General features: G+C 73.3%; 49 protein-coding genes (2 of these 49 running past the window's edge). 19 read left to right on the top strand and 30 right to left on the bottom strand.

The features are described 5' to 3' along the window. Window positions 1-1,048, bottom strand: the 5' portion of a protein-coding gene (locus AB0442_RS14620; RefSeq protein WP_363543327.1) for an adenosine deaminase. 98 nt of this gene lie to the left of the window's left edge; only the first 1,048 of its 1,146 coding nucleotides appear in the window; it begins with the start codon at window positions 1,046-1,048; its stop codon lies off the left edge, out of view. 114 nt (window positions 1,049-1,162) lie between these two features. On the opposite strand from AB0442_RS14620, the gene AB0442_RS14615 reads away from it, so the two are divergent. Continuing rightward, window positions 1,163-1,474 carry a metalloregulator ArsR/SmtB family transcription factor gene (locus tag AB0442_RS14615; RefSeq protein ID WP_344623547.1) on the top strand — a complete coding sequence of 104 codons (312 nt, stop codon included), beginning with the start codon at window positions 1,163-1,165 and terminating at the stop codon, window positions 1,472-1,474. Continuing rightward, on the top strand, window positions 1,471-1,872 hold the full coding sequence (locus AB0442_RS14610) for an SRPBCC domain-containing protein (RefSeq protein WP_366162986.1): 402 nt from the start codon (window positions 1,471-1,473) through the stop codon (window positions 1,870-1,872). The genes AB0442_RS14615 and AB0442_RS14610 overlap by 4 nt, the downstream gene beginning before the upstream one ends. Before the next feature lie 48 nt (window positions 1,873-1,920). On the opposite strand, the gene AB0442_RS14605 is transcribed toward AB0442_RS14610, so the two are convergent. After that, on the bottom strand, window positions 1,921-2,877 hold the full coding sequence (locus AB0442_RS14605; protein WP_363543324.1) for a LysR family transcriptional regulator: 957 nt from the start codon (window positions 2,875-2,877) through the stop codon (window positions 1,921-1,923). Between the two features lie 63 nt (window positions 2,878-2,940). On the opposite strand from AB0442_RS14605, the gene AB0442_RS14600 reads away from it, so the two are divergent. Together AB0442_RS14600 and AB0442_RS14595 are read left to right on the top strand one after the other, a co-directional pair. Continuing rightward, window positions 2,941-4,251: an MFS transporter gene (locus tag AB0442_RS14600; protein ID WP_366162985.1), complete on the top strand. Its 1,311-nt coding sequence runs from the start codon at window positions 2,941-2,943 to the stop codon at window positions 4,249-4,251. A gap of 28 nt (window positions 4,252-4,279) precedes the next feature. Continuing rightward, on the top strand, window positions 4,280-4,834 hold the full coding sequence (locus AB0442_RS14595; protein ID WP_366162983.1) for a Uma2 family endonuclease: 555 nt from the start codon (window positions 4,280-4,282) through the stop codon (window positions 4,832-4,834). 39 nt (window positions 4,835-4,873) lie between these two features. Here the strand turns inward: AB0442_RS14595 and AB0442_RS14590 are convergent, their stop codons facing one another. The 8 genes from AB0442_RS14590 to AB0442_RS14555 all read right to left on the bottom strand — a co-directional run bounded on the left by AB0442_RS14590 (window position 4,874) and on the right by AB0442_RS14555 (window position 15,308). Beyond that, on the bottom strand, window positions 4,874-6,151 hold the full coding sequence (locus AB0442_RS14590; protein ID WP_030263185.1) for a thymidine phosphorylase: 1,278 nt from the start codon (window positions 6,149-6,151) through the stop codon (window positions 4,874-4,876). 109 nt (window positions 6,152-6,260) lie between these two features. Then, window positions 6,261-6,656, bottom strand: a complete 396-nt coding sequence (locus AB0442_RS14585) for a cytidine deaminase (RefSeq protein WP_363543319.1) — start codon at window positions 6,654-6,656, stop codon at window positions 6,261-6,263. Then, the gene (locus AB0442_RS14580) at window positions 6,653-7,918 is read right to left on the bottom strand and encodes an ABC transporter permease (protein WP_366162980.1); all 1,266 of its coding nucleotides are present in this window, start codon (window positions 7,916-7,918) and stop codon (window positions 6,653-6,655) included. Before AB0442_RS14580 ends, AB0442_RS14585 begins: the two co-directional genes overlap by 4 nt. Continuing rightward, the gene (locus AB0442_RS14575) at window positions 7,915-9,072 is read right to left on the bottom strand and encodes an ABC transporter permease (RefSeq protein WP_366162978.1); all 1,158 of its coding nucleotides are present in this window, start codon (window positions 9,070-9,072) and stop codon (window positions 7,915-7,917) included. Before AB0442_RS14575 ends, AB0442_RS14580 begins: the two co-directional genes overlap by 4 nt. A gap of 3 nt (window positions 9,073-9,075) precedes the next feature. Then, entirely contained in the window at window positions 9,076-10,677 is a 1,602-nt protein-coding gene (locus tag AB0442_RS14570; RefSeq protein ID WP_366163011.1) for an ABC transporter ATP-binding protein, read from the bottom strand. Between the two features lie 248 nt (window positions 10,678-10,925). Next, complete coding sequence (locus tag AB0442_RS14565; protein ID WP_363543313.1) at window positions 10,926-11,990, bottom strand: BMP family ABC transporter substrate-binding protein; 1,065 nt, start codon at window positions 11,988-11,990, stop codon at window positions 10,926-10,928. Between the two features lie 266 nt (window positions 11,991-12,256). Beyond that, window positions 12,257-13,447, bottom strand: a complete 1,191-nt coding sequence (locus AB0442_RS14560) for an amidohydrolase (RefSeq protein WP_363543371.1) — start codon at window positions 13,445-13,447, stop codon at window positions 12,257-12,259. A gap of 280 nt (window positions 13,448-13,727) precedes the next feature. After that, on the bottom strand, window positions 13,728-15,308 hold the full coding sequence (locus AB0442_RS14555) for an acyl-CoA mutase large subunit family protein (RefSeq protein WP_366162976.1): 1,581 nt from the start codon (window positions 15,306-15,308) through the stop codon (window positions 13,728-13,730). Between the two features lie 208 nt (window positions 15,309-15,516). Between AB0442_RS14555 and AB0442_RS14550 the strand changes: the two genes are divergently transcribed. Both AB0442_RS14550 and AB0442_RS14545 read left to right on the top strand, forming a co-directional pair. Then, on the top strand, window positions 15,517-16,260 hold the full coding sequence (locus tag AB0442_RS14550) for an SDR family oxidoreductase (RefSeq protein ID WP_344623537.1): 744 nt from the start codon (window positions 15,517-15,519) through the stop codon (window positions 16,258-16,260). 315 nt (window positions 16,261-16,575) lie between these two features. After that, complete coding sequence (locus AB0442_RS14545; protein WP_363543369.1) at window positions 16,576-17,073, top strand: 2-oxo-4-hydroxy-4-carboxy-5-ureidoimidazoline decarboxylase; 498 nt, start codon at window positions 16,576-16,578, stop codon at window positions 17,071-17,073. Window positions 17,074-17,141: 68 nt separating this feature from the next. Here the strand turns inward: AB0442_RS14545 and AB0442_RS14540 are convergent, their stop codons facing one another. Further along, the gene (locus tag AB0442_RS14540; RefSeq protein ID WP_366162974.1) at window positions 17,142-17,888 is read right to left on the bottom strand and encodes a hypothetical protein; all 747 of its coding nucleotides are present in this window, start codon (window positions 17,886-17,888) and stop codon (window positions 17,142-17,144) included. A 251-nt stretch (window positions 17,889-18,139) separates the two neighbouring features. Here AB0442_RS14540 and sdhC point away from each other — a divergent pair, with 251 nt between their 5' ends. The 4 genes from sdhC to AB0442_RS14520 are packed head-to-tail and all read left to right on the top strand — an operon-like array spanning window position 18,140 to window position 21,561. After that, complete coding sequence (gene sdhC, locus AB0442_RS14535; protein ID WP_344623535.1) at window positions 18,140-18,517, top strand: succinate dehydrogenase, cytochrome b556 subunit; 378 nt, start codon at window positions 18,140-18,142, stop codon at window positions 18,515-18,517. Window positions 18,518-18,523: 6 nt separating this feature from the next. Further along, window positions 18,524-19,018 (top strand): succinate dehydrogenase, hydrophobic membrane anchor protein, encoded by a 495-nt coding sequence (sdhD, locus tag AB0442_RS14530; protein WP_359980287.1) that lies wholly within the window; start codon window positions 18,524-18,526, stop codon window positions 19,016-19,018. 27 nt (window positions 19,019-19,045) lie between these two features. Beyond that, window positions 19,046-20,788 carry a succinate dehydrogenase flavoprotein subunit gene (gene sdhA / locus AB0442_RS14525; RefSeq protein WP_363543305.1) on the top strand — a complete coding sequence of 581 codons (1,743 nt, stop codon included), beginning with the start codon at window positions 19,046-19,048 and terminating at the stop codon, window positions 20,786-20,788. Beyond that, on the top strand, window positions 20,788-21,561 hold the full coding sequence (locus tag AB0442_RS14520; protein ID WP_263105034.1) for a succinate dehydrogenase iron-sulfur subunit: 774 nt from the start codon (window positions 20,788-20,790) through the stop codon (window positions 21,559-21,561). The genes sdhA and AB0442_RS14520 overlap by 1 nt, the downstream gene beginning before the upstream one ends. Before the next feature lie 72 nt (window positions 21,562-21,633). Here AB0442_RS14520 and AB0442_RS14515 read toward each other — a convergent pair whose 3' ends face one another. Together AB0442_RS14515 and AB0442_RS14510 are read right to left on the bottom strand one after the other, a co-directional pair. Continuing rightward, window positions 21,634-23,208 (bottom strand): hypothetical protein, encoded by a 1,575-nt coding sequence (locus AB0442_RS14515; RefSeq protein ID WP_366162971.1) that lies wholly within the window; start codon window positions 23,206-23,208, stop codon window positions 21,634-21,636. A 99-nt stretch (window positions 23,209-23,307) separates the two neighbouring features. Next, entirely contained in the window at window positions 23,308-23,562 is a 255-nt protein-coding gene (locus AB0442_RS14510; protein ID WP_366162970.1) for a hypothetical protein, read from the bottom strand. 127 nt (window positions 23,563-23,689) lie between these two features. Here AB0442_RS14510 and AB0442_RS14505 point away from each other — a divergent pair, with 127 nt between their 5' ends. Then, window positions 23,690-24,973, top strand: coding sequence for a D-alanyl-D-alanine carboxypeptidase (locus AB0442_RS14505; RefSeq protein WP_366162969.1), 1,284 nt, complete (start codon window positions 23,690-23,692; stop codon window positions 24,971-24,973). 34 nt (window positions 24,974-25,007) lie between these two features. Here the strand turns inward: AB0442_RS14505 and AB0442_RS14500 are convergent, their stop codons facing one another. From AB0442_RS14500 to AB0442_RS14490, 3 genes are all read right to left on the bottom strand, one after another. Continuing rightward, a complete protein-coding gene (locus AB0442_RS14500) occupies window positions 25,008-25,886 on the bottom strand; it encodes a class I SAM-dependent methyltransferase (RefSeq protein WP_366162967.1) in 879 nt (292 codons plus the stop codon). A 157-nt stretch (window positions 25,887-26,043) separates the two neighbouring features. Then, a complete protein-coding gene (locus tag AB0442_RS14495) occupies window positions 26,044-26,955 on the bottom strand; it encodes a YhjD/YihY/BrkB family envelope integrity protein (RefSeq protein ID WP_366162965.1) in 912 nt (303 codons plus the stop codon). Window positions 26,956-27,111: 156 nt separating this feature from the next. Then, window positions 27,112-28,275, bottom strand: coding sequence for a glycosyltransferase (locus AB0442_RS14490; protein ID WP_366162964.1), 1,164 nt, complete (start codon window positions 28,273-28,275; stop codon window positions 27,112-27,114). Window positions 28,276-28,558: 283 nt separating this feature from the next. Between AB0442_RS14490 and AB0442_RS14485 the strand changes: the two genes are divergently transcribed. The 3 genes from AB0442_RS14485 (at window position 28,559) to AB0442_RS14475 (ending at window position 36,309) form a co-directional block, all read left to right on the top strand. Next, on the top strand, window positions 28,559-32,116 hold the full coding sequence (locus AB0442_RS14485; RefSeq protein WP_366162962.1) for a bifunctional glycosyltransferase family 2 protein/CDP-glycerol:glycerophosphate glycerophosphotransferase: 3,558 nt from the start codon (window positions 28,559-28,561) through the stop codon (window positions 32,114-32,116). 144 nt (window positions 32,117-32,260) lie between these two features. Next, window positions 32,261-34,669, top strand: coding sequence for a CDP-glycerol glycerophosphotransferase family protein (locus AB0442_RS14480; protein WP_366162960.1), 2,409 nt, complete (start codon window positions 32,261-32,263; stop codon window positions 34,667-34,669). A 98-nt stretch (window positions 34,670-34,767) separates the two neighbouring features. Continuing rightward, entirely contained in the window at window positions 34,768-36,309 is a 1,542-nt protein-coding gene (locus tag AB0442_RS14475) for a hypothetical protein (RefSeq protein WP_366162958.1), read from the top strand. 73 nt (window positions 36,310-36,382) lie between these two features. On the opposite strand, the gene AB0442_RS14470 is transcribed toward AB0442_RS14475, so the two are convergent. The 7 genes from AB0442_RS14470 to AB0442_RS14440 all read right to left on the bottom strand — a co-directional run bounded on the left by AB0442_RS14470 (window position 36,383) and on the right by AB0442_RS14440 (window position 43,375). Beyond that, window positions 36,383-37,810 carry a glycosyltransferase gene (locus tag AB0442_RS14470; protein ID WP_366162956.1) on the bottom strand — a complete coding sequence of 476 codons (1,428 nt, stop codon included), beginning with the start codon at window positions 37,808-37,810 and terminating at the stop codon, window positions 36,383-36,385. A 42-nt stretch (window positions 37,811-37,852) separates the two neighbouring features. Beyond that, window positions 37,853-38,431, bottom strand: a complete 579-nt coding sequence (locus AB0442_RS14465) for a 2'-5' RNA ligase family protein (protein WP_363543280.1) — start codon at window positions 38,429-38,431, stop codon at window positions 37,853-37,855. Continuing rightward, on the bottom strand, window positions 38,431-39,468 hold the full coding sequence (gene trpS, locus AB0442_RS14460; RefSeq protein WP_363543278.1) for a tryptophan--tRNA ligase: 1,038 nt from the start codon (window positions 39,466-39,468) through the stop codon (window positions 38,431-38,433). Before trpS ends, AB0442_RS14465 begins: the two co-directional genes overlap by 1 nt. Window positions 39,469-39,498: 30 nt before the next feature. Next, window positions 39,499-40,812: a hemolysin family protein gene (locus tag AB0442_RS14455; RefSeq protein ID WP_366162954.1), complete on the bottom strand. Its 1,314-nt coding sequence runs from the start codon at window positions 40,810-40,812 to the stop codon at window positions 39,499-39,501. A gap of 80 nt (window positions 40,813-40,892) precedes the next feature. Then, the gene (locus AB0442_RS14450; protein ID WP_344623520.1) at window positions 40,893-41,885 is read right to left on the bottom strand and encodes a malate dehydrogenase; all 993 of its coding nucleotides are present in this window, start codon (window positions 41,883-41,885) and stop codon (window positions 40,893-40,895) included. A gap of 217 nt (window positions 41,886-42,102) precedes the next feature. Continuing rightward, window positions 42,103-42,516 carry a DUF3017 domain-containing protein gene (locus AB0442_RS14445; protein ID WP_344623519.1) on the bottom strand — a complete coding sequence of 138 codons (414 nt, stop codon included), beginning with the start codon at window positions 42,514-42,516 and terminating at the stop codon, window positions 42,103-42,105. Window positions 42,517-42,520: 4 nt separating this feature from the next. Further along, complete coding sequence (locus AB0442_RS14440; RefSeq protein ID WP_363543275.1) at window positions 42,521-43,375, bottom strand: bifunctional methylenetetrahydrofolate dehydrogenase/methenyltetrahydrofolate cyclohydrolase; 855 nt, start codon at window positions 43,373-43,375, stop codon at window positions 42,521-42,523. Window positions 43,376-43,690: 315 nt separating this feature from the next. Here AB0442_RS14440 and AB0442_RS14435 point away from each other — a divergent pair, with 315 nt between their 5' ends. From AB0442_RS14435 to AB0442_RS14425, 3 genes are all read left to right on the top strand, one after another. Beyond that, complete coding sequence (locus tag AB0442_RS14435) at window positions 43,691-44,098, top strand: hypothetical protein (protein ID WP_344623517.1); 408 nt, start codon at window positions 43,691-43,693, stop codon at window positions 44,096-44,098. Continuing rightward, the gene (locus AB0442_RS14430) at window positions 44,095-44,529 is read left to right on the top strand and encodes a DUF2752 domain-containing protein (RefSeq protein ID WP_366162951.1); all 435 of its coding nucleotides are present in this window, start codon (window positions 44,095-44,097) and stop codon (window positions 44,527-44,529) included. The genes AB0442_RS14435 and AB0442_RS14430 overlap by 4 nt, the downstream gene beginning before the upstream one ends. Before the next feature lie 143 nt (window positions 44,530-44,672). Then, entirely contained in the window at window positions 44,673-45,344 is a 672-nt protein-coding gene (locus AB0442_RS14425; protein WP_363543270.1) for an RDD family protein, read from the top strand. 73 nt (window positions 45,345-45,417) lie between these two features. On the opposite strand, the gene purH is transcribed toward AB0442_RS14425, so the two are convergent. After that, window positions 45,418-46,998: a bifunctional phosphoribosylaminoimidazolecarboxamide formyltransferase/IMP cyclohydrolase gene (gene purH, locus AB0442_RS14420; protein WP_366162949.1), complete on the bottom strand. Its 1,581-nt coding sequence runs from the start codon at window positions 46,996-46,998 to the stop codon at window positions 45,418-45,420. Then, window positions 46,995-47,654 (bottom strand): phosphoribosylglycinamide formyltransferase, encoded by a 660-nt coding sequence (purN, locus tag AB0442_RS14415; RefSeq protein WP_366162947.1) that lies wholly within the window; start codon window positions 47,652-47,654, stop codon window positions 46,995-46,997. The genes purH and purN overlap by 4 nt, the downstream gene beginning before the upstream one ends. Before the next feature lie 567 nt (window positions 47,655-48,221). Between purN and AB0442_RS14410 the strand changes: the two genes are divergently transcribed. Further along, a complete protein-coding gene (locus AB0442_RS14410; protein WP_359985923.1) occupies window positions 48,222-48,890 on the top strand; it encodes a hypothetical protein in 669 nt (222 codons plus the stop codon). A 190-nt stretch (window positions 48,891-49,080) separates the two neighbouring features. Here AB0442_RS14410 and AB0442_RS14405 read toward each other — a convergent pair whose 3' ends face one another. Further along, entirely contained in the window at window positions 49,081-50,487 is a 1,407-nt protein-coding gene (locus tag AB0442_RS14405) for a DUF6350 family protein (protein ID WP_366162946.1), read from the bottom strand. A gap of 117 nt (window positions 50,488-50,604) precedes the next feature. Between AB0442_RS14405 and AB0442_RS14400 the strand changes: the two genes are divergently transcribed. Beyond that, window positions 50,605-52,329, top strand: a complete 1,725-nt coding sequence (locus AB0442_RS14400) for a LuxR C-terminal-related transcriptional regulator (protein WP_366162945.1) — start codon at window positions 50,605-50,607, stop codon at window positions 52,327-52,329. Window positions 52,330-52,446: 117 nt separating this feature from the next. Here the strand turns inward: AB0442_RS14400 and sucD are convergent, their stop codons facing one another. From sucD to AB0442_RS14380, 4 genes are all read right to left on the bottom strand, one after another. Beyond that, window positions 52,447-53,337 carry a succinate--CoA ligase subunit alpha gene (sucD, locus tag AB0442_RS14395; protein WP_363543259.1) on the bottom strand — a complete coding sequence of 297 codons (891 nt, stop codon included), beginning with the start codon at window positions 53,335-53,337 and terminating at the stop codon, window positions 52,447-52,449. A 16-nt stretch (window positions 53,338-53,353) separates the two neighbouring features. Then, the gene (sucC, locus tag AB0442_RS14390; RefSeq protein ID WP_263105008.1) at window positions 53,354-54,529 is read right to left on the bottom strand and encodes an ADP-forming succinate--CoA ligase subunit beta; all 1,176 of its coding nucleotides are present in this window, start codon (window positions 54,527-54,529) and stop codon (window positions 53,354-53,356) included. Window positions 54,530-54,853: 324 nt separating this feature from the next. After that, window positions 54,854-56,038 carry a VWA domain-containing protein gene (locus AB0442_RS14385; protein WP_344626878.1) on the bottom strand — a complete coding sequence of 395 codons (1,185 nt, stop codon included), beginning with the start codon at window positions 56,036-56,038 and terminating at the stop codon, window positions 54,854-54,856. A gap of 150 nt (window positions 56,039-56,188) precedes the next feature. Next, window positions 56,189-56,554: the final stretch of a DUF5682 family protein gene (locus tag AB0442_RS14380; RefSeq protein WP_366162942.1), read on the bottom strand. Its footprint extends 1,983 nt past the window's final position; only the last 366 of its 2,349 coding nucleotides appear in the window; its start codon lies off the right edge, out of view — the gene reads right to left on this strand; it ends in the stop codon at window positions 56,189-56,191.

Raw genomic sequence — 56,554 nt, 5'->3', positions numbered from 1 at the left:
CCGACTTCATGGCGTTGACGGTGAACCACTCCATGTCGCCCAGGGTGTAGCCGAAGGCGTCGACGAGGTGCTCGAACTCGCGGCTCATGCTGGTGCCGCTCATCAGCCGGTTGTCGGTGTTGACGGTGACGCGGAACTTCAGCCGGCTGAGCAGGCCGATCGGGTGCTCGGCGTAGGAGTCGGCGGCACCGGTCTGCAGGTTGGAGGTGGGGCACATCTCCAGCGGGACGCGCTTGTCGCGGACGTACGCGGCGAGCCGGCCGAGCTGCACCGCGCCGTCCTCGCCGACGGTGATGTCGTCGACGATCCGGACGCCGTGGCCGAGCCGGTCGGCGCCGCAGCACTGCAGGGCCTCCCAGATCGACGGCAGGCCGAAGGCCTCGCCCGCGTGGATGGTGAAGTGGTTGTTCTCGCCCTTGAGGTAGTCGAAGGCGGCCTGGTGCCGGGTGGGCGGGTGGCCCGCCTCGGCGCCGGCGATGTCGAAGCCGACCACGCCCTGGTCGCGGTAGCGGTTGGCGAGCTCGGCGATCTCGGTGGAGCGGGCGGCGTGGCGCATCGCGGTCAGCAGGGTGCCGACCCGGATGCGGTGGCCGGCGGCGCGGGCGTTGGCCTCGCCGAGCCGGAAGCCCTCGTTGACGGCCTCGACGACCTGGTCGAGGGTGAGCCCGGCCTCCAGGTGCTGCTCGGGGGCGTACCGGACCTCGGCGTAGACGACGCCGTCGGCGGCGAGGTCCTCGGCGCAGTCGGCGGCGACCTTGATCAGCGCCTCACGGGTCTGCATGACGGCGCAGGTGTGGGCGAAGGTCTCCAGGTAGCGGACCAGCGAACCGGAGTCGGCGGCCTCGCGGAACCACTCGCCGAGCTTGACCGGGTCGGTGGTGGGGAGTCCCTCGTAGCCGCACGCGGCGGCGAGCTCGACGACCGTCTCGGGGCGCAGGCCGCCGTCCAGGTGGTCGTGCAGGAGCACCTTGGGAGCACGGGCGATCTGTTCGGCGGTGGGAATGCGGGGGCCAGTGGTGCCCGCGGTGGCAGGGATCTGCTTCTCCATTGCGGGAGTGTAGCTCCTACGCGCGTAGATTCCTACTCGGATCGCCGGGCGTGTCGCCATGTCGGAATTTTCCGACGCTTGACACGTCGGAAAAACCCGACGTATCTTCGGGGCATGGCAACCGACGTCTTCGGCGCGCTCGCCAACCCCGTGCGGCGCGCCCTGCTCGCGGCCCTGCTGGACGGCCCGCGCCCGGTCAACGACCTGGCGGGCCTCTTCGACCTCAGCCGGCCGGCGGTCTCCGAACACCTCCAGCTGCTGCGGCAGGCCGGGCTCGTCCGCGAGGAGCCCCGCGGCCGGCAGCGCTGGTACCACCTCGACGCGGCCCCCCTCGCCGAGGTCGGGGACTGGCTGCATCCGTTCGAACACTACTGGCGCGACCGGCTGCGCGCCCTCAGCGACCTGCTCGACGAGGAGAGACCGTGACCGACTCCGACACGATCCACTGCGACCGCTTCCTGCCGCACCCGCCCGCCGCCGTCTGGCGCGCCCTCACCGACCCCGGACTGCACGCCCGTTGGTGGGCGGCCGGCGACGTGCGGCCGGTCGTCGGGCACCGCTTCAGCCTGGACATGGGTCCCTGGGGCAGCCAGCCGTGCGAGGTGACGGCCGTCGAGGAGGAGCGGCTGCTGCGCTACACCTTCGCCGAGGGCAGCCTCGACACCACCGTCACCTGGCGGCTCGTCCCCGAGGGCCGCGGCACCCGGCTCTTCCTCGAACACGCCGGCTTCGACCTCGACTCCCCGATGGGCCGCACCGCCCTCGACGGCATGGGCAAGGGCTGGCCGGGCGTCCTCGCCCGCCTCGACACGGTCCTCGCCTGACGTACGGGATCAACCCCTTCAGGGGCGCCCTCCTCGAAGGGGCACTCCTCAGTGCCGCCCCAGCAGCGCGCCCCTGCGCGACAGCACGAAGTCACGGAAGGCCGCCGCCGGCGGAGTGAGCGGCCGCCCCGACACCCAGGCCAGCCCGATCGCCCGGCGGGTCCGCGGTGCCGTCACCTCCAGTTCCACCACGCCCGGCCGGGGCACCAGCGCCGGCGGCAGCAGTGCCACGCCCAGCCCGGCCGCGACCAGCCCGCGCAGCGTCTCCGCCTCCTCGCCCTCGAAGGCGATCCGCGGCGCGAAGCCGGCCTCCGCACAGAAGCCGTCGGTGATCACGCGCAGCCCGTACCCCTCCTCCACCGCGACGAACGGTTCCTCGGCGACCTCGGCGAGCCGGATCCGGCGCCGGCCGGCGAGCCGGTGGTCGGCCGGGACGGCCAGCGGCAGCCGCTGCTCGTCCAGGTGCCGGGCGGTGAGGTCGGGGGCGTCCGGCAGCGGCGAGACCAGGCACAGGTCGAGTTCGCCGGCCCGCAGCCGTTCCAGCATCGCCGCCACGTAGTCCTGGACCAGTTGGAAGCGGACCCGCGGGTGGGAGGCGCGGAAGTCCCGCAGCAGCGCGGGCACCGCCTCCGTCCCCATGGTGTGGAGGAAGCCGAACGCCACCCGGCCCGCCGCGGGGTCGGCCTCGGCCCGGGCCGCCTCGGCGCCGCGTTCCAGTTCTGCGAGCGCCCGCTCGACGGAGGTGAGCAGCAGCCGACCCGCCCGGGTCAGCCGTACCGTCCGGCCCTGACGGGCCAGCAGGTCCACGCCGAGTTCGGCCTCCAGCCGGGCCACCGACCGGGAGAGCGTCGGCTGCGGCATCCCGAGCGACTGCGCGGCCTGGGTGACGTGCTCCAGCCGTGCGACCGCGGCGAACTGCGCCAGCTGGGGTGTGAGGCGGACCACGGCCGACTCCGGATCGAGCTCGGCCAGGCGCAGCGGCGGTGAGCTGCTGTCATGCGTCATGGCATGGATTCTCCACGATTCATGTATTGGACGCATCAACCGTGCGGGGCCTACGTTCGAGCCATGTCGCCCGCCAGTACCGGGGCATCCGCAGCCACGCTGCCGGGTGCCCTCACGCCGTCGTCCCCTTCCGCCGCCGATGCCGCCCCCGCAGCGGCCGCCGACCGCCGCCTCCGGCCGGGGGACCGCGCCTTCCGGCGCGCCAACCTGGCCCTGTTCGCCGCGGGGGTGGCCACCTTCGTCCTGCTGTACTCCACGCAGGGCCTGCTGCCGATCCTCTCCGCCGACCTCGACCTGACCCCCGGTCAGGCCAGCTGGACGGCGTCCGCCGCCACCCTGGGACTGGCCCTCGCACTGCTGCCCGCCAGTGCGCTGTCCGACCGGTTCGGGCGCACCGCGGTGATGTCGGTCTCGATCGCCTCCGCCGCCGTGCTGGCGCTGGCGCTGCCGTTCGCCCCGGACCTCACCACCCTGGTGGTGCTGCGGGTCCTCCAGGGCGCGGCGCTCGCCGGGCTGCCCGCCACGGCGATGGCCTACCTCGCGGAGGAGGTCCACCCGACCGCGCTGGCCTCGGCGATGGGGCTGTACGTGGCCGGCAACTCGATCGGCGGGATGAGCGGACGGCTGGTCTCCGGCTGGGCCGCGGCCGCCTGGGGCTGGCGCTGGGGCCTCGCCGTCTCGGCCCTGCTGGCGCTGCTGTCGGTGCTCGCCTTCCGCGCGCTGATCCCGGCGGCCCGCCACTTCACCCCGGCCCGGGTGGACGCCCGCGCCCTCGCCCGCACCGTCGGCGGGCACCTGCGCAACCCGCTGCTGCTGCGGCTGTACGCCCTGGGGCTGCTCTTCATGGCGGTGTTCGGCGCCGTCTACAACACCGTCGGGTACCGGCTGGTCGCCGCGCCGTTCGACCTGCCGCAGTCGGTGGCCGCCTCGATCTTCGTGGTCTACCTGGTCGGCACGGTCTCCTCGGCCTCCGCCGGGAAGCTGGTCGGCCGACTGGGCCGCCGCGGCACCCTCTACACGGCGATCGGCCTCACCACCGCGGGCCTACTGCTCTCGCTCTCCGGCTCGCTGGTGGCCGCCCTGGCCGGGCTCGTGCTGATCACGGCCGGGTTCTTCGCCGGCCACGCCACCGCCTCCTCGGCGGTCGGCCGCACCGCCACCGAGGGCCGCGCCCAGGCCTCGGCGCTCTACCTGATCGCCTACTACCTCGGGAACAGCCTCGGCGGCACGATCGGCGCCGACGCCTACCACGCCACCGGCTGGTCCGGCGCCGCGGCGGTGGGCCTGTGCGCGATGACCCTGGCGGCCGGCATCACCCTCTACGCCACCCGCCGCGCGGTCGTCGAACGCCGCACCCTCGCCACGGCCCGCTGACGAAGAGGAGCGAAGCTAAACTCCGGGCATGAGCATTGATCCGGCTGTGTACGCCCGGCTGCGCGAGATCGCGGATCAGCTGCCGAAGGTCCCGGGGATAGGGAAGGTCGAGATCGCGAACGGCGAGATCGTCATGATGATGTCACCGGTCCGACGGCACGAACTCGCCGTGCTGAGGATCGCCCGCCAGCTCAACGCCCAGCTCCCCTCGACACATCCGGGTCATGTCGCCCACCCCGGTGCCGACCTGGAGGATGCCGGGCTCGGTCGGCTGCGCTGCCCGGATCTCATGGTGTTCGCCGAGGAAGCACTGGAACGGGAACAGCCGTCGCTCCTCCCCCACGAGGTGCTGCTCGTGGTCGAGGTCGTCTCCAAGTCGAATCCGGAGAACGACTACGAGGCCAAGGTCCGCGACTACGCGGCCATGGGCATCCCGCTCTACCTGTTGGTCGACCCCCGCAAGGGCACCGGCATCGTGCACGACGAGCCCGGGTACGCCTCGCGGACGCACTTCGTGTTCGGCGACACGGTGAGCGTCGGCCCCTGGCGGGTCGACACCTCGGGGCTGCTGACGTACGCCTGACGGGCAGGCGGGCGCCGGCAGCCCCGGAGGTGAGGTGCGTCAGGCGATGCGGTCGAGGACGATCGGGTTCGGGGTGAAGGCGGTGCCCTCGGGGGCGACCGTGACGCCGTCCTTGAGGGCCTCGATCGCGTAGTCGAAGCGCTCGGGGGTGTCGGTGTGCAGGGTCAGCAGCGGCTGGCCGGCCACCACGGTGTCACCGGGCTTGGCGTGCATCTCGACGCCGGCGCCGGCCTGCACCGGGTCCTCCTTGCGGGCGCGGCCGGCGCCCAGGCGCCAGGCGCAGACGCCGACGGCATAGGCGTCGAGGGCGGTGAGCACGCCGGAGGCCGGGGCCGTGATCACGTGCTGCTCGCGGGCGACCGGCAGCGGGGCGTCGACGTCGCCGCCCTGGGCGGCGATCATGCGGCGCCAGTGGTCCATCGCGGAGCCGTCCCGCAGTGCGTCGGCCGGGTCCTTGCCGTGCACGCCGGCCGCGTCGAGCATCTCGCGGGCGAGCGCCAGGGTGAGCTCGACGACGTCGGCGGGGCCGCCGCCGGCCAGCACCTCGACGGACTCGCGGACCTCCAGCGCGTTGCCTGCGGTGAGGCCGAGCGGGGTGGACATGTCGGTGAGCAGGGCGACGGTGTTGACCCCGGCCGCCTTGCCGAGGCCGACCATGGTGCGGGCGAGCTCCTGGGCGTCGGCGAGGTTCTTCATGAAGGCGCCGGAGCCGACCTTGACGTCGAGGACGAGCGCCCCGGTGCCCTCGGCGATCTTCTTCGACATGATCGAGGAGGCGATCAGCGGGATCGCCTCGACGGTGCCGGTGACGTCGCGCAGCGCGTAGAGCTTCTTGTCGGCGGGGGCGAGGCCGTCGCCGGCGGCGCAGATGACGGCGCCGGTGTCGTTGAGGACCTGGAGCATCTCCTCGTTGGAGAGCAGGGCGCGCCAGCCGGGGATCGACTCCAGCTTGTCGAGGGTGCCGCCGGTGTGGCCGAGGCCGCGGCCGGAGAGCTGCGGGACGGCGGCGCCGCAGGCGGCGACCAGCGGGGCGAGCGGCAGGGTGATCTTGTCGCCGACGCCGCCGGTGGAGTGCTTGTCGGAGGTGGGCACGCCGAGCGAGGAGAAGTCCATCCGGACGCCGGAGCGGATCATCGCGTCCGTCCAGCGGCTGATCTCGCGGAGGTTCATGCCGTTCAGCAGGATGGCCATGGCCAGGGCCGACATCTGCTCGTCGGCGACCTCGCCGCGGGTGTAGGCGTCGATGACCCAGTCGATCTGGCCGTCGGTCAGCTCTCCGCGGTCGCGCTTGGTCCTGATGACGGAGGGGGCGTCCATGGGGTCTCCAAGAGGTGCAGGGTGCTCAGGTGCAGGAATGCGAAGAGTGCCGCGGCGGGCCCGAACGGGGCCCCTCCGCGACACTCTACGCGCGTAACAACGGGAGGTGCTAGAGCCGCTCCGGCCCGAAGGCGTCCGGCAGGACCTCGTCCATGGTCTTCACCCCGGACGGCAGGTCCACCAGCAGCTCGGGGCCGCCGTGCTCGTACAGCAGCTGCCGACAGCGGCCGCACGGCATCAAGAGGCTGCCGGCCCCGTCCACGCAGGTGAAGGCCGTCAACCGGCCGCCGCCACTGGCGTGCAGCGCGGAGACCAGGCCGCACTCGGCGCACAGGCCGAGTCCGTACGAGGCGTTCTCCACGTTGCAGCCGGTGACGATCCGACCGTCGTCGACCAGGGCCGCCGCCCCGACCGGGAACTTGCTGTAGGGGGCGTACGCGTGCGCCATGGCGCCGCGTGCGGCCTCCCGCAGCGTCTCCCAGTCGGGCGCGGGTGCGGTCGTCACTTGGCTTCGCCCTTGCGGTAGATCTGGCCGTCGGCCTTCGGCGGACGCAGGCGCTGCGAGGCCAGCGCGAGCACGACCAGCGTGATCACGTACGGGGTGGCCACGATCAGCGGGCGCTCCACCGAGTCGGTCAGCGCGAACCAGAGGCCGAGGCCGCCGGCGACCACCAGGCTGATCACCGCGGTGGTGTACTTGCGGCGGTAGCCGTGCCACATCGCGAGCAGGCCCATGGCCAGCGCGATCACCAGCAGCAGCACGTGGACGTTGTCCGCGTCGCGCAGCTGGAGGCTGTCGGTGAAGCCGAACAGGCCCGAGCCGACGGCGAGGCCGCCCGGCATCCAGTTGCCGAAGATCATCGCGGCGAGGCCGATGAAGCCGCGGCCCTGGGTCTGGCCGTCCTTGTAGAAGTGCGCCGCGACCAGCGACAGGTACGCACCGGCGAGGCCCGCGAACGCGCCCGAGGCGACGACCGCGTAGTACTTGTACTTGTAGACGTTGACGCCCAGCGACTCGGCGGCGGTCGGGTTCTCGCCGCAGGAGCGCAGGCGCAGGCCGAAGACGGTCCGCCAGAGCAGGAAGTAGCTGGCGACGATCAGCACGGCGGCGATCACGATGACCACCGACAGGTTGGTGACCACACCGCCGACGATGCCCGCCACGTCGGAGACCAGGAACCAGTGGTGGTTCTCGATGTCCTTCAGCCAGTCCGACAGCCCGGGGATCGTGATGCTGGGCAGCGAGTCGGCCGGCGGCGACTGGTTGGCGCCCGCGCCGTTGGCCACGTAGTCCCGGTAGTAGATCCGGTTCACGTAGGCGCAGATGCCCGGGATCAGCAGGTTGATGCCGACGCCGGAGACGATGTGGTCGACGCCGAAGGTGACGGTGACCAGCGCGTGCAGCAGGCCGCCCAGGGCGCCGCCGGCCATGCCGGCGAGCAGGCCGACCCAGGGGTTGACCAGGAAGCCCACCCAGGCGCCGCAGAAGGTGCCGGCGACCATCATGCCTTCGAGGCCGATGTTGACCACGCCGGCCCGCTCCGACCACAGACCGCCGAGACCGGCCATCGCGATCGGGACGGCTGCGCCGAGGGCGGCGTTGATCTGGCCGGAGGCGGTCAGGCCGTGGTTGTCGGTGGCCGCGCCGACGGCGGAGACCAGGACGAGCGCGCCCGCGATCAGCAGCAGCACGATCGGCCAGGTGAGCTTCGACTTCTTCGTCGGGGCTCCCGGCGTCTTCGGCCGGGCGGTGGTGGCGGTGCTCACGCGGCAACCTCCTTGTTGGCGGCGGCCGCGGCGGCCTGGGCGGCGAGCTCGGCGCCGACCTTCTGCTGCTGGCGCTTGAGGCCGTAACGGCGCACCAGCTCGTAGGCGACGACGACGCAGATGACGATGGTGCCCTGCATGACGAGGACGATCTCCTGCGGGTAGTCGCCCTGCAGCGGCAGCTGCGTGCCGGAGACGTCGAGGAAGGCGAACAGCAGGGCCGAGAAGGCGATGCCGATCGGGCTGTTGCGGCCGAGCAGGGCCACCGAGATGCCGATGAAGCCGAGGTTCAGCTGGATGCTCTGACCGAAGTAGAACGAGCTCTGCAGCAGCTCGGGGATGCCGATGAGGCCGGCGATGGCACCGGACACCGCCATGCTGGTCAGCACCATGCGCTTGACGTTGACACCGGACGCCTTGGCGGCGGTCTCCGAGCGGCCGGTGGCGCGCAGGTCGAAGCCGAACCGGGTGCGGGTCAGGGTGAACTGGAACAGCACGCCGATCAGGATCGCCACGAAGATGAAGCCCCAGAGCGTGCCGCCGGCGGTCTCGATCGAGAAGAAGTGGCTCGACTCGGAGACCGGGGCGGTCTGGATCGCGTTGGCGTTGGCGCTCTTCGCCGGCGCGAAGCGGCCGGGGATGAGCAGCAGGCCGACGACGGCGGTGGCGATCGCGTTCAGCATGATGGTCGAGATGACCTCGCTGACGCCGCGGTAGACCTTGAGCACACCGGCGACGCTGGCCCACAGACCGCCGACCAGCATGGCGGTGACCAGCAGCAGCGGGATCTGGATGAACGACGGCAGGTCGACGACGCTGCCGACGTAGGCGGCGAACAGCACGCCGAGGCGGTACTGGCCCTCGACGCCGATGTTGAACAGGTTCATCCGGAAGCCGAACGCCGCGGCGCAGCCGGCGATGTAGTAGACGGTCGCCCGGTTGAGGGTCAGCACCTGGCCGTCGGAGGCGGTGCCGTACCGGATCATCACGTCGAAGGCGTCGAACGGGTCCTTGCCGGAGACCGCCAGCAGGACGGAGCAGATCGCCACCGAGAGCAGGACGGCCAGTACCGGGGCGGCAAGGGCGAGCAGGATCTTCTCGGCGTCGAACCGCGAGGCGAACGAGCGCTTGGCGGGCGGGTTGGGACTGGTCATGGATTACTCCCCCGCCTGCGTGTCGTCGGCGGAACGGTCGGACGCGGCCTCGGTGCCCTCGGCGGCGACCGCCTTCTCATCGGTGACGGCGTCGGGCTCGGACTCGATGTGGCCGCGGGCGGCGCCGGTCATCGCGGTGCCGAGGTCCTCGGCGGTGACGGTGGCCGGGTCGGCGTCGGCGACCAGGCGGCCGCGGTAGATCACCCGGATCGTGTCGGAGAGGCCGATCAGCTCGTCCAGGTCTGCGGAGATCAGCAGCACCGCGAGGCCCTCGCGCTGGGCCTTGCGGATCTGGTCCCAGATCTGGGCCTGCGCGCCGACGTCGACGCCGCGGGTCGGGTGGGCCGCGACCAGCAGCTTCGGGTTGTGGCTCATCTCGCGGCCGATGATCAGCTTCTGCTGGTTGCCGCCGGAGAGGGAGGCCGCGGTGACCTCGATGCCGGGGGTGCGGACGTCGTACTCCTCGACGATCCGCTGGGTGTCCTTGCGGGCTCCGGCCGGGTCGAGCAGGACGCCCTTGGAGTTGGGCGTCTCGGTGACGTGGCCGAGGATCCGGTTCTCCCAGAGCGGGGCCTCCAGCAGCAGGCCGTGCCGGTGGCGGTCCTCGGGGATGTAGCCGATGCCGGCCTCGCGGCGGGCGCGGGTGAGCGCGGTGGTGACGTCCTTGCCGTCCAGCGCCACGGTGCCGGCGTCGAGCGGGATCATGCCCATGATCGCCTCGACGAGCTCGGCCTGGCCGTTGCCCTCGACACCGGCGATGCCCAGCACCTCGCCGCGGCGGATGCGCAGCGAGACGTCGTCGAGGACGACGCGCTCGATGCCCTCGGCGTCGGTCTTGGCGATCCGCACGCCGTCCACGCGGAGCATCTCGTCCTCGGTGACGGTCGAGGCGCGGCTCTCCGGCGAGGGGAGCTCGGCGCCGACCATCAGCTCGGCGAGCTGGCGGGCGGTGACCGTCTTGGGGTCGGCGTCGCCCACGGTGGTGCCGCGGCGGATGACGCTGATCGCGTCGGCGACGGCGAGCACCTCGTGCAGCTTGTGGGAGATGAAGATGACGGTGACGCCCTCCGCCTTGAGCTCGCGGAGGTTGTCGAAGAGCGCGTCCACCTCCTGCGGCACGAGGACGGCGGTCGGCTCGTCGAGGATCAGGATGTTCGCGCCGCGGTAGAGGACCTTGAGGATCTCCACGCGCTGCCGGTCGGCGACGCCCAGGTCCTCGACCAGGGCGTCCGGGCGCACGCCCAGACCGTACTGGTCGGAGATCTCCTGGATCTTCGCCTTGGCCTTGCCGCCCATGCCGTGGAGCTTCTCGCCGCCGAGGACGATGTTCTCCCAGACGGTCAGGTTGTCCGCGAGCATGAAGTGCTGGTGCACCATGCCGATGCCGAGGTCGATCGCGTCGGCCGGGGTGGTGAGCTGGACCTGCTTGCCGTTGATGGCGATGGTGCCCTCGTCCGGCCGCTGCATGCCGTAGAGGATCTTCATCAGGGTGGACTTGCCGGCGCCGTTCTCGCCCATGAGGGCGTGCACGGTGCCGCGTCGCACGGTGATGTCGATGTCGTGGTTGGCCACGACGCCGGGGAAGCGCTTGGTGATGCCGCGCAGTTCGACGGCCGGTGTCGCCGTCCCCGCGCTGGGGGTGCCGCCCTGGTCGAGGGCGGGATCGGAAGCGGTGATGGCGATCTCCTGAAGTCGTCGTGCGCACCGTTGCGCCGGAGTGCCTGGTGTTCTGTCTGTGGGTGGAACGGGCGGGGCCCGGCGGGACGCGTCCTGCGCGCCCCGCCGGGCCCTCCGGTGATGTTCGTCGGCCCCGGTGGCACCGCCGGCAGGTGGCGGTGGTCAGGAGCGTCGGATCAGTTCTCCGGGGTGGTGGGGATCTTGGTGGCGCCGGAGGTGATCGCCTGGGTGGCGGCGTCGATCTTCGGCTGGATGTCCTTCAGGAAGCCGCCGGTCTGCGCCAGCGAGACACCCTCGGCCTTCAGGTCGAAGTTCTTGACGCCGGTCAGCGGGTTGCCGTCCTTGTACGCCTTGATGTAGTCGAAGACGGCCACGTTCACGTTCTTGACCATGGAGGTCAGGATGTTGGCCTTGTACTTCGACAGCGCCGGCTGGTTGGCCTGGTCGGAGTCGACGCCGATGGCCCACTTGCCCTTGCTGGCGACGGCCTCGATCGAGCCGTTGCCGGAGGAGCCGGCGGCGGAGTAGATGACGTCCGCGCCCTTGTCCAGCTGGCCCTGAGCCGCTTCCTTGCCCTTGCCCGGGTCGTTGAAGCCGCTGAAGTCCGGCGGGGTGGTGAGGTAGGTGGTCTCGACCACGATGTTCGGGTCGACGGACTTGGCGCCCGCCTTGTAACCGGCCTCGAACTTCTTGATCAGCTCGGACTGCACGCCGCCGATGAAGCCGATGTGCTTGGCCTTGCTCTTGGAGGCGGCGGCGACGCCGGCGAGGTACGAGCCCTCCTGCTCCGAGAAGGTCAGCGAGGTGACGTTGCTCGGCTGGGTGTCGGAGGCCGAGTCGATGATCGCGAACTTGACGTTCGGGTTCTCCTTGGCGATCTTCTCGACGGCCGCCTGGTACACGAAGCCGACGGCGATGACCGGGTTGTAGCCGGCGCTGACCAGCGACTTGAGGCGGGCCTCCTTGTCCGCCTCGGCCTCACCGGTCTTGGCCTCGGCCTCGGTGACCTGGACACCCAGCTGGTCCTTGGCCTGGTCGAGACCGCGGGCGGCGGAGTCGTTGAACGACTGGTCGCCGCGGCCGCCGATGTCGTAGGCCATGCCGACCTTGACGCTGGAGGCGCCGGAGGAGGCGCCGGACGAGGTGTTGTTGTCGGTGCTCTTTGCGCCGCAAGCGGCGAGCGAGGCGATGCCCAGGGAACCCGAGAGCACTACCGCGGCGAGCTTCAGTGAACGGCGCAAGGGAGTATCTCCTTCTCACACACCCGTTTGGCGTGGTCGAGCGCCACCGTAACGCGCGTAGAACACGGTTGTATTACGGGCTGCGGAGGCATTCGGGTTGTTATCAAAATGTGGTCATCTGCCGGGACGAATACGGACAGACCGCCACCTTTGCTCAACGCGATGTCACTGCCGAGTGATTTTCGACCACCACAGTACGCCGATGCGTCCACGACAGGAGCGAGCCGCGCCGGACACCCGTCCGACGCGGCCCCGGTCGTACGCGCTCAGACCGTCCCGTGCTCCAGGGCGATCGCGCAGAACAGCTCCACACCGATGCCGATCGCCCGCTCGTCCACGTCGAACCGGCCCTGGTGCAGGTCGCGGACGCCCTTCTCGTGCGGGGACCGCACCCCGAGGCGGGCCAGCGCGCCCGGCGCGTGCTCCAGGTACCAGGAGAAGTCCTCGCCGCCGAGGCTCTGCTCGGTGTCCTCCACCACCGGGGCGCCGCCGTCGCCGAAGCAGTCGGTCATCGCCCGCTCCAGCAGGGCGATCGAGGTGTGCTCGTTGACCACCGGCGGCACCCCGCGGTGGTAGTCGAGCGTCCACTTCGCCCGGTGGGTCTCGGCGATCCGGGCGATCAGCTCGTCGAGGATCTCCGGGGCCTCCCGCCAGCCCGCCAGCTCAAGGCAGCGGACGGTGCCCTCCAGCTCCGCGTGCTGCGGGATCGCGTTGGGCGCGGAACCGGCGGCGATCCGGCCGAACACCAGGCTGACGCCCCAGCGCGGGTCCATCCGGCGGCCCAGCGCGGCCGGCAGGTCCGCCGCCATCCGCGCCACCGCGGTGACCAGGTCGGTGGTCAGGTGCGGCCGGGCGGTGTGGCCGCCGGGGCCGTCCAGCGACAGCAGCAGCCGGTCGCAGGCCGAGGTGATCGCCCCGACCTTCAGCCCGATCCGGCCGACCTCCACCTTGGGGTCGCAGTGCACCGCGAAGATCCGGCCGACGCCGTCCATCCCGCCGGCCTTGATCACGTCCAGCGCACCCCCGGGCATGACCTCCTCGGCGGGCTGGAAGACCAGCCGCACCGGCTGCCGCAGCCCGCCGGTGCGGGCCGCCTCCGCCAGCACCAGGGCGGTGCCCAGCACCACCGCGGTGTGCACGTCGTGCCCGCAGGCGTGCGCGCGGCCCGGCAGGGTCGAGCGGTACGGCACGTCGGTCTTGGCGTCGTCGATCGGCAGCGCGTCGATGTCCGCCCGGAACGCCAGCAGCGGGGTGCCCTCGGCGGTGCCGGGCGGGACGACGTCCACCGTCATCCCCGTGCCGCCCGGCAGCACCCGCGGCTCCAGGCCGGCCGCGACCAGCCGCTCGCGCAGGAGGCGGGTGGTGCGGAACTCCTGCCGACCCAGCTCCGGGTGCCGGTGGAGATCGCGGCGGAAGGCGATCAGCTCGGCCTCGTGCGCCCGTACCCGGGCGCGCAGGTCCCGTCCGGCGCGGACGGCGGTGGCGAGGGCGGCCCGATCGACGGGCTGAGGATCGTTCACCTCAACAAGAGTAGGCCGGGCGGGGGGATTTGGCCCGACTTCCCACGAAGTCGTGCCCCTTTCGGTGCATACCGGCCGTACAGATGGGTATGACATTCCGATTCAGCCGCCTTCCCGGGTGATCACCGACCTGTGCAACGACCCCGCCGCCGCGGGGACACGCGGGCCGGGCTCCCGGCCGCACCGGGCCCGTCGGGCGGCCGGCCCCGACGGCGCGTCAGAAGCGCTCGACCGGCGTGTGGGTGCCCCACACGGCGCGCAGCGCGTCGCACACCTCCCCCACCGTCGCCCGGGCGGCCAGCGCCTCCTTCATCGGGTACAGCACGTTGTCCGTGCCCTCCGCGGCCCGCCGCAGCCCGTCCAGGGCGCGGGAGACCGCCGGGCCGTCCCGTTCCGCGCGCAGCCGGGCCAGCCGCCGCGCCTGCTGCTGCTCGATCGCCGGATCCACCCGCAGCGGCTCGTACGGCTCCTCGGCGTCCAGCCGGAACCGGTTCACGCCGACCACCGTCCGGGTGCCGGCGTCCTGCTCCTGCTGGAGGCGGTAGGCCGTCCGCTCGATCTCCGCCTTCTGGTGGCCCTGCTCGATCGCGGCGACCGCGCCGCCCAGCTCCTCGATCCGGGCCATCAGCGCCAGCGCCGCCTCCTCCAGGTCGTCGGTCATCCGCTCGACGGCCCAGGAGCCGGCGAAGGGGTCGACCGTGGCGGTGACGTCGGTCTCGTACGCCAGCACCTGCTGGGTGCGCAGCGCCAGCCGGGCGGCCTTCTCGGTGGGCAGCGCGATCGCCTCGTCGAAGCTGTTGGTGTGCAGCGACTGGGTGCCGCCGAGCACCGCGGCCAGCGCCTGGACGGTGACCCGGACGAGGTTGACCTCGGGCTGCTGGGCGGTGAGCTGCACCCCGGCGGTCTGGGTGTGGAAGCGCAGCATCTGCGACCGCGGGTCCCGCGCGCCGAACTCCTCGCGCATGACGCGGGCCCAGATCCGGCGGGCCGCCCGGAACTTGGCGACCTCCTCCAGCAGCGTGCTGCGGGCGACGAAGAAGAAGGAGAGCCGCGGGGCGAAGTCGTCCACCGCCATGCCCGCGGCGACCGCCGTGCGCACGTACTCGACGCCGTCGGCGAGGGTGAAGGCGATCTCCTGCGCGGGATCGGCGCCGGCCTCGGCCATGTGGTAGCCGGAGATCGAGATGGTGTTCCACCGGGGGACCTCGGCCCGGCAGTACCGGAAGAGGTCGGCGACCAGCCGCAGCGAGGGCCGCGGCGGGAAGATGTACGTGCCCCGGGCGATGTACTCCTTGAGCACGTCGTTCTGGACGGTGCCGGTCAGCGCGGCCGGCGGCACCCCCTGGGCCTCGCCGACCAGCTGGTAGAGCAGCAGCAGCACGGCGGCCGGGGCGTTGATGGTCATCGAGGTGGAGACCCCGCCCAGCGGGATGCCGTCGAACAGCACGGCCATGTCCTCGACGCTGTCGACCGCCACCCCCACCTTGCCGACCTCGCCGGCCGCGAGCGGCGCGTCCGAGTCGTAGCCCATCTGGGTGGGCAGGTCGAAGGCGACGGACAGACCCGTGGTGCCGTCGGCGATCAGCCGCCGGTAGCGGGCGTTGGACTCGGCCGCGGTGCCGAAGCCGGCGTACTGGCGCATCGTCCACGGCCGGCCGGTGTACATCGTCGGGTACACGCCGCGGGTGAACGGGTACTCGCCCGGCCGGGCGTCCGGGGTGCGGCCGGCGAGGCTCTCCGGGCCGTACACCGGCTCGATCGGCAGCCCGGACTCGGACCGGCGGGGCTCGGGCGGCATGGCGTCCTCCGGGGCACGGGGCCCGGACGCGGCGGCCCGGGCGGACGGACTTCGGCCTGCTCCGCAATCTAACCGGCGGCGGCCCGCCGCGGGCGGAGGCGCGGGCGCGGGTCCGGGCGCAGGCGCGGGCGGGGCACCGCCCGGCGGTGCTCCGGGGCGGGCTGGGATGATCGGTTCCGTAGACCGGAACTTCTCCCCGGGAGGGGCAATGACCGAGCAGAAGGTGGCCGTCGTCACCGGCGCCAGCAGCGGCATCGGTGCCGCGACGGCGCGGCGGCTGGCCGCGGACGGCTTCGACGTGGTGCTGACCGCCCGCCGCACCGACCGGATCGAGGCCCTGGCGAAGGAGATCGGCGGCCGCGCCCGCACCCTGGACGTCACCGACCGGGCGGCCGTGGACGCCTTCGCGGCCGAGGTCGGCCGGGTCGACGTCCTGGTCAACAACGCCGGCGGCGCGATCGGCGCGGAGAGCGTCGAGAGCGGCGACCCGGCCGACTGGCGGGCCATGTACGAGGTCAACGTGATCGGCGTGCTCAACGTGACCCAGGCGCTGCTGCCGGCGCTGCGGGCCACCGGCGACGGCACGGTGCTGGTGATGTCCTCCACCGCCGCGATGGCGGCGTACGAGGGCGGCGGCGGCTACGTGGCGGCCAAGCACGCGGCGCACACCATCGCGGCCACCCTGCGGCTGGAGCTGTGCGGCGAGCCGATCCGGGTGATCGAGATCGCGCCGGGGATGGTGAAGTCCGAGGGCTTCGCGGTGACCCGCTTCCGCGGCGACGAGGACAAGGCCGCCTCGGTGTACGCGGGCGTGGCCGAGCCGCTGACCTCGGAGGACGTCGCGGACACGGTCTCCTGGGCGGTCACCCGCCCGCCGCACGTCAACATCGACCTGCTGGTGGTCCGCCCCCGCGCGCAGGCGGCCAACCACAAGGTCCACCGGGAGCTCTGAGCCCGCCCTCCGGAGGGGAGGGAGCTGTCGAGCAACCGTCAACGTCACAACTTGATAGCTCGTTCGGGTGAATTCCGCCCGCTCCCTCCCCAACTGATGAGCCCTCAACTACCGTGAAGACACGGCGCGGGCGCGCTTCTCCGCGCCCCGCGGTCTTCCCTCTTCCCCGTCCCGGCTCCTTCCCGGTCACGCCGCGCGTCTTCGCAGCACCTACCTTTTCGTCTCTGGAGCAACCCCCCTTCCCGCCCTCACGAGGAGGACCCGCTGGCCAGCGACATCCCGCCGCAGCGCCTCGACGCTTCGACGGATCCGTCCCTGCTCGGGCTGCACCGCTTCAACGAGGCCGAGCCCGGCGCCGCCGAGGAGGCCCTGCTCGCCTGCTGCGGCAGCCACCGGTGGGCCCTGCGGCTGACCGCCCACCGGCCCTACCCCGACATAGAGTCCCTGCTCGCGGCGGCCAGCGAGGCCTCCTACGACCTGCGCCCCGCCGACCTCGCCGAGGCCCTGGCGGACGAGAGCTGGATGCCGCAGCCGCTGCTCGGCATGCGGGCCCCCGGCAGCCAGGCCGCGCACACCGCGCTCCGGGCGGCGCACGCCGCGTACGAGGCGCGGTTCGGCCACGTCTTCGTCGTCTGCCTGGAGGGCGTGGACCCGGAGGAGATGCTCGACACCGTGCTCACCTCCATCCGAACCCGGCTCGCCAACGACCTGGACGAGGAGCGCCTGGTCGCCGCCGACGAGCTGCGCCGGATAGCGCTGATGCGCCTCGCGCACCTGGTCACCCGGCACTCCGCGGAGGCCGGCGCCCGCTGATCCGGCCGCCCGGCACCGCCCGACGGCGCCGCCGCCCGATGCCCCGTCCCGGTCCGCCGGGGCGGGGCTCAGCGTTGTGCGGCCCGCAGGCGCGCCGCCTGCATCCGGACCAGCCGCTCGTCCGGGGCCGGCACCGGTTCGCGGGCGCCGCCGAGCGTGACGAACAGCGCGAGCGCCGCCCCGACCCGGGCGACCACGACCCGCCGGCTGACCGCGGAGCCGCCCGACTCGTCCGTCAGGGTGAATGCGGTCACCGCGTCCACGCCCTCCGGCACGGCCGCGTCGGACGGCTGCAACCGGTGCAGCACCGGTACCGGTTTCGCCGGGGCCCCCTTGCCGGCCGGGCCGCGGGCCGGCCCGGCCGCCGGTGTGGAGCGGAACGCCCGGCACCGGGGGAACAGCCGGTCCAGCGCGCTGCGGACGAGCTCCGCCCGGCCCGGTTCGAAGGCGAGCAGCCCGGCGTGGACGGTCTCCCGGGGGCGGCCGGCCCTGGCCGCGCTCAGATCCGCCTCCGCGATCGGGCCGGAGCGCGCGCCCGCCGGGGCGAGCAGGTCCAGCACCGGCTGGCACTCCGGCACGTCCGCCGCCTCGCGCGCCGCGGGCGGCGCCGCGCTCCCCTGCTCCGGTGCCGCCACGGTGACCGTCCACCCGCTGCCGAGGTCGGCCCCGGTGACCGCGGCGGCCCGCAGGGCGGCGGCGTCCAGGACGTGCCCGGCCGGCTTCGGCACCCGGTCCGCGGAGGCGGAGACGGTGGTGCAGCCGCCCGCCGCGAACAGCGCGGCGCAGCACAGCAGGGCGGTCGGACGGTGGGGCACGGCGGTCCTTCGGGTGGGCGCGGGCAGGGGGCAGCGGGGCGGGCGCACACCGCAGCGCGACCGTCCGGGCACAGCCTGTCATGGTTCCCGGGACCGTTAGGCCGTGAGTGCCTGATTGATCACACCTGAGCCCCCCGGAGGCGTTTCCCGACAACGCGTCGATAGGATGCTCGCGGCCGGTGGACCGTACCCGGCCGGGCTGACCGACACCGAAGCCGGCCGAGCCCCCAATCGCTTCCGGAGGGTTTTCCGTGCCGGCTGGAACGCTGTACCGCGGCCGGGAAGGCATGTGGAGCTGGGTGGCTCACCGAGTCACCGGCGTCCTCATCTTCTTCTTCCTTTTCGCGCACGTCCTCGACACCGCGCTGGTCCGTGTGTCCCCGCAGGACTACGACACCGTCATCGAGACGTACAAGAACCCCATCGTGAACCTGATGGAGTACGGCCTGACGGCCGCCATCCTGTTCCACGCGCTGAACGGCCTGCGGGTCGTGGCGGTCGACTTCTGGTCGAAGGGCGCCAAGTACCAGAAGCAGCTGCTCTGGTCCGTCGTCGGCGTCTGGGTCGTCCTGATGGCCGCGTCGTTCTACCACATCCTTCAGCACACTCTCCGCACGTGGTTCGGGTGATCCGCAATGGCTTCTGACACCCCCGTCGACCAGCTGGTCGTGCCCGCCGCCCAGGCCCACACGGGCCAGGGCCTCGGCACCGGGAACCCCGCCGACGCGTTCGTCGTCGAGCCGGCCCGCGCGCGCACCAAGAGGACACCGCGCCGCACCCGCACCAACTTCGAGATGCTGGCGTGGCTGTTCATGCGCCTCTCCGGCGTCGTGTTGGTCGTCCTGATCCTCGGCCACCTGCTGATCATGCTGGTGCTGGACGGCGGCGTATCGAAGATCAGCTTCGCGTTCGTCGCCGGCCGCTGGGCCTCGCCGTTCTGGCAGGGCTGGGACCTGCTGATGCTGTGGCTCGCCATGCTCCACGGCGCCAACGGCATGCGGACCGTCATCAACGACTACGCCGAGAAGGACTCCACTCGGCTCTGGCTGAAGACCCTCATGGGTGCCGCCGCGGTGTTCACCGTGCTGCTCGGCACCCTGGTGATCTTCACCTTCGACCCGAACATCTAATCGGCAGAGCCAGAGGCGCTTACCCCCATGCAGATTCACCAGTACGACACGGTCATCGTCGGCGCCGGCGGCGCGGGCATGCGTGCGGCCATCGAGTCGACGCAGCGCAGCCGCACCGCGGTGCTGACCAAGCTCTACCCCACCCGGTCCCACACCGGCGCGGCCCAGGGCGGCATGTGCGCCGCCCTCGCCAACGTCGAGGAGGACAACTGGGAGTGGCACACCTTCGACACGGTCAAGGGCGGTGACTACCTGGTCGACCAGGACGCCGCCGAGATCATGTGCAAGGAGGCCATCGACGCGGTCATCGACCTGGAGAAGATGGGTCTCCCCTTCTCCCGCACCGACCAGGGCCGGATCGACCAGCGCCGCTTCGGCGGCCACTCGCGCAACCACGGCGAGGCGCCCGTCCGCCGCTCGTGCTACGCGGCCGACCGCACCGGTCACATGATCCTCCAGACGCTGTTCCAGAACTGCGTCAAGCACGGCGTCGAGTTCTTCAACGAGTTCTACGTCCTCGACCTGCTGATCAACGAGGGCCGCACGGCCGGCGTCGTCGCCTACGAGCTGGCCACCGGCGAGATCCACGTCTTCCAGGCCAAGGCGGTCGTCTTCGCCTCCGGCGGCACCGGCAAGATGTTCAAGGTCACCTCGAACGCGCACACCCTGACCGGTGACGGCCAGGCCGTGGCGTACCGCCGGGGCCTGCCGCTGGAGGACATGGAGTTCTTCCAGTTCCACCCGACGGGCATCTGGCGCATGGGCATCCTGCTCACCGAGGGCGCCCGCGGCGAGGGCGGCATCCTGCGCAACAAGGACGGCGAGCGCTTCATGGAGCGCTACGCGCCGGTCATGAAGGACCTCGCCTCCCGCGACGTCTGCTCCCGCGCGATCTACAGCGAGATCCGCGAGGGCCGCGGCTGCGGTCCGGACGGCGACCACGTCTACCTGGACCTGACGCACCTCCCGCCGGAGCAGCTGGACGCCAAGCTGCCGGACATCACCGAGTTCGCGCGCACCTACCTCGGCATCGAGCCCTACACGGACCCGATCCCGATCCAGCCCACCGCGCACTACGGCATGGGCGGCATCCCGACCAACGTCGAGGGCGAGGTGCTGCTGAACAACACCGAGGTCGTCCCCGGCCTGTACGCCGCCGGCGAGGTCGCCTGCGTCTCGGTGCACGGTGCCAACCGCCTGGGCACCAACTCGCTGCTGGACATCAACGTGTTCGGCCGCCGCGCGGGCCTCGCCGCCGCCGAGTTCGCCGCGAACAACGAGTTCGTGCCGCTGCCGGAGAACCCGGCCGCGCTGGTGCAGAACATGGTCGACTCGCTGCGCGAGTCGACCGGCACCGAGTCGGTGGCGCAGCTCCGCAAGGAGATGCAGGAGAGCATGGACGCCAACGCGTCCGTGTACCGCACCGGCGACACCCTCAAGCAGGCCGTCGCCGACATCGCCGCGCTGCGCGAGCGGTACAAGAACGTCGCCATCCAGGACAAGGGCGAGCGCTTCAACACCGACCTGCTGGAGGCCATCGAGCTGGGCAACCTGCTCGACCTGGCCGAGGTGACGGTCGTCTCGGCGCTGGCCCGCGAGGAGTCCCGCGGCGGTCACTACCGCGAGGACTTCCCGACCCGCGACGACGTGAAGTTCATGCAGCACACCATGGCGTACCGCGAGGAGGCCGCCGACGGCAGCACCTCCGTCCGCCTCGACTACAAGCCGGTCGTGCAGACCCGCTACCAGCCGATGGAGCGTAAGTACTGATGAGCACTCCGACCCTGGAGAAGCACTCGGCCGCTCTGGACGCGGCCGAGGCGGGCGCGACCGCGCTGATCAACGTCACCCTGCGGATCCGCCGGTTCAACCCGGAGGAGCACCCGGACCCGGTGTGGGTGGACTACCAGCTGCTGATGGACCCGAAGGAGCGCGTCCTGGACGCCCTCAACAAGGTCAAGTGGGAGCAGGACGGCACCCTGACGTACCGCCGCTCGTGCGCCCACGGCATCTGCGGTTCGGACGCCATGCGGATCAACGGCCGCAACCGGCTGGCCTGCAAGACGCTGATCAAGGACGTCAACCCGGAGAAGCCGATCACGGTCGAGCCCATCAAGGGCCTCGCGGTCCTGAAGGACCTGATCGTCGACATGGACCCGTTCTTCCAGGCGTACAAGGACGTCATGCCGTTCCTCATCACCAAGGGGAACGACCCGACGCGCGAGCGCCTGCAGTCCCAGGAGGACCGCGAGCGGTTCGACGACACCACCAAGTGCATCCTGTGCGCCGCGTGCACGTCGTCCTGCCCGGTGTTCTGGAACGACGGCCAGTACTTCGGCCCGGCCGCGATCGTCAACGCGCACCGCTTCATCTTCGACTCGCGCGACGAGGGTGCGGAGCAGCGGCTGGAGATCCTGAACGACCGTGAGGGCGTGTGGCGCTGCCGCACCACCTTCAACTGCTCGGAGGCCTGCCCGCGCGGCATCGAGGTCACCAAGGCGATCGCCGAGGTGAAGCGCGCGCTGGTCACCCGCCGCTTCTGAGCGCCCGCGGCAACGCCCGAGGGCCCGACCGGTACGTCCGGTCGGGCCCTCGGGCGTTCTGCCGTGCGGGGTTCAGCGCAGGGCGCCGAGGTCCTTCGGGGCGGCGGTGCCGTCGAAGGTCAGCAGGTGGCGGGCGGCGGTGACGGCGTACAGGTCGGGGCGGCCGTCGCCGTTGCCGTCGCCGGAGCTGCCGAGCAGCGGGTACTCGGCGGCCGGGAAGGTGCCGACGGCGGTGCCGGCGGACGGGTCGGCGAGCGCGGAGAAGTCGTACGTGCCGTCGGCCTGCTTCGCGATCGGGTACGTGCGCAGGGTGCCGGTGGCCCGCTCGCGGGACCACAGGGCGAGGCTGCCGTCGGCCGCCTTGCCGGGCGCGACCACGTCGTAGCCGGCCCAGGGGCCGGTGGTGGAGAGGCGCTTGACGGTGGAGTAGCGGGTTCCGACGGTGGCGGCCTGGAACAGCCAGAGGTCGCCGTTCTCGACGGTCACCAGCGAGCTCTGCTGGCCGGTGCCGAGGGCGCCGAGGGCGACCAGCTGGTCGGCGGCGGACCAGTCGGCGGCGCAGCCGGCCGCGGCGCAGGCGGTGGGCCGGGCGAGCAGGACGGGGGTGCGCTGGAAGGCGCCCTGGTCGAGGTTGCGGTAGAGGTACAGCGCGGCGCCGCCGGGGACGTGGACGAACAGGTCGTCGGCGGGCGCGTGGCTGGAGTCCCAACCACGGTGCGCGATGGTGGTACCGGCCCAGGTACCGCCGGGGCCGTAGGCGGCCGCGGTGGTGGAGGCGGGGTCCGTGCTCGTGGCGTCGGCGCCGAGGACCTGCAGGTTGCCGTCGGCGTCGGGCAGCAGGACGTCCGGTACTCCGTCGGCGTTCACGTCGCCGGGGACGCTCTGCGGCGGGTTGGGGTTCGGCGGTGCGTAGAACGTGTAGGTGACCGGCTGGGAGGCGTTGCCGGCCTCGTCGAAGGCCTGGACCGTGAGGATGTTGGTGCCCCAGTCCTTCGGCTTCAGGGTGAAGGTGGCGCTGCCGTCCGCAGCGGGCCGCACGGCACCGGTGCAGTCGTTGCCGACGCTGGGGGTGCCGTTCAGGACGTACCGGTAGCAGGCCACGCCGGAGGCGGCGTCGCTGCCGGCGATGGTGAAGGTGCCGGTCTGGCCGGCGTACTTCTGCGGGGTCCGGCCGCTGTCGGAGCTCGGGAAGTCGGCGGAGTCGAGGGTGAGGGAGGGCGCGGTGGCATCGATCCGGAAGTGGCACTCGGCGGTGGGGGCGCCGCCGCCCGCGCCCTTGGCACGCCAGGTGTAGGTGCGGCCCTCGGTGAGGCCGGCGGGCCGTGCGGTGGCGGTGCCGTCGACGGCGGTGCCCTCGGCGTCGAAGACCTTGGTGCCCGTCTCGTCCCAGACCTTGAAGCGTGCCCGGTCGGCGGCGGTGCGGGCGGTGAGGGCCGGCGCGGTGGTGGCGATCCAGCCGGGTGCGGTGGTGCCGTCGCAGGCGTCGGTGCGGATACCGGTGCCGTAGAAGCCGGGGCTCGGCACGACGGCGGGGTCGGTGGCCCTGCCGTCGGTGGCGGCGGAGGCCGCCGGTGCGGCCAGCAGGCCGGCGGCGAGGGCGACGCCGGCGGCCGAGGCCAGCAGACGCGGAGAGACCGTACGGAACACTGTGTGACCCACCCCAAGAAGACGCACACGCATACGCACGGTGCGCACACGGCGGAGATCATTCCAGCCGAACTCTCCGCCGGGCAAGGGGTTTCGGCGTCAGTCGGCGGTGCGCTCGCGCAGGCTGCGGACGCCCCGTACGCCGACGGCGCCGACCGCGATGCCGAGCACCAGCGAGGTCACGGCCAGCAGCAGGTGCACCCAGAAGAAGGCGGTCGGCTGGGAGTGGTCGCCGTTCACGAAGGCCTGCCCGCCGGAGTCCTTCCAGAGGTTCTTGACGAAGGTCGTCCAGATGATCAGGGACCACACGCCGAAGGCGGTGAGGAACCAGGACGTGCGGCGGCTGAGCTTCATCGGGATCCTTCGCGGGGCATCGGAGGTGCTGCCCGTCCAGTATGCGCAGCCCGGCCGGGCGCATCCGTTCGGGGGGAGTCGTCGGCGGCGGGGCGGCGGGGCGGGGGCGTGCGGGTACGTTCCGGCAATGCTGATCGACCGTCACTTCGCGCACCGATGTGCCGCCGCAGCCGCCGCCGGCCTGTTCGCCCTCGCTCCGGCCGCCCCGGCGGCCGCCCGGCCGCGGGCCGCCGCCGAGGTGGTCGGCGGTGAGCGGCTGGCCCGGCCGGGGGTGCAGGTGGCGCCCCGGTCGGACGCGCCGGCGCTGCCCGGGAACCTCACCGGGCGGTCCTGGCTGGTCGCGGACGGCACCTCGGGCGAGGTGCTGGCCTCGTACAACGCGCACGCCGAGCTGCCGCCGGCGTCCACGCTGAAGATGCTGTTCGCGGACACCGTGCTGCCGAAGCTGGACCGGGAGGCGGTGCACCGGGTCGCCCCGGAGGAGCTGACGGGGCTGGGGCCGGGCAGCAGCCTGGTCGGGATCAAGGAGGACCTCGACTACAAGGTCGAGGACCTGTGGCGGGGGGTCTTCCTGAGCTCGGGCAACGACGCCGTGCACGTGCTCGCCCACATGAACGGCGGCATCGACCGGACGGTCGCCCAGATGCAGGCCAGGGCGGACGCGCTGCAGGCGCGCGACACCCACGTGGTCACCCCGGACGGCTACGACCAGGACGGCCAGGTCTCCTCGGCGTACGACCTGACGCTGTTCGCCCGGGCGGGGCTTCGCAACCCGGACTTCCGGGCGTACTGCGCGACCCGGGACGCCCAGTTCCCCGGTGCGGTGGACCGGGCGACCGGGCAGCGCGGCAGCTTCGGGATCGCCAACACGGACCGGCTGCTGGGCACGTACCCGGGGCTGATCGGGGTGAAGAACGGCTACACCACCAACGCCGGGTCGACCTTCACCGGGGCGGCCGAGCGGGACGGCCGGCTGCTGCTGGTCACCGTGATGCACACGACGACCTACCAGAAGGTGTACGACGAGGCGGCGGCCCTGCTCGACTGGGGTTTCGCCGCGGCCGACCGGGTGAACCCGGTCGGCGAGCTGGCCGAGGACACCTCGGCGGTCGGGGCGGCGGCCCCGACGGCGGAGCCGAGGCCCAACCCGGTGCCGGACACCGTGCCCTCGGCCGCACCGAGCCCGCCGCGGTCGGTGCCGGCGGCGCCGCCGGTCGCCGCGCCGGCGGACGCGCGGCAGCCGGAGCACGCCCGGCACTCGGGCGGTACGGCGGGGATGCTGGCCGCGGGCCTGTGCACGGCGGCGGCCGCGGCGGCGGCGCTGCGGCTGCGCCGGGACCGGGCCGGACGGTTGTCGCTGCGGCCGGCGCTGCGCCGCTGGGCGGGCACGGGGGCGGTGCGACGGCGCTGACGGCGCCGCGCCGCCCCCGTCCCGGCGGGGTCGGTCAGCGGGTGCCGCGGGCCCGGGCGGCGCGCAGCGCCTTGCGGGCGGCCCGGGTGGCGAACGGCGGCAGCACGTCGATGGCGATCCGGCGGGCGGTGGAGCGCTCCGGGGCCGTGCGGGTCTGCGGGGCGCCGTTCGGCTGGGGCCCGTCGAAGGCCAGCCGGTAGCAGGTGTGGCCGGCGATCTGCTCGTCGTCCATCCGGAAGCCCTCGGCGCGCCAGTCGCGGGCGAGCAGGTCCTTCTGGACGGCCTCGGCGTCGCCCCAGGTGCCGTAGAACTTCTCCGGGGTGAGGCAGACCGGCTTGAGGCCGAGGTCGAAGACGGCCTCCCAGACGGCGGCGGCGACACCGGGGGTGTGCGGGGCCCGGTAGTCGTCGAAGGCGACCACGCCGTCCTTGGCCAGGACGTCCCGGGCGACCAGGACGTCGCCGGCCACGTGCTCGTACAGGTGCGAGGCGTCGACGTGGACGAAGCGGCAGGAGCCGGCCGGGACGCGGCCGTCGGCGAGCACCGAGGTCGGCGCCTGGACGATCACCGGGAGCTCCTCGTGGAAGGCGAGGTAGTTGGCCTCGAAGGCCTGCCGGGTGAGGGTCTTGCGGTAGGACATGGCCATCTCGGCCGAGTTGTCGGCGTCGGGGGCGTCGGAGTCGAACAGGTCGCAGACCGTGAAGGTCTCGCCGGGCTGCAGGTACTGGCCCAGGACGACGGCGCTGCGTCCGAGGTAGGCGCCGAGTTCCAGCAGGTCGCCGCCGGTGCCGGCGGCGGTCTGGCGGCGGAGCAGCCAGCCGAAGATCTCCTGGTCCGCCTTCCAGAACCACCCTGGTACGTCGTCCGGCGTACGTGGGACGGGGGTGGCGGTGACGGTGTCTGCGCTGGTCACGGGGGGCTCCATGGGTGCGGCGGACGGGTGGCGCGATGCGGGGCTCCCGCCGGCGGGGGTGTGCGTGGGCGACAGCCTGATGAGGGCCGGATGAGAACCGGATGAGACGTGGACGTGATCCTAGTCACGTCCGAGTGTGCCCGACAGGGGCGCGATCTCACTTCTCGGCCGACGCTTCGACCAGCCTGCGGCCCTGTTCGCGTGCGCGCATCCGGGCGGCGGCCGGGTCGGCGAGGGCCGTCCAGGCCGCGCAGTACAGCAGGAGCCGGGCGACGAAGTCGATCCAGAGCAGCAGCGCGACCGGGACGCCGAAGGCGCCGTAGAGGCTGCGGCCCGCGACCGAGCCGAGGTAGGAGGACAGCGCCACCTTCAGCACCTCGAAGCCGACCGCGCCGATCAGCGCACCGCCGAACAGGGCACGGCGGGACTGGTCGGTGATCCTCGGGAAGGGCCCGAGCAGGTAGGCGAAGAGCAGCAGGTCGGCGCCGACGGCGATGAGGAAGCCGACCACCGTCAGCACGGCGCGGCCGGCGCCGCCGGTCAGCCCGATCGCGTCGGCGAGCCGCCGGGCGAGCGTGGTGGCGCCGGCGGACGCGCCGAGCGACAGCAGGCAGACCACGCCGAGGCCGAGCAGGACGACGCAGTCCCAGGCCTTGCGGACGAACACCTGGCCCGGGTCCTGGGGCAACCGCCAGATCGCCCGGACCGAGCCGCGCATGGTCTCCACCCAGCCGAGCCCGGAGAGCAGCAGCACCACGCCGCTGATCACGCCGACCGTGGCCGCGTTGTCCACCAGGGAGTTCAGGTCGATCGCGTCGGAGAGGCCGGAGGCCTGGTCGGCGATGTCCTTCTGGAGTTCGTCCACGCGCTGCTGGGAGAGGGCCGCCGCGGCGATCGCCAGGGCCACGGTGAGCAGCGGGAAGAGCGCGAGGAAGCCGAAGAAGGTGACGGCGCCCGCCAGCCGGTTGCCCTGGGTGTCGCCGAACAGCTGGTAGGCCTGCCAGGCGCGGCTGCGCATCAGCCGGGCCAGCAGCGGACCGACGACCGGGAGACGGGTGAGGAAGTCCACGGGCCCAGCCCCCTCGGGATCACCTGAACGAGCGACGACCGGTCCTGTATACCGTGCGCGGTGATCAGGTGCGGCCGGACGCGTCGGCGCACGGGCGGGCTGGCCCCGGCCGGCCTACAGCCGGGCCGGGGGCGGGCCGCCGGGGGCAGGACGGGGTCAGGAACCGGTGGGGGTGCCGACGTCCGAGGCGGTGCCGTCCGTCCGGGCGGCGGACTGCCCGGACGGGGCCGGTCGGGCCTCCTGGCCGGCCTGCGGCGCCGCCGGGCGGCCCTGCACGGGGGTGGCGTCGCGGACGCTCGCGGCACGCTTGGCCCGGCGTGCGGCCCGGGCGGCGAGCTGCCGCGTCCGGGCGAGGGCGCGGACGCTCTGGTAGGTCAGGTAGTGGCCGTGGCTGAGCAGCTCGGTGCGCACGCCCTCGGCGCCGGCGGCGGGCTTGTAGTCGGCCGGGCGGAGCCGGGCGCAGTGCTGGGCGGCGCGGCGGAAGAACTCCCGGCGGTCGCCGAGCGGCACCCGGTCGGGGCGGCTGACCACGGTGTTGAGGTGGTGCACCATCCGGGCGAAGACCACCGGCCGCCACCGGTCGAGGTCGGGCCGCCGGTCGAGGAAGGCGAAGACCAGGTCGTACTGGTCGAAGATGTCGAAGTGCTTGCGGCTGACCGTGGCGAGTATGTTGCCGCCCTGCTTGCGCTGGCGGTAGTGCACGCCGACCCGGTCGAGCACCGTCATCCGCCCGGCGGCGAGCAGCGCCGGGAAGGTCCACGGGGTGTCCTCGTAGTACCCGGCGGGGAAGGTGAGGCCCTCGGCGTCGATCCAGTCGCGGCGGTAGGCCTTGTTCCAGACCACCATGAGCAGGTCGAGGAGGTCGGGGCGGCCGTCGAGGTCGAACACGTCGGGGCCGGAGCGGGCGAACAGCGGGGCGGAGGCGGAGCGGACCACGCGGCCGTCCCAGTAGGTGCGCGCGTAGTCGTAGACCAGGATGTCCGGGTCGGTGCAGGCCCTCAGCCGCTCGTCGATCGCCTGCAGCAGGCCGGGGGTGAGGGTGTCGTCGCTGTCCAGGAAGATCACGTAGTCGCCGGCGGCGACGGCCAGGCCGGCGTTGCGGGCGCGCCCGAGGCCGACGTTCTCGTCGAGGTGGAGCACCCGGACGCGCGCGTCCCGCGCGGCGGCCTCGTCCAACATCGCCCCGCAGCCGTCCGGCGAGCGGTCGTCGACGGCGATCAGCTCGAAGTCCGCGCACGACTGGGACAGCACCGAGTCGAGACACTCGGCCAGGTACTCCTCGACCTGGTAGACGGGGACGATCACGCTGAAGCGGGGCATTTGCAGCTCATTCTAAGGGGGCGCTCAGTCGACCGTGATCTCCGGACGGGTCTCGCCCGGGAACCGGCGCGCGGCCAGCGGCAGAGTAGCCGCCGCAGCCGGGGGCGCGCACCCCCGGGCGGGCGGAGCGCGCACCCGCGGTGTGCGCCCGCCGCCCCCGTCCGCACCGCCCGGCGGGCCCGGACCGCTCCCGGGCCGGGACGCCCACGGACGGTAGGATCTCCGTACATCTGTGCCGATTCGCCCGCGGCCCGACGCCCCCGATGAAAGGCCCGCACGCCCGATGGCCCCTCGCCTCTCCGTCGTCGTCCCGATCTACAACGTCGAGCGCTACCTCGAGGAGTGCCTGGACTCCATCGCCGCCCAGACCTTCAGCGACCTGGAATGCGTCATGGTCGACGACGGGTCCAAGGACGGCAGCGCCGCCATCGCCGAGGCCTACGCCGCGAAGGACGCGCGGTTCCGGCTCGTCCGGCAGGAGAACAAGGGCCTCGGCGCGGCCCGCAACACCGGCTACCGGCACATCGCCGACGGCACCGAGTTCCTCGCCTTCGTCGACAGCGACGACACCCTGCCGCCGAGCGCCTACGAGCTGATGATCGGCACCCTGGACGAGACCGGCTCGGACTTCTGCACCGGCAACGTCCAGCGCTTCCGGGCCGTCGGCTACTACCAGTCGGGCGGCCACCGCAAGCCGTTCAAGGAGACCCGGCTGCGGACGCACGTCACCGAGATCCCGACCCTGGTCACCGACCGGACGGCCTGGAACAAGGTCTACCGCCGCAGCTTCTTCGACGGCGCCGGCATCCTCTACCCCGAGGGCATCCTGTACGAGGACGCCCCGGTGAGCGTGCCGCACCACTACCTGGCGACCAGCGTGGACGTGCTCTCCGAGCCGATCTACCACTGGCGCGAGCGCGAGGTCGGCGAGATGTCGATCACGCAGATGAAGACCAACCCCAAGGGCCTGATCGACCGGGTCACCTCGATGGAGCTGGTGCGGGCCTGGCTGCTGGAGCAGACCGACCCGAAGTTCAAGCGCTACCTGCGCACCTACGACGAGAACAACCTCGTCGAGGAGATCCCGATGTTCTTCGGGTCCGTCCTGGACGGCGACACGGACTACCGGGACGCCTACCTGGAGTGCGCCGGCCGGCTGCTGCGCGCCATCGGGCCCGAGCAGATCCGCAAGCTGCGCGCGCCGCTGCGCCTCAAGTACCACCTGACCCTGCAGGGCCGGATCGACGAGCTGGTCGAGCAGATCCGCTTCGAGCGGGACACCAAGGGCGCCGCGCCCGCGCGCGGCCTGCTCCGCCCCTTCGCCGACTACCCGTTCCTGCGCGGCGGGCGCAAGAGCGTGCCCGCGGACGTGCTGCGCCTGGACAACGCGCTGGTGATGCGCACCCGGCTCTACGACGCCTCCTGGACGGAGGGCAAGCTGCACCTCACCGGGCACGCCTTCCCCGAGCACCTGGGCGCCGAGCACCGCAGCGACATGGTCAAGGTGCTGGTCCTGCGCGAGGCCAAGGGCCGCCGGGTGCTGGCCCTGCCCGCGAAGGCGCAGTACAGCCCGGAGGCCACCTCCAGCTCCCCGCACGACCTGTACAGCTGCGACTGGGCCGGTTTCCGCGCCGTCATCGACCCGAAGCGGCTGAAGCACCGCGGCGAGTGGCGCGAGGGCTCCTGGCGGGTCCTGATCGCCGGCATCGGCAAGGGCGGCGTGTACAAGGGCCGGATCTCCGGCGGCTGGAGCGACCGGGCGGAGTACCCGCCGGTGCACTGGGTCGAGGACGACGTCCGGGTCGTGCCGTGGCTCAAGGACAACCACGTCAACCTGCGGGTCGAGAAGGTCCGGGCGCGCGCCGCCGGCGTGACGGCCGAGCACGGCACGGTGACCGTCCGCGGCCGGGCCGCCTCCGGTCTGGACCTGGCCGACGCCCGGCTGCGGCTGCTGCACGTGGAGTCCGACCGCGAGCTGCTCTTCCCGCTGGAGCTCGGCTCCCCGGTGGGCCGCGAGGTGCCGTTCGCCGCGCACTTCCCGGTCGCCGACATGACGGCCGTCCGCAAGGCCTGGGCCGCCCTCGACCCGGCGTCCGCCGAGCGCCTGCGCGACCGCTGGGACACCGAGCTGCAGCTCGCCGACGGCAAGCGGGTGCCCGTCGTGCTCGACGAGCGCACCGCGGCGGTCGAGCTCGACCTGCCCGTCGAGAACGACACCCGGGCGCTCTACACCAAGGCCTCCCCCAGCGGGTACCTGCAGTTCAGCGACCAGGTGCTGCAGCCGGTCGTGGAGGAGGTCACCGCACGCGGCACGGACGGCTTCCTGCTCAGCGGCACCTTCCCGCTGCCCGGCACCCACACCTACGAGCTGGTGATCCGCCACGACTGGCACGAGGAGGAGCACTGCTACCCGGTGGAGATCGTCGACGGGCGGTTCCGGGCGGCGCTGCCGGCCGTGCCGACCGCGGCCTTCGCCGGCCAGGTGCCGCTCCGCCGGGGCCTGTGGGAGGTCTTCCTGCGGCCGGTCGGCGCGCCCGCCGACGAGGTGTGGCCGCCGGTCCTGCTCGCGCCGCGCTGCCACGCCGCGCTGCCGGTGGAGACCGAGACCCGCGGCAAGCGGGTCGTGCTGGAGCGCCGCGGCTACGACTCGCTGACGCTGCTGGCCCACTCCGACCTCCTCCCGGAGGAGCGCAGCGGCTACCGGCACCGGCAGCTGCGGATCAACGAATACCCCGCGGCCCGCACCCGCCCGGTCACCGACACGGTGCTGTACCTCACCTCGCACGGCGACCGGTACGCGGGCGCCCCGCGCGCGGTGCACGAGGAGCTGCTGCAGCGCGGCCTGCCGCTGCGCCACCTGTGGAGCGTGGACGACCAGCAGGCCGAGCTGCCCGGCACCGTCGAGGCGCTGCGCCAGGACAGCGCCGAGTGGTACGAGGCGCTGGCCACCGCCCGGTACGTCGTCACCGAGGCGCACCTGCCGGACTTCTTCGAGCGGCGGCCCGGCCAGACGGTGCTGCAGACCTGGCAGGGCACCCCGCTCAAGCGGATCGGCCTGGACTTCGAGAAGGTCTGGTTCACCGACGCCGAGTACGTCAAGCACCTGCGGCGCGAGGTGCCGCACTGGAGCCTGCTGGTGTCCGGCAACGGCTTCTCGACGCCGGTGCTGCGGCGGGCCTTCGACTACGGCGGCGAGATCCTGGAGGCCGGCAACCCGCGCAGCGACGTGCTGCTCGCCGCCGACCGGGAGAAGACCGCCGAGCTCGTCCGCACCCGTCTCGGCCTGCCGGACGGCAAGAAGGTGGTGCTCTACGCCCCGACCTTCCGCGAGGACATGCGCCGCCCCCAGGACGGCTACCAGCTGGACCTGCGGATCGACCTGGCGGCGGCCCGGGCCGCCCTGGGCGACGACCAGGTGCTGCTGGTGCGGCGGCACCCGCTGATGTGCGGCCAGGTGCCGGGCGCCGGCGACGGCTTCGTCTGGGACGTCAGCACCTACCCGGACACCGCGGAGCTGCTGCTCGTCGCCGACGTGCTGGTGACGGACTACTCCTCGGTCATGTTCGACTTCGCGGTCACCGGCAAGCCGATGCTGTTCTTCACGCACGACCTGGAGCACTACCGGGACAACCTGCGCGGCTTCTCCTTCGACTTCGAGGCGACCGCGCCCGGCCCGCTGCTGCGCACCTCCGAGGCGCTCGTCGAGGCGCTCGGTCGGACGGCGGAGATCGCCGAGGAGTACGCGGACCGGTACGAGGCCTTCCGCGAGGCCTACTGCCACCTGGACGACGGCCGGGCGAGCGCCCGGGTCGTGGACGGACTGCTCGCGCACGAGGGCTGATCCGCTCCACCGGGCGCCCCCGCCGCGTTTGTTGACCGGCGGGGGCGTCACGGTGTGAGATGTCCCGGACCCGGACCGCCCGACGGCGGCCGGGTCCGCCGGTCACTCCTCCTGACCGGCTCCCGCCGTGAAGGGCCGCCTCCCGTGTCTGTGAAATCCGCCGGCGCTCCGTCGCCGACCGAGCCGCGCGCCGTCATACGCTCCCTGCGCTGGGAGGACGACACGTTGCTGCTGACCGGGTTCGCGCACCCGCAGGACCGGCCCTCGGCCACCCGGGGCAGCGCCCGGACCCTGCTGGTGCTGCGCCGCACCGGCAGCCGGGCGTTCGGCTGGGTGAACACCAGCCCGGTGTACCTCCCCGAGTCCACCGAGGACAGCGGCCTGGCGGAGCTCAACCACGACTGGGCCGGTTTCACGGCCGCGATCGACCCGACCCGGTTCCGGCGCCGCGGTACCTGGACGGAGGGCGAGTGGCGGGTGTCCGCCACGGTCTTCACCGGCCTCAAGCGCAGCCAGGGCGGGTTCCAGGGCCACTGGTGCGGCACCGCGGAGACGCCGCCGGCGCACTGGGTCGCGGACGACGTCCGGGTGGTCCCGGTGTTCCGCGCCAAGCACCTGCGGCTGCGGGTCGAGCGCATACCCGTCCGGGTGCGCGCGGCCGTCCTCACCGAGGACGCGCTCGAACTCTCCGGCGCCGTCGACGGCGCGGTCGGGCGCACCGCGATCCGGCTCCACCGCCCGGAGAGCGGCGCCGAGACGGTGGTCGACCTGACCGCCGACGGCGCGGGCTTCACCGCCCGCATACCGCTGGCGGTGCTGACCGGCGGTGCGGAGTCCGACGAGCCGTGGCAGGCCGAGCTGGTGCACGCCGACGGCCGCACCGAGCCGCTGGTCGTCGACGAACGGGGCGGCCCGGTCACCGGTCAGTTCCCGCTGCCGGGCACCGCGGACCTGCTGCACGTCGCGCGGGACCGCCGGGACGCCCTCGAACTCGCCGTCCGCCCGCCCGTCGCCCGGGTCGACGAGATCACCGAGCTGCAGGACGGCTTCGTCCTCGGCGGCTCCACCCCGACGACCGGCCAGGGCCCACTGGAACTCGTGCTGCGGCACTCGGACGGCACCGCCGAACTGCGCCACCCCGCCACCGCGACCAGCGCCGAGCGCTTCCGGGTCACCCTGCCCGCCGGGACGGCCACCGCCGGCGGCGACCGCCTCCCGCTGCGGATGGGCGTGTGGGAGCTGCTGCTGCGCACCGCCGACGGCACCGAACGGCGGGTGACCGTCGCGCCGGCCGCCTTCGACGCCCTGCCGGCCGCGGTCACCGTCGGCCCCAAAACGGTGAAGCTGGAACGCCGTTGGCTGGACACCCTCTTCGTGGACTCCTCCTCCGTCCTGACCGCCGAGGAGCGCAGCGCCTTCGCCCAGCACAGGCTGCGGACGGTGGCCTATCCGGCAGCCGGCCGCGACGGGCTGCGCGAGGCGGTCTTCTACGACGTGTTCGGCGGCCGCGGCTACGCCGACTCCCCGGGCGCGATCCACCGCGAGCTCGTCCGCCGCGGCGTCGACGTCGAGCACATCTGGGCCGTCAACGACGCCCAGGGGCAGGTGCCGGCCGGGGTGCGGACGGTGCGGGTGCAGAGCCCCGAGTGGTACGAGGCACTGGCGACCAGCCGCTACCTGGTCGGCAACACGCACTTCCCGGACTTCGTCGAGCGCCGGCCCGGCCAGGTGGTCGTGCAGACCTGGCACGGCTCGCTGCTCAAGCGGATCGCGCACGACGTGGAGAACGCCTGGCTGTCCGACGCCGGCTACCTGGAGGCGCTGGACCACGAGACGCCGCACTGGAGCGTGCTGGTCTCCCCCAGCCCGTTCGCCACCCCGATCCTCGGCCGGGCGTTCCGCTACGACGGCGAGATCCTGGAGTCCGGCTACCCCCGCAACGACCTGCTGGCCACCGGCGATGACGCCCTCGCGGCGCGCGTCCGGGCCCGGCTCGGCATCCCCGAGGGCCGCCGGATCGTGCTGTACGCGCCGACCTGGCGCGAGGACCAGCAGCGGGACAACGGCGCCGGCTTCCGCCTCGACCTGCAGGTGGACACCGAGGCGGCCCGGGCCGCGCTCGGCGAGGACCACGTGCTGCTGGTGCGCCCGCACGCGCACGTCCGGGAGCCGTTGCCCGGCACCGGGGACGGCTTCCTGTACGACGTCGGCGACTACCCGGACGTCCAGGAGCTGCTGCTCGTCGCCGACGTGCTGGTCACCGACTACTCGTCGATCATGTTCGACTTCGCGATCACGGGCCGCCCGATCCTCTTCTTCACCTACGACCTGGAGCGCTACCGCGACGTCCTGCGCGGCTTCTACTTCGACTTCGAGACCGAGGCCCCCGGACCGCTGGTCCACACCTCCTCGGAGCTGGTCGAGGCGCTGCGCGACGTGACGGCCGCCACCGCGGACCACGCCGAGCGGTACGCGGCGTTCCGTGCACTGCACTGCGTGCTGGACGACGGCAAGGCGAGCGCCCGGGTCGTCGACCGGATGCTCGCCGGCTGACGCCACCGCCGCGGCGGCCGGCCGGGACCCGCCCGATAGGGTGGCACCGCTCGGACACCCGTTCCGCGCCGCCCCCGCAACCCCATACGGAGTGAACCGTGCTGGACACCTCAGCCGTCGCCGTCGGTCCCGCCGCCGGCCGGCGCCTCCACCGGGCGGCCCGGCGGGTCGCACCACGGTGGCGCATGCCGCTGCTGGTGACGGTCGGCTGCCAGGTGATCTGGCTGTTCTACTGGGCGGCCTTCTACCCGGGCCTGCTCAGCTACGACTCGGTGATGTACACCTGGCAGGTCACCACCGGGCACTGGACCTCCGACCACTCGGTGCTCTACGACGCCGCGGTCTGGCTGGCGCTGCACCTCCCGGGCAAGTTCGCGCTGCTCACGCTGGCGCAGACGACCGTGATGTCGGTGGCGCTCGGCTACACCTGCGCGGCCGTGCGGGACCTCGGGGTGCGGGCGCGCTGGTGCGTCCCCGCCGCGCTGGCCACCGCCGCGCTGCCGCCGACCGGGACCTTCGTGGTGTTCGTCTGGAAGGACGTGCCCTTCACCATCAGCGCGGTGCTGGTGTTCGCCGCGGCGGCCCGGCTGGTCGCCCGGCGCGGCACCGCGCCGGAGCCCGGCCGCTGGCTGCGGCCCGGCGGCCACCGCTTCGACCTGCTGGTGTTCTCCGCCGGTCTGCTGGGCCTCGGGCTGTTCCGCAACAACGGGCTGATCGTCGCGCTCTTCGCCGGCCTGGTGCTGCTGCCGTTCCTGCCCGGGCTCCGCAGGTCGCTGGCGGTGCTGACGCTGGTCGCGGTCGTCCTGCCGGGCGCCGCCCAGCTCGGCGGCTACCGGATGCTCGGTGTCGCACAGCCCCCGGCCAACTCCGTGTTCGGCATGAACTACGCGGACATCGCGGTCGCCTACAAGGAGGTGCCGTGGGTGTTCAGCGGCGCCGACCGCCGGCTGCTGGCCGAGGTCGCGCCGATGTCCACCTGGGAGACCGGCGCCAACTGCCGCACCGCCGACCTGCTCTCCAACAGCAAGGCCCCGTTCGACCGGAACGCCACCCAGCAGCACAACGACGAGCTGGTCGGCCTCTGGACGAAGGTCCTCAAGAAGCGGCCCGACGTGCTCGTCGACGCCCGGCTGTGCCGCGGCGCGATCGCCTGGGACCCGTTCTCCGACTGGAGCGTGGACGCCGGCGCCACCATCGTCGCGCCGCTGGAGCGCCCCGGTGACCTGTGGGGATGGGCCGCCGCCCCCGAGACCGCCGACCCCGCGGCCGGCGCGGTGCAGATCAGCGGCCGGATGGCCGACAGCCCCTACCTCCCGGCGCTGCGCAGCCACCCGCTGTCGAAGAGCCTGAACCTGGCCGCCACCTGGCTCACCAACCTCTCGAAGGCCCGGCACTTCGACACGCTGCTGTGGCGCGGCGCCACCTGGACGTACCTGGCGTACGCGGCGCTCGCCTGCTACGCGGTGGGACGCCGGAACCGGGCGGTGTGGGGCGCGGCCGGTGTGCTGCTGGGCATGCAGCTGATGCTGATGGTCTCCACGCCCGCCGGGCTGTTCCGCTACAACGTGGCCCCGCTGTTCATCGGGCCGCTCTGCCTCGGGCTGTTCGCGGCGGCACGCAGCGCCCGCGAGCGTAAGTAGCGCTGCGGGCACGAGCAGCGCCTGCGGGCGCCGCCGCGGGCCGCACCGGTCCGCGGCGGCGCCCGCAGGCGTTTCAGAACAGTCGGCGGCGCAGTGCGCCGGCCGCCGCGCGCGGCGAGAGGACGTCGAGCAGCGCCTCGCCCTTGCGGTCGGTGCGGATCCGGGTGGCGCGCGGCCGGCCGCCGGTCAGCGCGGGCCTGGCCCGTCCGGCCGGACCGAGGCCGTCGGGGCGCAGCGGCATGTCGTAGGTGCCCGTCCCGAGCCGCAGGCGCAGCAGGAGGCGCCAGCTGCCCGGGGCGGGCAGGGCGGCCGGGTCGACGTGGACGCGGGCGGTGAAGAGGCCGCCGTCCTCGGCGGGCAGCGGGAGCTCGACCTCCGGTCCGCCGCCGGTGCGCCGCAGCAGCAGGCTCTGCCGGGGCCGGTCGGGGCCGTAGGCGCCGGACGGCAGGGTCAGCGCGGTGCGCGTCTCGACGAGGTAGCCGCGGCCGTCGCGGTGGACGGCACCGTGGTCGGGGCAGCCGGCCTGCTGGAGGCGGGCGAGGTCTTCGAGTTCGGTGCGCCGGCCCTCGCGCAGCAGCCGCACGCGGATCCGGTCGAGCGGCGGCAGTGCGGTGAGCGCCGAGTCGGGGACGAGTTCGGCCAGGATCGCGCCGGACTCGCGGGCGTACCGCTCGCGCAGGTCGTCGGACCAGTCGAGGAACTCGCCGCGGAACCGGTTGAGCAGTTCCTCCTGGACCCAGCGCAGCAGCAGCCCGTCCCGGTCGGCGCCGGGCTCCGTGTGCGCGAGCACCGTCTCCACGGCGCCGCGGACCTGGGCGTAGAAGGGCTCGGGCTCGACCACCTGCCGGGTGAGGTGGTCGAAGCCGTCGCGCTGCACGAGGTAGTAGCAGTCGTAGTCGGCGACCACCGAGATGGTGCGGGCCAGGAAGTAGGCGGGGACGACGAACGCCTGCTCCTCGGCGAGCCGGACGCCTTCGGCGAACCGCAGGCCGTGCTCGGCGACGAGGGAGCGGCGGTACAGCTTGTGCGCGGTCAGGCTCCACACGGCGCGGGTGGTGCGGACGTCGCCGGTGGTGACGCCGGTCTCGAACGGTATGCGGGCGGCGCTGCGGCCGACGCCCCTGATCCGGCCGAGGACGACGTCGGAGCCGTCCCGTTCGGCGGCGTCGACCATCCGCCGCAGGGCGTCGGGGCCGAGGTGGTCGTCGGGGTCGGCGAAGAAGAGGAACTCGCCGCGGGCGAGGGCGATCGCGCGGTTGCGCGGGCCGCCGGGGGCGCCGCTGTTGGGCTGGTGGACGACGGTGACCTGCGGGTGCTCGGCGGCCCAGCGGTCCAGTGCCGCGCCGCTGCCGTCGGTGGAGCCGTCGTCCACCGCGACGACCTCCAGCAGGTCGCGGCCGAGGGTCTGGTCGAGGATCGAACCCAGGCACTCGTCGAGGTGGTCCACCGCGTTGTAGACCGGAATGACCACGCTGACCTTGGGTATCGCCTGCTCGACCATGCGGGACATGATAGGTCGCCGTGCCCGGGCGCCCGGGTGCGGCTACCCGCCGAAGGCGTAGTCGCGCCAGGGCCGCCAGACCTCGTCGGGGCCGAACCGGGAGAGGCCGAAGCCGGGCACGGTGAAGGCGGCGTGGAAGGCGCGGGCCTTCTCCTGGGCCTCGTCGAGGATGTCCTCGGGCAGCCCGTGCGCCACGGTGACGTGCGGGTGGTACGGGAAGGCCAGCTCGCGGGCGAGCGGCCCGGAGCGCACCGCGGCCTCCAGTTCGCGGCACTCCTGTGCGCCGCCCTCGACCCGGACGAACACCACCGGGGAGACCGGCCGGAAGGTGCCGCTGCCCTGCAGCAGCATCGGGAACGGCCGGTGCGCGGCGGCGACGCCGAGCAGGTGCGCCTCGATCTCCGGCAGGCGCACGGTGGGCACCTCGGTCGGCGGCAGCAGCGTGACGTGGGTGGGTATGGACCGGGCGTGCGGGTCGCCGTGGCCCGCGCGGGCGTCCTGGACGGCGGAGCCGTACGGCTCCGGCACCGATATCGACACGCCGATGGTGACGGCCTCCGGGAGTCCGCGGAACTCCGGGGGGCCGCCGCCGTCGGCGCCTGCTCCGGCGGTGCGCGCCATCAGCGCTTGGGCGCCAGGAAGCCGATGCGGTCGTAGACCGTGGCGAGGGTCTGCGAGGCGACCTCGCGGGCCTTCTCCGCGCCGAGGCCGAGCACCCGGTCGAGCTCGGCCGGGTCGTCGAGGTAGGTCCGGGTGCGGGCCTGGAAGGGCGTGACCCACTCGGTGAAGAGCTCGGCCAGCTCGGTCTTGAGCGCGCCGTACATCCGGCCCTCGAAGTGGGCGACCAGCTGCTCGATCGACTGCCCGCTGAGCGCGGAGTGGATGCGCAGCAGGTTGGAGACGCCCGGCTTCTCCTCCTCGTCGTAGGAGACGACGGTGCCGGTGTCGGTGACGGCGCTCTTGAACTTCTTGGCGCTGGCCTTGGGGTCGTCGAGCAGGTTGACCAGGCCCTTGGCGGAGGAGGCCGACTTGCTCATCTTCGCCGTCGGGTCCTGGAGGTCCAGGATCTTGGCGGTCTCCTTGAGGATGTGCGCCTTCGGCACGGTGAAGGTGGGCTCGTACCGGGTGTTGAAGCGCTCCGCGAGGTCGCGGGTGAGCTCCAGGTGCTGGCGCTGGTCCTCGCCGACCGGGACGAGGTCGGCCTGGTAGAGCAGGATGTCCGCGATCTGCAGGATCGGGTAGGTGAACAGGCCGACGGTGGTGCGGTCGCTGCCCTGCTTGGCGGACTTGTCCTTGAACTGGGTCATCCGGGACGCCTCGCCGAAGCCGGTGAGGCAGTTCATGACCCAGCCGAGCTGCGCGTGCTCGGGCACGTGCGACTGGACGAACAGGGTGCAGCGCTCCGGGTCGAGGCCGGCGCCGAGCAGCTGGGCCGCGGAGATCCGGGTGTTCTCGCGGAGCTGGGCCGGGTCCTGCTCGACGGTGATCGCGTGCAGGTCGACGACCATGTAGAAGGCGTCGTTGGCGTCCTGCAGGGCGACCCACTGCTGGACGGCGCCCAGGTAGTTGCCGAGGTGGAACGAGCCCGAGGTGGGCTGGATGCCGGAGAGCACCCGGGGACGGTCCTTGACCGGACCTGCGACCGCTGCGTTGACCATGTCGGCCATTGTTCCAGTTTCACCGACCGCTCAGGAAACATCTGCCCCTGGAGGTTCCGCCAGTGTGACCGCACTCACCCGGATCCGTTCGATCCGGCGGCCGTCGAGCTTGGCGACGGTGAGGCGCACCCCGTCCTCGGTGGTGACCTGGTCGCCGGACTCGGGCAGCCGGCCGAGCTCGCGGACGAGGTAGCCGGCCACCGTCTCGTACGGGCCCTCGGGCAGGACGACGCCGGTCTCGTCTGAGAAGTCGGCGAGGTTCAGCATGCCGTCGAGCTCCATGCCGCCGCCGGCCAGCCGACGGGTGGCGGTGGTGTCGAGGGCGTCGTACTCGTCGCGGATCTCGCCGATGACCTCCTCGACGAGGTCCTCCAGGGTGACGATGCCGGCGGTGCCGCCGTACTCGTCGACGACGATCGCCAGGTGGTGGCCCTCGCGGCGCATCTCGCCCATGGCCTCCAGCACCCGCTTGGTGGCGGGCAGCAGCTTGACCGGCCGGGTGAGGTCGCGCACCCGCACGGCCTTGGCGCCGCGGGCGCCGTAGAGGTCCCGGACGTGGACGAAGCCGGTGACGGAGTCGTAGGAGCCCTCGACGACCGGGTAGCGGGAGTGCGGGGCGGAGTCGGTCTCCGGGCGGACCTCGGAGACCAGGCGCTCGGCGTCGAGGAAGGTGACCTCGGTGCGGGGCTTCATCACCTCGCGCAGCTGGCGCTCGCCGGCCGCGAAGACGTCGTTGATCAGGGCGCGCTCGTCGCTGCCGAGCTCGGTGTTGGCGGCGACCAGGCCGCGCAGCTCCTCGGAGCTCATCGAGCCGCGGCCGGCCGTCGGGTCGCCGCCGAGCAGGCGCACCATCAGGTTGGTGGAGAGGCCGAGCACCCAGATGGCCGGGCGCAGCACCAGCGACATGACGTCGACGACCGGGGCGGCGAGCACCGCGATGGAGTCGGCCCGCTGCAGCCCGATCCGCTTGGGCGTCAGCTCGCCGAGGACCAGCGAGGCGTAGCTGATGACCAGGGTGAGCCCGACCAGGGCGACGGTGTCGGCGAGCCCTTCGGAGAGGCCGAGGCGGACGAAGAGCGGGGCGACCTTGCCGGCCAGGGTGTCGGCGCCGAACGCGGCCGAGAGGAAGCCCATGCAGGTCACGCCGACCTGGACGGCGGCGAGGAAGCGGTTGGGGTCGGCCGCGAGGTGGGCGGCCCGGGCCGCGCGCCGGGTGCCGGCCGCCTCCAGGGCGCGGATCTGGCCCTCGCGCAGCGAGATCAGCGAGATCTCGGCGACGTTGAACAGACCGCCCAGCATGATGAAGACGAGGACGAGCGCGGCGTCCTCGATGTTTTCGGTCACGGCAGGAGTGTAGAAGGACGGCCGGGCGCCCCCCGGGCACCCGGCCGTCCTTCCTGTGCGGGCCGCGTCGGCCGCGGGGCTCAGATGAGGCCGAGCTCCTGCACCGCGTCGCGCTCCTCGGCCAGCTCGTTGACGGAGGCGTCGATGCGGGCGCGGTCGAACTCGGAGAGCTCCAGGCCCTGGACGATCGTGAAGGTGCCGTTCTCGGTGGTGACCGGGAAGGAGGAGATCAGGCCCTCCGGCACGCCGTAGGAACCGTCGGAGACGATGCCCATGGAGGTCCAGTCGCCGGCCGGGGTGCCGTTGACCCAGGTGTACACGTGGTCGATGGCGGCGTTGGCGGCCGAGGCGGCCGAGGACGCGCCGCGGACCTCGATGATCTCGGCGCCGCGCTTGGCGACCTTCGGGATGAAGAAGTCCTGGACCCAGGCCTGGTCGGAGCCGGTGGCCTCGAAGGCGGACTTGCCGGCGATCTCGGCGTGGAAGACGTCGGGGTACTGGGTGGCGGAGTGGTTGCCCCAGATGGTGACCTTCTTGACGTCCTCGACGGTGACGCCGGCCTTCTTGGCGAGCTGGGCGACGGCGCGGTTGTGGTCGAGGCGGGTCATCGCGGTGAAGCGCTCGGCCGGGACGTCCGGGGCGTTGCGCTGGGCGATCAGGGCGTTGGTGTTGGCCGGGTTGCCGACGACCAGGACCTTGATGTCGTCCGCGGCGTGGTCGTTGATGGCCTTGCCCTGGGGGCCGAAGATGCCGCCGTTGGCCTGCAGCAGGTCGCCGCGCTCCATGCCGGCGGTGCGCGGGCGGGCGCCGACCAGCAGGGCGACGTTGGCGCCGTCGAAGGCGGTGGCGGCCTGGTCGGTGATGGTGATGTCGCGCAGCAGCGGGAAGGCGCAGTCGTCGAGCTCCATCGCGACGCCCTCGGCGGCCTTCAGGCCCTGCGGGATCTCCAGGAGGCGGAGGTTCACCGGGACGTCGGCACCGAGCAGGTGGCCCGAGGCGATGCGGAAGAGCAGGGCGTAGCCGATCTGGCCGGCCGCTCCGGTAACGGTGACGTTGACGGGGGTGCGAGTCATTTCTACCTTCTCCAGCAAATCGCCAGGTGCCCCAGGCACGTCGGCGCACTGGAGCCGAGGATGATCTCTCGACGTCGAGAGACCTGCGTCAGGTTATCGCAAAGGCAAGCGTATGCCGCCTCGCCGGGCGTGGCTGTTGCGTCACACAGCGCGCGCCACGCCGTCGGCGCGGGGCGCGGGGCCGCCCGTCCCGCGACCGCCCCGCGCCCCCGCCGGGTCAGTGCCGGGGCCGGCCGACCAGCCGCCCGATGTCGTCCAGCCACGAGAGGTGCAGCCACGGATCGGGCTGCGCGACCAGGGTGAGCAGCACGATCACACCGCCGAGGAAGGTCAGCACGCCGACGTCGGTGAACCGGCTGCGCACCGCGAGCATGCCGACCTCGGGCAGGGCGGCGCGCAGGGCGGCGCCCAGCAGCAGGGCCAGGCCGACGATCAGCAGGCCGATCTTGAAATCGGCGAACCAGATGACGGCGAGACCGAGCCCGGCCACCGCGAGGCAGAGGGTTATCGGCCACTGCCGCACCGGCAGCGAGTGGCCGCGCCCGAGCGCCGCGGCCGAGCCCTCCGGCGGCAGGGTGCCGGTGGTCTTCAGCGGACGGCGCCCGGTGCGGGGGGCGCGCACGACGGCCATCGGCTCAGCCGTCGGCGCGGCGCTCGGCCGCCTCGACGATGTTGTTGAGCAGCATGGCGCGGGTCATCGGGCCGACGCCGCCCGGGTTCGGGGAGATCCAGCCCGCGACCTCGGCCACGCCGGGGTGCACGTCGCCGACGATCTTGCCCTCGCTGCGGCTGACGCCGACGTCGAGGACGGCCGCGCCGGGCTTGACGTCGGCCGGCTTGACCAGGTGCGGCACACCGGCGGCGGCGATCACGATGTCGGCCTTGCGCAGGTGGTAGGCGAGGTCCCGGGTGCCGGTGTGGCAGAGGGTGACGGTGGCGTTCTCGCTGCGGCGGGTCAGCAGCAGGCCGATGGAGCGGCCGACGGTCACGCCGCGGCCGATCACGACCACCTCGGCGCCGTCGATCTCGACCTGGTGGCGGCGGAGCAGCTCGACGATGCCGAGCGGGGTGCACGGCAGCGGGCCCCGGATGCCGAGGGCGAGGCGGCCGAGCGAGGTCGGGTGCAGGCCGTCGGCGTCCTTGTCCGGGTCCATCAGCTCCAGGACGGTGTTCTGGTCGAGGCCCTTGGGCAGCGGCAGCTGCACGATGTAGCCGGTGCAGGCCGGGTCGGCGTTGAGCTCGCGGACGACGTCCTCGACGTCCTGCTGGGTGGCGGTGGCGGGCAGTTCGCGCTGGATGGAGGCGATGCCGACCTCGGCGCAGTCCTTGTGCTTGCCGTTGACGTACCAGCGGCTGCCCGGGTCGTCGCCGACCAGGACGGTGCCGAGGCCGGGGACGACGCCCCGCTCCTTGAGGGCCGCCACGCGGACGGCGAGTTCGGACTTGATCGCGGCGGCGGTGGCCTTGCCATCGAGAATCTGGGCAGTCATGGCCCCCATTGTCCCGGATCGGCGGAGGCGGACGCGCCGCGGGCCGGGCCGCCGCCCGGGGCGCGGCCCTCGGTGTGCGCGCCGCCCCGGCGCCCCGGGCGGCCCGGCCGGCGCGCCCCCGGAACGAACCGCCGCAAAGGCGGGCAGGGCGTGCGCGGCCCGGTTGCGGTTGCGCCACAGTTGCGTCCGCGGGGCGGTCGCGGCTGGACAGCGCGCCGTGGTAACGACCACGATGGCCCGAGCAATCTCTGCTGCCCGCGTCCTGGTGACAGGCCGTCGGGGACCACGGGGGACGATCGTCGGGGGAAGACCACAGTGAGCAATCCGTACCAGCCGGATCCTTACGGCGGCTACGGCCAGCCGCAGCAGCAGCCCTACGGCACGCCCGGGTACGGCGCACCGCAGTACCAGCAGCCCCAGCCGCAGCCCGGCTACGGCTACCCGCAGCAGCCCCAGCCGTACGCCCCGGCCGGCCCGGTGGTCGTCCAGGCGAACTCGCCGGCCACCGCGTCCGTGGTGCTGGGCTTCGTCGCCATCCTGACGTCCTGCTTCTACGGCGGCTTCCTCGGACTGATCGGCCTCGGCGTCGGCATCGCCGGCCTGAACAAGTCGAACCAGACGGGCGTCGGCCGCAACGCGGCCATCGGCGGGATCGTGCTGAACGTCCTCGCGGTGCTGATCTCCATCGCGATCGTGGTCTTCTACTTCAGCGTCCAGCCGTGACCGTCGCCGTGCCCTCGTCCGCAGGTGCGCTGACGACCCGTTGGCGGCGGACCGCCGGCACGGTGTCGGGCGGCCTGATGCGGGTTCTGCTGCGCGGAGCCGGCGGCGCGGTCGCCGCGGTCGCGGTGGCCCGGCTGCACGACGCCCACGACCCCGGCGTGCTCTGCCTGCTGCGCCGCTTCACCGGCATCCCCTGTCCGGCCTGCGGCAGCACCACCGTCTTCATCGAGGCCGGACACGGCAACTGGGCGGCCGCGCTGGCCGCCAACCCGGTCACCGTGGTGGCCGCGCTCGCGCTGCTGCTCGCACCGCTCGGCCCGGGACGCTGGTGGTGGGAGCTGTCGAACAAGCGGCGCAACGCGGTGATCGGCGCCGCCTTACTGCTGGCCTGGACGTGGCAGCTGAACCGACTCGGCATCTCGCGTCCCTGAAGTCCCCGGGACCTGACGGGCATTGTCCTCCCGATGTCAGGCCCCTCCGCTAGTGTCCCATCCGGTCGGTGCCTCAACTGCCCGTCCGTCCCCAGGGTTTTCCTGCAGTTCCGTCCACACTCCTTCCTGCCCGGAGGCATCCGATGAGCTACCCGCCCGACCCGAACAACCCGTACAGCCAGCAGCCGCCCGCGCCGGGCTACGGCTACCCGCAGCAGGCCCCGCCGCCGGCCCCCGGCTACGGCTACCCGCAGCAGGCCCCGCCGCCGGCCCCCGGCTACGGCGCCCCCGGCGGCTACGGCATCCCGCCGCAGCCGGGCCCGTACGGCAACGCGGCCCAGGTGCAGCAGTTCTACGCGGGCTGGGGTTCGCGGGTGGCGGCGTACATCGTCGACTACCTGATCGTCGGCGTGCCCGCCGGCATCTTCTACGGCATCGGTGCCGCGGTCGGCATCTCCAAGGCGGAGTGCACCACCGACCCGACCACCTACACCTACAGCTGCACCGGCGGCGGCGTCTCCGGCGCCGGCATGGCCATCATGGCCATCGGCTGGCTGCTGGCGATCGCGGGCGGCCTGTGGCTGATCCACCGCGAGGGCACCACCGGCCAGACCCCGGGCAAGAAGATGGTCAACATCCGCGTCCTGCGCGAGGCCGACGGCCAGCCGCTGGGCTTCGGCATGGCCTTCGTCCGCAAGATCTGCCACGCCGTCGACGGCATCTGCTGCCTCGGCTACCTGTGGCCGCTGTGGGACGCCAAGAAGCAGACCTTCGCCGACAAGATCATGAGCTCGGTGGTCGTCAAGTCCCAGTGATCGGCCCTCCCGCCGACCGCAACGCCGAAGGCCCCCGCACTCCGAGGAGTGCGGGGGCCTTCGGCGTTGCGGATCAGTGGAAGAAGTGCCGGGTGCCGGTCAGGTACATCGTGACGCCGGCCTTGGCGGCGGCGGCGACCACCTCTTCGTCGCGGATCGAACCGCCGGGCTGCACCACGGCCTTCACACCGGCGGCGACCAGGATCTCCAGGCCGTCCGCGAACGGGAAGAAGGCGTCCGAGGCGGCGTAGGAGCCCTGCGCGCGCTCACCGGCCCGCTCGACCGCGAGCTTGCAGGAGTCCACCCGGTTGACCTGGCCCATGCCGACGCCGACCGAGGCGCCGCCCTTGGCGAGCAGGATCGCGTTGGACTTGACGGCCCGGCAGGCCCGCCAGGCGAAGGCGAGCTCGGCGAGCTCGGCCTCGGAGAGCGCCTCGCCGGTGGCGAGCGTCCAGGTCGACGGGTCGTCGCCGGCCGCGTCCACCCGGTCGACCTGCTGCAGCAGCGCGCCGCCGCTGATCCGGCGGACCTCCAGCGCGTCGGCGGGCGCCTCGGGGGCGCGCAGCACGCGCAGGTTCTTCTTCTTGGTCAGCACCTCCAGGGCGCCGTCCTCGTAACCGGGGGCGACGACGACCTCGGTGAAGATCGGGGCGATCTGCTCGGCCAGCTCGACGGTGACCGGGCGGTTCACCGCGATGACGCCGCCGTACGCGGAGACCGGGTCGCACTCGTGCGCCTTGCGGTGGGCCTCGGCGACGTCCGCGCCGACCGCGATGCCGCACGGGTTGGCGTGCTTGATGATCGCGACGGCCGGCTCGGCGTGGTCGTACGCGGCGCGGCGCGCGGCGTCGGTGTCCATGTAGTTGTTGTAGGACATCTCCTTGCCGTGCAGCTGCTCGGCGCCCGCCAGGCCGCCGGTGCCGTCGGTGTAGAGCGCCGCCTGCTGGTGCGGGTTCTCGCCGTAGCGCAGGACGTTCTGGCGCTCCCAGGTGGCGCCGAGGAAGGCCGGGAAGGACTCCTCCGACTCCGTGTAGCCGGACTCCCCGAACCAGGAGGCCACGGCCACGTCGTACGCGGCGGTGTGCGCGAAGGCGGCGGCGGCCAGGCGCTTGCGGGTCAGCAGGTCGAAGCCGCCGCCCTTGACCGCGCCGAGCACGTCGTCGTAGCGGGCCGGGTCGACGACCACGGCGACCGAGGGGTGGTTCTTGGCCGCGGCGCGGACCATCGACGGACCGCCGATGTCGATCTGCTCGACGCACTCGTCCGGGGTGGCGCCGGAGGCGACGGTGGCGGTGAACGGGTAGAGGTTCACCACGACCAGGTCGAACGGCTCGACACCCAGCTCGGCGAGCTGCGCGCGGTGCGACTCCAGGCGGAGGTCCGCGAGGACGCCGGCGTGCACCCGCGGGTGCAGGGTCTTGACCCGGCCGTCCAGGCACTCGGGGAAGCCGGTCAGCTCGGAGACCTCGGTGACCGGGACGCCCGCGGCGGCGATCCGGCCGGCGGTGGAGCCGGTGGACACGATCGCGACCCCGGCGGCGTGCAGCCCCTGGGCCAGCTCCTCCAGTCCGGTCTTGTCGTAGACGCTGATCAGCGCGCGGCGGATCGGGCGTACGTCCTCGGAGACGGGGGGCGTGCTGTGGGCGGCGCTCATGCCGGAATCCATACCTTTCGGTCTTCGATGCGGTGGCCTTCGCGGGCCAGCCGGCCCACGACCTCGACGAGCAGCGTGCGCTCGACAGTCTTGATGCGCTCGTGCAGCGCTTCGCCGCCATCGGCGTGGTCGGCGTCGAGGACCTCCACGACGCCCTGCGCGATGATCGGCCCGGTGTCCACGCCGGCGTCGACCAGGTGGACGGTGCAGCCGGTGACCTTCACGCCGTAGGCGAGGGCGTCCGGCACGCCGTGCGCGCCGGGGAAGGCCGGCAGCAGGGCGGGGTGGGTGTTGACGATCCGGCCGGCGAAGGCGCCGATGAACTCCGGACCGAGGATCTTCATGAAGCCCGCGGTCACCACCAGGTCGGGCTCGTACCCGGCGACCGAGGCGGTCAGCGCGGCGTCCCAGGCGGCCCGGTCGGCGTGGTCGGCGATCCGGTGGACGAAGGTCGGGATGCCGGCGGCCTCGGCCCGCTTCAGGCCGGCGATGTCGGTGCGGTCCGCCCCGACGGCGAGGATCACCGCGCCGTAGGCCGGGTCCTGCGCCGCGTCGATCAGCGCCTGGAGATTGGTGCCGGAACCCGAGACCAGGACCACCAGACGGGCCGGTCCGGGCGTGCGCGGCGGAAAGACTTGGGCGGAAGCGGCGGCCACTGCGCGAATCTCCGTACGTCGTGTCGCCCGCTGGTACGTCCACCGTCGGTGGGGCCACTACGGGCGGCGGCAGGTCGAGCCGGACGGCACCGCCGGGGCGTCTCCGCTGCGCTGCGGGGGCCCGGGGGAACCGCTGTGGACTGCTGACCGTCACCACGATAACGGCTGGTCGAAGGCGTTCCGTCACCAGCAGACCGCGCTACGCGCGTAGTTGAGACACGGATCTCGCCGTACGGTGCCGCAGCCGGACACGGCCCGGCGGTCCGCGGGCGCCTCGGCGGGCTCGGGTGGGTGGCGGGTGGACGGGTGACGTGCGGGTGGGCAACGTGCGTGCGGGTGGGTGGGAGGTGTGCGAGGGGGTAGGAGGGGTTGCGTCGCCGCGGGCGGGACGGCGGCGGAGGCGGTGCTGCGGGGCGGTCGGAGCGGCGGGCGGCAGGGCCGGGCACGGCCCGCGGGCCCACCCGGCAGGGCGGCGCAGAGCCCGTACCGCCCTGCGGGATCATTGGAGGCGCGGACCGCTCCCGGAGCGGCCCGACGCCCCCCGGACGAGAAGGAATGGCCGACACCATGAGCAGCGGAGACGACACCGGCGAGCGCAACCCGTTCGCGCCGCCGCCGGCGGATGCCCCCGACCGGCCGTGGCAGCCGCGCGCTCCGCAGCAGCCCCCGACCGAGCGGCCGGAGGACGGCGACCGGGACGACGACCGGGTGCCGCCGCCGCACCCGTGGAGCCCGGGCTACCGGGGCGGATGGTCCGAGCCGCAGCAGCCCCGCTTCGACCCGACCGACCCGGTGCAGCGGCGCGCCCGCTACGCGCTGAGCGCCGGCATGGCCGGCCTGTTCTGCGCGATCACCGGCATGCGGTACCTCGCGCTGCTGCTCGGTGCACTGGCGCTGTACTGGGGGATCAGCGCGCTGCGGGCCGAGCGTCCGGCGTCGGCCGCCTCCCCCGCCCCGCACGCCGCGGCCGGCGGCAACCCGCACGCCCTCGGCACCGCCCGGGTCGGCGGCTGGGCCCAGCCGCAGCCCACCCGGCCGCAGGTGCCCGCCGCGCTCGGCGGGCTGCTGACGGGCGGTGTCGCCCTGATCTTCACGCTGTCCGTCTTCGGCGTCCAGCTCTACTACCACGACTACGTGACCTGCGTGAACGACGCCCTGACCAACGAGGCGGCGCAGAGCTGCAACAACCTCGCCCCGGACGTCATCACCCAGCTGACCAACCCCGGCAGCCGCTGACGCCGGGTGCCTCGGGGGCGGGGGTGCGGTTCGCGCGCCCGTGGGTTCGGCGTGCCCGGCAGCGCGAGGTGCGCCCGTCCCGGGGTTGCGCAGTTCCCCGCGCCCCTGCTGCGTGCTTCACCCGAACCCGCCAGGTAAGCCCGTCCCGGGGTTGCGCAGTTCCCCGCGCCCCTGGACTTCCGGTTCCCCGTCAGGTGTCGTCGGGGTGGAGGGCGGCGAGGCGGGTGACGGCGTCGTGGAGGGTGCGGCGCAGGCGGGGGCAACGGGCGGCGGTGGACCAGGCGGTGAGGCGGGCCGTCGCCGGGGTCGGCGGGAGGGCCCGGTCGGCCGTGCGGGTGAGCAGCCAGCGGGCGAGCAGGGCTCCGGGCGGCACGACGGCGGCGGACCAGCCCGCGGCGGTCAGGGCGGCCTGCCAGGGGACGGGGCCCAGGGCGGCCATCCGTCCGGGCCCGAGTGCGCCTCCGGCGGACCAGGAGGCCGCCGCGGCGGCGGCCGAGACCGTGAGCACGGCGGCGAACGCGACCAGCGCGGTACCGGCCGGGTGCCAGGGGCGGCTGGTGCCGCGGCCTGCGGCGGCCCGTCCGAGCAGCAGGGCGGGCACGACGCCCGCGAGCAGGGGCAGGACCGCCAGGACGGCCTGACCGGCGGCGCCGGGGCCGTCGGTCGGGAGGAGCGCGAAGAGCGGGAACTCGGGCACCGCGCCCAGGTGGGTGGCCACCGGTGAGACGGTGGTGCCGGTGCCGACGGCGAAGCCCGGCCCCAGCGCGTAGGCGGCGGCCCAGAGCACGGCGTTCGGCAGCAACAGGGTGCAGGCGAGGAGGAGTCCGAGGACGCCCGCGGGGCCGTCCGCGAGGCCGGCGGCGGTGCTGCCCGCGGTGCCGAGGGCGACGGCGGTGGTGAGCAGGAGGCCCCCGGCGGCGAGCAGACCGAGCAGCCAGCTGCCCGCGGCGCGACGCAGGGCTGCGGTGGCGTCCCGCGGCGGCACCCAGTCCGCGGCCGCCCAGGAGCGGAGCCGGTCGGCGAGCACGGCCGGCAGGAGGGCCGGCGGGAGGGCCGGTGGGCCCGGCTGCGCGTGGCCGTGGCCGGCCAGGACTCCCCAGGCCAGGCCGGCGGCGGTGACGGCCGCGACGACGGGGAGGTCGGTGACCGGGTCGGCGGTCAGGACGGCTTCGCTGCCGCTGCACTCGGCGACGGCCAGTGCGGCCACCGCGAGGTATCCGATGCCCAGCGGCAGGGCGGACCGCCAGGCTCCCGTGCCGTGCGGGGCGCGTGCCCCGGCCCTGGCCCCCGCGCGGCGGAGCAGGCCGGCGCTGACGGCGGTGAGGAGCAGCGGGGTGAGGGTGAAGGGTGCACCGCCCGGACCGCGGGTGAGCGGTGCCCCGTGGCCGAGCAGCCAGAGGGCGCAGGCGAGCCGGAGGGCACCGCGGGCGGTGACGTCGCCGTACGGGGTGAGCACCCAGAGACCGAGGACGGGGACGGCGATCACGGAGAGGGCGAGGAGGGCCGTTCGGGCGCCGACGAGCAGGTCGGCGAACGGGGAGCGGGAGCCCAGATCGTCGGGCAGGCCCAGGAACGGACGGCCCATCAACTGCGTCATGGGCCACATGCTCCCAAGATCACCCGTTGCGCCCCGTGAAGCGGCAAACCTTCGCCGTGTCCCGGATTATTTGCTTATGTGCCTTATTCGACTCTGCAGCCGCCGCGGGGAGCCGCGGTGACCGCACCTTCGAAGGCCGATCGGGCCGGGGACGACCCCACCGGCCCGGCCACCGCTGCCCGGCCGCCCGCCGCGGCCCCGTCGGACCGGGCGCGGAAGGACGCCGCCCGGCTGCTGCAGCGGCTGACCCCGCGTGAGGCGCAGGTCGTCGCCCGGATGGCGGCGGGGGACGACGACCGGGCCGTCGCCGCCGCGCTCGGCATCGCCCCCGCGACCGTCCGCAAGCACCTCAACCGGGCGATGCGGAAGCTGGGGGTCGGCTCGCGCGCCGAGGCCGCCCGTCTGGCCGCCCTGCTGGGGACGCCCGGGACCGCCGCTGAACCCACCCCTCCGGCACCCCCGGAAACCCCCGGGGCGGCCGGGCCAACCGTGCCGACCGGGCCCGCCGAGCCCGGCCCGGTGCCGGCCGGGGCCGCGGTCGGACCCTCGCCGCCGACGCCGGAGGAGCCTCCGCGGACGCCGGACGGGCCCCGGCCGCCCGAGGAGCCCGAGCCGCCGCAGGCCCGCCCGCAGGAGCGGCCGTCCGCTCCGCTCCCCCGCCCGCCGCTGGCCGGGGCGCCGCCCCGCCGCCGGCCGGAGTTCGCCGCGTTCAGTGCGGCCGTGCACGCCCGGCTGGTGCAGCAGACGTTCCTGGTCACCGGATCGCCGCACCGGGCGGCCCGCAGTGTGCGGATCGCCCTGGGGGCGGCGGCGCTGCGGTGGGACGAGGTGGCGGAGCTGCCCGACCCGGAGGGCTGGGTCCGGGCGGCGGCGTTCGAGTCGGCGCTGTCGCCGTGGCGGCGGGGCGGTCCCCGTCGTGCGGGCAGGCACCACCTGCCGCACCGGAGGATCAAGGTGAAGGGCGAGCGGGCCCGCCGCCGACCGGACGAGAACCGTCCGACCGCCCGGGACCGGGCGCTGCTCGCCGCGATGCACCGGCTGACCCGGCCGCAGCGCCGGGCGGTGGTGCTGCACGACGCGGTGGGCCTGCCGGTGGCGGCGGTGGCGGAGGAGGTGGAGTCCAGCACGGCCGCGGCCGCGGGGCGGGTCCTGGCGGCGCGCGAGGAGCTGTCCCGGACGGTGCCGGAGGTGGTCGGTGCCGACCCGTCGGCGCCGGGGTTCGGCCCGGCGCTCGGCGCGCTGCTGTTCGAGGCGGCGGTGCGGGCCTGCCCGTCGCCGCGGGTGCCCTCGCCGGCCCGGCTCGCCGCCGGGGGCCGCCGCCGGGCGCACGCGGTCACCGGCGCGGCGGGGCTGCTGGTGCTCGGCACGGCCGGCGCGATGGTCGTCACCCTGGTGGTCGGCGGGCCCGACGACACGGCCCGCCGGGCCCGGCCCGCGGCGGCGCCGCAGACGGAGGCGTCCCCGCCGCCGGAGGTGTGCTCCGCGGCCGGTACGGGCAGTTCGGGTCCGGCCGCGCCCGGCCGCGAGCCGGGGCTGCGGAGCCCCTGGTGCAGTCCGACGGCCCCACGGCCGGGAGCGGCCCCGAGCGGGGCCGCGGACGGCGGCACGGGCCTCCCGGACGGGGACACGCCGTCCACGGCCCCGCAGGACGGGACGGACGGGACGAGCGGCCCGGGCGACGGAACGGTGACCGAGGGCGCGCCCCCGCACGACGGGCAGCCGGTGACCGGTCCCGTGGCACTGACCCGGCCCGCGGACGCGCTGCCGGTCCCGGTGCCGTGCGCGCCGCTGTGGCCCTGCGCGACGCTCGCCCCGGCGGACGTCCCCCGGCTGCTCCCCTGACCCGGGAAGCGGCCCGGGGAAACGACCCGGGGAGCCGGGAGAAGACGGCGAGGGCGCCGCGGACGGATGTCCGCGGCGCCCTCGCACGTGGCGTCGGCCCTGGGGCCTGCCGGGGCCTTACTTGACGGTCGCGAAGAGCTCGCGGGCCAGGCGGGCGGTCTCGGACGGCGTCTTGCCGACCTTGACGCCGGCGGCCTCGAGGGCCTCCTTCTTCGCCTGGGCGGTGCCGGAGGAGCCGGAGACGATGGCGCCGGCGTGGCCCATGGTCTTGCCCTCGGGCGCGGTGAAGCCCGCGACGTAGCCGACGACCGGCTTGGTGACGTGCTCGGCGATGAAGGCCGCGGCACGCTCCTCGGCGTCGCCGCCGATCTCACCGATCATCACGATGACCTCGGTCTCCGGGTCCTCCTGGAACGCCTTGAGGGCGTCGATGTGGGTGGTGCCGATGACGGGGTCGCCACCGATGCCCACGGCCGAGGAGAAGCCCAGGTCACGCAGCTCGTACATGAGCTGGTAGGTCAGGGTGCCGGACTTGGAGACCAGGCCGATCTTGCCCGGGCCGGTGATGTCGGCGGGGATGATGCCCGCGTTCGACTGTCCGGGGGAGATCAGGCCGGGGCAGTTCGGGCCGATGATCTGGGTCTTGCCGCCCTTGGCACCGGCGTACGCCCAGAAGGCGGCCGAGTCGTGGACCGGCACGCCCTCGGTGATGACGACCGCGAGGCCGATCTCGGCGTCGATCGCCTCGACGACGGCATCCTTGGTGAACTTCGGCGGGACGAAGATGACGGTGACGTCGGCACCGGTCTTCTCCATGGCCTCGGCGACGGAGCCGAAGACGGGCACCTCGGTGCCGTCGACGTCGACCGTGGTGCCGGCCTTGCGCGGGTTCACACCGCCGACGATCTGGGTGCCGGAGGCGAGCATGCGGCGGGTGTGCTTCATGCCCTCGGAGCCGGTCATGCCCTGGACGATGACCTTGCTGTCCTTGGTAAGGAAGATAGCCATGTGAAAGTCCCCTTCCTTACTTGGCGTTGGCCAGCTCGGCGGCGCGGTCGGCCGCACCGTCCATGGTGTCCACCTGCTGAACGAGCGGGTGGTTGGCGTCGGTCAGGATCTTGCGACCCAGCTCGGCGTTGTTGCCGTCCAGGCGGACGACGAGCGGCTTGGTGACGGCCTCGCCCTTCTCCTCGAGGAGGGCCAGGGCCTGCACGATGCCGTTGGCGACCGCGTCGCACGCGGTGATGCCGCCGAAGACGTTGACGAAGACCGACTTGACGTCGGCGTCGCCCAGGATGATCTCCAGGCCGTTCGCCATGACCTCGGCGGAGGCGCCGCCACCGATGTCGAGGAAGTTGGCGGGCTTCACGCCGCCGTGGTTCTCACCGGCGTAGGCGACCACGTCGAGGGTGCTCATGACGAGGCCCGCGCCGTTGCCGATGATGCCGACCTGGCCGTCGAGCTTGACGTAGTTGAGGCCCTTGGCCTTGGCCGCGGCCTCCAGCGGGTTCGCGGCGGCCTTGTCCTCGAGCGCCTCGTGCTCCGGCTGGCGGAAGTCGGCGTTCTCGTCCAGCGAGACCTTGCCGTCGAGCGCGATGATCTTGCCCTCGCCCGACTTGATCAGCGGGTTGACCTCGACGAGGAGCGCGTCCTCGGCGATGAAGACCTTCCAGAGCTGCTGGAGGACCTCGGCGACCTGGTCGGCGACGTCGGCCGGGAACTTCGCGGCGGCGACGATCTCGGCGGCCTTCTCCGGGGTGCAGCCCTCGTTGGCGTCGACCGGGATCTTCGCGAGCGCGTCGGGGTTCTCCTCCGCCACGACCTCGATCTCGACACCGCCCTCGACGCTGGCCATCGCCAGGAAGGTGCGGTTCGTGCGGTCCAGCAGGAACGAGACGTAGTACTCGTCCTTGATGTCCGCGGTCTGGGCCAGCATCACCTTGTGGACGGTGTGGCCCTTGATGTCCATGCCGAGGATGGCCTCGGACTTGGCGACGGCGTCCGCCGGGTCGGAGGCGAGCTTGACGCCGCCGGCCTTGCCTCGGCCGCCGACCTTCACCTGAGCCTTGACGACGGCGCGGCCGCCGAAGCGCTCCGCGATGGCGGCAGCGTCTGCGGCGTTCTCGATGACATCGCCGTCAAGCACGGGCACACCGTGCTTGGCGAAGAGGTCCCTCGCCTGGTACTCGAACAGGTCCACGTGTTTGTCCTTGTTCGTGGTCGCGGATTGTGTCTCTTCGAGCGTGCCACGGCAGGATCTTCGCTGCGGGTCGTCGGGGCTGCGCGGGTACGCAGAGCTACGGCCTTGCGGTCCGTACAGCGCCGGGCGCACCGTCAATCAACACGCGCGTCACGTCCGTGTGGCAGGTTATCCCCGTACGACGGGCGTGTTTCGCCCGTGGCGGGGTCGGGCTTGGTGAGAACCGTCACAACGGGTGCACCCGGCAGGCCGGGAGCCGGTCTCTCATCGACAATGCCGATGCCGTGAGATGCGGACATCCCGCACCCGAACGGGTGAGGCGGCTCAGCCGTTGTCCGGCACCGGCAGCGGGCGCTTCTCGATCGCCGCGGCCATGATCTCCGGGAAGACGTCCGGCGTGCAGGCGAAGGCCGGGGCGCCGAGCTCCGCCAGGGCCGCGGCGTGCGCGCGGTCGTAGGCGGGGGCGCCCTCGTCGGAGAGCGCGAGCAGCGCGATGAACTGCACCCCGGCCGCCTTCATCGCGGCGACCCGCTTGAGCATCTCGTTGCGGATGCCGCCCTCGTACAGGTCACTGATCAGCACCACGATCGTCTCGGACGGCCGGGTGATCCTCGACTGGCAGTAGGCGAGGGCGCGGTTGATGTCGGTGCCGCCGCCGAGCCGGGTCGCGAACAGCACGTCCACCGGGTCGCTCAGCTGCTCGGTCAGGTCGACGACGGAGGTGTCGAAGACGACCAGCCGGGTGTCCAGGCTGCGCATCGACGCCAGCACCGCGCCGAACACCGCCGAGTGCACCACCGACGCCGCCATCGAACCGGACTGGTCGATGCAGAGGACGACGTCCTTCTTCACCGCGCGCTGCGCCCGGGCGTAGCCGATCAGCCGCTCCGGGACGACGGTGCCGGTGCCGTCCGGGCCCGCCTCGGGCAGGTAGTTCTTGAGGTTGGCGCGGATGGTGCGGTTCCAGTCGATGTCCCGGTGCCGGGGGCGGTTCACCCGGGCGGAGCGGTCGAGCGCGCCGCCGAGGGTCGCCCGGGTACGGTCGGCGAGGCGGCGCTCCAGGTCGGCCACCACCTTGCCGACCACCGCCCGGGCCGTCTCCCGGGTGGTCTCCGGCAGGGCGTGCTTGAGCGAGAGCAGGGTGCCGACCAGGTGGACGTCCGGCTCCACGGCCTCCAGCATCTCCGGCTCCAGCAGCAGCCGGTCCAGGCCGAGCCGGGAGATCGCGTCCTGCTGCATCAGTTGGACGACCGTGGTCGGGAAGTACTCGCGGATGTCGCCGAGCCAGCGGGCCACCTGCGGCGCCGAACCGCCGAGGCCGGCACTGCGCGCGGCGCCGCGGCCGCCCTCGGCGTCCGCCCCGCGGTAGAGCGCGGCGAGCGCGCCGTCCATGGCGGCGTCCCGCCCGCTCGGGCGGTGGCCCGTGCCGTCGGCCTCGCCGCCGAGCACCATCCGCCAACGGCGCAGCCGCTCGTCGGCCGGGTCCAGCGGAGCGCGGGTGGCGGTCATGGGTGCTCCTCGGGTGCGCGTACGGATGCAGGTGCGGGTACGGACGGGCGGGGCGGCCGGAGCCCGGGCGGGCGGCACGGTGACGGCGTCCCAACAGCCATGCAACCAGCCGGGACTGACATGGCGGCGGGCTCCGGGGCGGCCCGCCCGTCAGGTGTTGCGGCCGGTGGGCTGGCGCGGGATGCGGGGCAGCAGCGGCGCCGTCGTCACGTCCGGCAGGCCGAGCAGGAGGGCGAGGACGGGCAGGACGGCGTCCGCGCGCTGCTCGTCGAGCTCCTCGGGCGGGGCGGCCGCGGCGGCCGCCCCGGTGCCGAGCGGGCCGGCCGCGGCGCGCTCGCCGATGGTGCGGCGCACGCCCGCCTCCAGGCCGGAGAAGGTGCGGCGCAGCACCGGCAGCAGGTCGATCAGGGTGTCGCCGGGGACGCCGGTGAGCCAGTCGTCGAGGAGGCCGAGCAGGGCGGTGTCGTGCAGCAGCAGGGCGCCGCCGCCGGCCAGGAAGCCCTCGATCCAGCCGGC

Source organism: Kitasatospora sp. NPDC085895 (genome assembly GCF_040702125.1).
GTDB classification, from domain to species: domain Bacteria; phylum Actinomycetota; class Actinomycetes; order Streptomycetales; family Streptomycetaceae; genus Kitasatospora; species Kitasatospora arboriphila.
Note: the sequence above shows the minus strand (reverse complement) of the source record. Positions and strands in the feature narration are given on the sequence as shown.

Excerpts from the sequence above, each read along its gene's own strand:
- AB0442_RS14615 (WP_344623547.1), top strand. The coding sequence starts at position 1,163 with ATGGCAACCGACGTCTTCGGCGCGCTCGCCAACCCCGTGCGGCGCGCC.
- AB0442_RS14605 (WP_363543324.1), bottom strand. The coding sequence starts at position 2,877 with ATGACGCATGACAGCAGCTCACCGCCGCTGCGCCTGGCCGAGCTCGAT.
- AB0442_RS14600 (WP_366162985.1), top strand. The coding sequence starts at position 2,941 with ATGTCGCCCGCCAGTACCGGGGCATCCGCAGCCACGCTGCCGGGTGCC.
- AB0442_RS14595 (WP_366162983.1), top strand. The coding sequence starts at position 4,280 with ATGAGCATTGATCCGGCTGTGTACGCCCGGCTGCGCGAGATCGCGGAT.
- AB0442_RS14590 (WP_030263185.1), bottom strand. The coding sequence starts at position 6,151 with ATGGACGCCCCCTCCGTCATCAGGACCAAGCGCGACCGCGGAGAGCTG.
- AB0442_RS14575 (WP_366162978.1), bottom strand. The coding sequence starts at position 9,072 with ATGACCAGTCCCAACCCGCCCGCCAAGCGCTCGTTCGCCTCGCGGTTC.
- AB0442_RS14555 (WP_366162976.1), bottom strand. The coding sequence starts at position 15,308 with ATGCCGCCCGAGCCCCGCCGGTCCGAGTCCGGGCTGCCGATCGAGCCG.
- AB0442_RS14550 (WP_344623537.1), top strand. The coding sequence starts at position 15,517 with ATGACCGAGCAGAAGGTGGCCGTCGTCACCGGCGCCAGCAGCGGCATC.
- sdhD (WP_359980287.1), top strand. The coding sequence starts at position 18,524 with ATGGCTTCTGACACCCCCGTCGACCAGCTGGTCGTGCCCGCCGCCCAG.
- sdhA (WP_363543305.1), top strand. The coding sequence starts at position 19,046 with ATGCAGATTCACCAGTACGACACGGTCATCGTCGGCGCCGGCGGCGCG.
- AB0442_RS14520 (WP_263105034.1), top strand. The coding sequence starts at position 20,788 with ATGAGCACTCCGACCCTGGAGAAGCACTCGGCCGCTCTGGACGCGGCC.
- AB0442_RS14510 (WP_366162970.1), bottom strand. The coding sequence starts at position 23,562 with ATGAAGCTCAGCCGCCGCACGTCCTGGTTCCTCACCGCCTTCGGCGTG.
- AB0442_RS14505 (WP_366162969.1), top strand. The coding sequence starts at position 23,690 with ATGCTGATCGACCGTCACTTCGCGCACCGATGTGCCGCCGCAGCCGCC.
- AB0442_RS14490 (WP_366162964.1), bottom strand. The coding sequence starts at position 28,275 with ATGCCCCGCTTCAGCGTGATCGTCCCCGTCTACCAGGTCGAGGAGTAC.
- AB0442_RS14485 (WP_366162962.1), top strand. The coding sequence starts at position 28,559 with ATGGCCCCTCGCCTCTCCGTCGTCGTCCCGATCTACAACGTCGAGCGC.
- AB0442_RS14470 (WP_366162956.1), bottom strand. The coding sequence starts at position 37,810 with ATGGTCGAGCAGGCGATACCCAAGGTCAGCGTGGTCATTCCGGTCTAC.
- AB0442_RS14465 (WP_363543280.1), bottom strand. The coding sequence starts at position 38,431 with ATGGCGCGCACCGCCGGAGCAGGCGCCGACGGCGGCGGCCCCCCGGAG.
- trpS (WP_363543278.1), bottom strand. The coding sequence starts at position 39,468 with ATGGTCAACGCAGCGGTCGCAGGTCCGGTCAAGGACCGTCCCCGGGTG.
- AB0442_RS14450 (WP_344623520.1), bottom strand. The coding sequence starts at position 41,885 with ATGACTCGCACCCCCGTCAACGTCACCGTTACCGGAGCGGCCGGCCAG.
- AB0442_RS14445 (WP_344623519.1), bottom strand. The coding sequence starts at position 42,516 with ATGGCCGTCGTGCGCGCCCCCCGCACCGGGCGCCGTCCGCTGAAGACC.
- AB0442_RS14440 (WP_363543275.1), bottom strand. The coding sequence starts at position 43,375 with ATGACTGCCCAGATTCTCGATGGCAAGGCCACCGCCGCCGCGATCAAG.
- AB0442_RS14425 (WP_363543270.1), top strand. The coding sequence starts at position 44,673 with ATGAGCTACCCGCCCGACCCGAACAACCCGTACAGCCAGCAGCCGCCC.
- purH (WP_366162949.1), bottom strand. The coding sequence starts at position 46,998 with ATGAGCGCCGCCCACAGCACGCCCCCCGTCTCCGAGGACGTACGCCCG.
- AB0442_RS14410 (WP_359985923.1), top strand. The coding sequence starts at position 48,222 with ATGAGCAGCGGAGACGACACCGGCGAGCGCAACCCGTTCGCGCCGCCG.
- AB0442_RS14405 (WP_366162946.1), bottom strand. The coding sequence starts at position 50,487 with ATGACGCAGTTGATGGGCCGTCCGTTCCTGGGCCTGCCCGACGATCTG.
- sucD (WP_363543259.1), bottom strand. The coding sequence starts at position 53,337 with ATGGCTATCTTCCTTACCAAGGACAGCAAGGTCATCGTCCAGGGCATG.
- AB0442_RS14385 (WP_344626878.1), bottom strand. The coding sequence starts at position 56,038 with ATGACCGCCACCCGCGCTCCGCTGGACCCGGCCGACGAGCGGCTGCGC.